Below are 56520 nucleotides of genomic sequence, written 5' to 3'. Positions count from 1 at the left end.
AGCGAATGCGCCCGCGAGGTTGAGCACCGTTTCACTCGGCACCACCGGCGCCAGCGCATCCAGAACAATCAGTACGGTGACCAGCGGGTAGAAGATTGGCATCGCCATAAGTGTGTTGAGGAAGCCAATGAGCGCATCGATCACGCCGAGTCCACCTTTCCGTACACACGCCTGCCCCGCCAAAATACGCTTTCGCATATCCGTGTGCTAGTTGTCTGATAAGAAAGAGTGAGTTTTGCACGCGAGTAAAGAGGGGTCGTTAAGACGTGGCTGCCAGCGGTAAGACGCTAGTGATCGTGGAGTCCGCGACGAAGGCGAAAAAGATCCAGAAATACCTGGGCGACGACTATATTGTCGAGGCCTCCGTCGGCCACATCCGCGACCTTCCCGGCCGCGCCGCGGACATCCCCGCCAAGTACAAGAAAGAGCCCTGGGCGAAACTCGGCGTGAACCCGGAGGACGGCTTCTCCCCGATTTACGTCGTGTCCACCGACAAGAAGAAAAAGGTCGCGGACCTCAAGGCGAAGCTGAAGGACGCGGACAAGCTCCTGCTCGCCACAGACCCGGACCGCGAAGGCGAAGCGATCGCCTGGCACCTGCTGGAAACCCTGAAGCCCAAGGTTCCGGTGGAGCGCATGGTGTTCAACGAGATCACCGAATCCGCCATCCGCGAAGCCGCCGAAAACACCCGCGAGCTGGACATGGACCTGGTGGATGCACAGGAGACCCGCCGCATCCTCGACCGTCTCTACGGCTACGAAGTTTCCCCGGTGCTGTGGAAGAAGGTCATGCCGCGCCTTTCCGCCGGACGCGTCCAATCCGTGGCCACCCGCGTGATCGTGGAGCGCGAGCGCGAGCGCATGGCGTTCATCCCGGCGGAGTACTGGGACCTGACCGCGGAGCTGACGCCGCAGTCAGGAAAAACAGAGGATTTTTCTGCCCGCCTGGTCACCGTCGACGGCAAACGCATCGCGCAGGGCCGCGACTTCGATGACAGGGGGAGGTTGAAGTCCGATGCGGTAGTCGTCGATAAGCAATATGCGCATGCGCTTGTCGACGGTTTGGGAACCGCCCCCATGCAAGTTTCCGGGGTGGAGGAAAAGCCGTACTCCCGCAAGCCCTACGCGCCGTTTATGACCTCTACCCTGCAGCAGGAGGCGGGGCGCAAGCTGCACTTCACCTCCGCGCGCACTATGCGCATCGCGCAGCGCCTGTACGAAAACGGTCACATCACCTACATGCGTACCGACTCGACTTCGCTGTCGAAGCAGGGCCTGGACGCCGCGCGCTCGGCGGCGCGGGAGCTGTACGGCAATGAATACGTCACGAAATCGCCGCGCATCTACGACCGCAAGGTGAAGAACTCGCAGGAGGCCCACGAGGCCATCCGCCCGGCTGGCGAGCGCTTCGCCACCCCCGGCCAACTCGCCGGGTCGCTCGACGCGGAGGAGTTCAAGCTCTACGAGCTGATCTGGCAGCGCACCGTCGCCTCCCAGATGGAAGACGCCCGCGGGACCTCGATGAAGCTGACCTTGCTCGGTTCCGCCGACGGCACCCCCTGCGAGTTCGCCGCCACGGGACGCACCGTGACCTTCCCGGGCTGGCTGCGCGCCTACTCCGACTCCAACGACAAGGAGACGCGCCTGCCACAGCTCGCCGAGGGCGACCAGCTGGACACCAAAAACGTCACGGCTGACGGCCACACCACGAACCCGCCGGCGCGCTACACCGAGGCGAGCCTGGTGAAGAAGATGGAAGAGCTTGGCATCGGCCGCCCGTCGACGTACGCCAGCATCATCAAAACCATCCAGGACCGCGGCTACGTGGTCACCCGCGGCAACGCGCTGGTGCCAAGCTGGGTCGCGTTCTCCGTCGTGGGGCTATTGGAAAACAACTTCGACGCGCTGGTGGACTACGACTTCACCTCCTCCATGGAGGACGAGCTCGACGAAATCGCCCACGGCAACGAGAACCGCACCGAGTGGCTCTCCGGCTTCTACTTCGGCGACGCCGACGCGAAGGAATCGATGGCCGAGGCCGTTGCGAAGCGCGGCGGGCTAAAGCACATGATCGAGGACAACCTCGAGCACATCGACGCACGTCAGGCGAATTCGCTGAAGCTTTTCGACGACGCCCAAGGCCGTGCCGTGGTCGTCCGAGTAGGCCGCTACGGCCCCTACATCGAACGCGTGGTGGGCGAAAAGGGCGGCGAGCCGGAGTACCAGCGCGCCAACCTGCCGGAATCCGCCACCCCGGACGAGATCACCCTGGAGATGGCGGAGAAACTCTTCGCCACCCCGCAATCCGGCCGCGAGCTGGGGCAAAACCCCGCCAACGGGCGCACGATCGTGGCGAAGGAGGGCCGCTTCGGCCCGTACGTCACGGAGCTTGTGCGTGACGACGAGCGCGCCGTCGCCGAGGCCCGCGCCGAAGAAATCGTAGCCGAGGAGCGCGCAGCGGAGGACGCCCAGCGCGCCGAGGAAGGCAAGCGGGCGAAGAACTGGGAGACCAAGACGGCCACCGCCGCGAAGGAAAAGCGCATCAACGAGCTTGTCGACGAGCAGCTGAAACCCGCCACCGCCTCCCTGTTTTCCAGCATGGAGCCCGCCACCGTCACCTTCGACGAGGCGATGCAGCTGCTCTCCCTGCCACGCGAAGTGGGCGTGGACCCGGCCGATGGGGAAGTGATCACCGCCCAGAACGGCCGCTACGGCCCGTACCTGAAGAAGGGCGAGGATTCGCGCTCGCTGGCCAGCGAGGACCAGATCTTCAGCATCACGCTTGAGGAGGCGCGCCGGATCTACGCCGAGCCGAAGCGCCGCGGCCGCGCCGCCGCGAAGCCGCCGTTGAAGATGCTGGGCGACAACGACGTCTCCGGCAAGCCCATGAGCATTAAGGACGGCCGCTTCGGTCCGTACGTCACCGACGGTGAGACGAACGCCTCGCTGCAGCGCGGCGACACCCCGGAGACGGTGACGGACGAGCGCGCCAACGAGCTGCTTTCGGCACGCCGCGCACGCGAGGCTGAGGACGGGCCGAAGAAGGCGAAGAAGACCGCCAAGAAGAAGGCCACCAAGAAAGCTGCGAAGAAGACCGTGAAGAAGACGGCAAAGCGGCCGCGCCAGACCACCAAGCGCGTCGTGAAGGCGAAAAAACGCTAGTTTTTTGGCGCGGCGTTTAAGCCCGGTCGGCCATGGTGGAGCGCACCGGGCGCGCCAGCTGGGTCATCTTGCCGCGGCCGCGCAGCTCCACCGACTTCATCAGCGTCCAGCGCTGCTGCTCAACCTCGTTAGCGGCGCGCAGGGTCGCCGCGTTGGTGAGCACAAGCCCCGGCGTATCCTTCGCCATCTCTGTGAGGCGTGCGGCGCCGTTGACCGCGTCGCCGATGACGGTGTACTCGAAACGGTCGGAGCCGCCGATGTGGCCGGCCACCACGTGCCCGGAGGCCACACCGATGCCGGCCTTCAGCTCGAGCTCGGAGAGTTCGTCCTGCAGTTCGCGGGCGGTTTGCAGGGCGTGCGAGGCTGCGTCGTGAAGCGCGACTGGCGCCCCGAACACCGCGAGTGCCGCATCGCCCTGGAACTTGTTAATCACGCCCTTGTTGCGGTGCACAACCTCAACCACCACGTCGAAGAACTCATTGAGTGCTTCCACAACCTCTTCCGGGGTGTGGTTCACGGCGTAGGTGGTCGAGCCGATGACGTCGATAAACAACACTGCCACCTTGCGGTCCTCGCCGCCGAGCTCCAGTCGTTCCTCGAGCGCTTTCTGCGCCACCTCCGCGCCGACGTACTTGCCGAAGATGTCGCGCACGCGCTGGCGGTCGCCGAGGCCACGCATCATCTCGTTGAAGCCGGCTTGGAGGACGCCGATCTCGGAGCCGTCGTAAATGTCCACCTGTGCATCGCCCTCGCCGCGGCGCACGCGCATGATGGCGCCCTGCAGCTCGCGGATGGGGTCCACCACGCTCATCACAGCGAACATCGTGCCCATCAGGCCTGTAGCCAGCCCGGCGACGATGAGTGCCGCGATTGCCGGGGTGAGCTCGCCGACGTGGCCCGTGAAAAAGCCGTGGGCCTGGGCGCGGGTGAGCAGAAGCACGCCGACCATCGGCACGGCGGAAGTGGTGAACCAAGTGAGGTAGAGCCGGGACTTGATCGGCGGCTGCAGCGTGGAGTCCTCGAAGCGCCGCGCGAGCGCCTCGGCGGCGATCGGGCGCACGAGGCGCTCCGCCTGCAGGTATGTCAGCACGGCCATGACGAAGCAGGTCAGCCCCGTGGTGATCAGGACGACGAGACTCAATCGGGTGTCGACACGCACTGCGGCTGCCGTGACAATCGCGATGCCTATTACCCACACCGCCACCACGATGATGGTCTGTAACACCGGCAGCCGCATGACCAGGTGGCGGACCATGTTCGGGTCGTGGTCGTCGGGGCTGCGCTGCCACTCCAACACCGGCCGGAACAGGAAGAAAGTCACCACGGTGCCGACGAGGACGGCTGCGGCCGCGTACCCGATGCCGATCAGCCCGAGCTGGCCGTCGAGGCCTAGCTGGTCCACCTCTTCCATGGGGATGAAGTAGCGGATAAACACCATGCAGGCGATCGCGCCTGCGAGGTTGGTGCCCAGCACGGTCGCGGCGTACAGGGGCCACGAGGTGCCCCTGAGCCACTTCAGCCCGCGCCAGAATCTATCCATGGTGTATCACCTTAGCGGTTCACGTCGTGCGCCCGAGTACGCTGTACGTTCGTGACTACCCGCAGCGTAAGCGAGCGCCTTGCCGATACCCCCGCCGTGCGCGAGACCATCATGTCCGCGGCCACGGCAACCAGGGGTGAAGGCGGTTACGCGATGACCCACGCCTGGCTGTTCACCGGCCCACCCGGGTCCGGGCGGTCGAACGCGGCGCTCGCGTTCGCGGCGGCGCTCGTGTGCGAAAACCCCGACGTGGTCGGCTGCGGTGAATGCAAGGCGTGCCGCGACGCGCTCGCCGGGCGGCACACGGATGTAGTGCGGGTCGTGCCTCGTGGGCTGTTTATCAGTGTGGATTACGCCCGCGAGATTGTCCGGGACGCAGCACGCTTGCCGACGGTGGCCCCGTGGCGCGTGGTCATCATCGAAAACGCGGACCGCCTCCACACGCGCGCCGCGGATGCGCTGCTCAAGACAGTGGAGGAACCGCCCGAGCACACCGTGATCATCCTGTGCGCGCCCTCCGACGACCCGGAGGACTTCTCGCAGACGCTGCGCTCGCGCTGCCGCCACCTGTACATCCCCGCGCCCTCGGTGGACGAGGTGGTCCGCATTCTCACGGAGGAAGAAGGCGCAAGCGAATCGGACGCTCGCCTCGCCGCCGCGACCACGATGTGCCACGTCGGCCGGGCCCGCAGGCTCGTGCGAATGGGCGAGGACAACAAGCCCAACCAGTCCCAGATCCGGCGCGCGATGGCGATCAACCTCGCCGAGTCGGTCTTCGCCGGCGCCCGCGCGTTCCAAGAAGTGGGGGCGCTGATCAAGGCGGCGGAGAAGGAGGCCGTGGAGGCCTACGCTGCGGACGACGCCGCCGAACGCCGCAAGCTCGAGGAAGCCTTAGGCGCGGGCGCGAAGGGGAAGGGTGCGGCCAAGGCGCTGCGTGGCGTGGCTTCGTCGGTGAAGCAGCTCGAGGACGAACAGAAGAGGCGCGGAACGCGCCGCAAGCGTGACGTCTTCGACCTCGTGCTCGTGGATCTGGCCGGGGTGTACCGCGACGCTTTGGTGGTCCAATCTGGGGCGTCCGTGCCGCTGACCCACCCAGACTTCGAAGGCCTCGCCCGCGAGATCGCAGAACGCGTCAGCGCCGAAGGGCTCACCGAGTGCCTCGACGCGATCAGCCAGTGCCGTGAGCGCCTCGGGCAAAACGTGTTACCCATGGTGGCGTTCAACGGGATGCTCGGCCGGATCCGGCTCGCCTGCAACGCCAAGTGAACCGGCCCTGAACAGCCGGTTTCACACATGCAGGGGGCCTAGTTTAAGCTTGCTGTTCGGTACAGCCTTCTAGCGCTGTCCGGCCACCTTAGCTCAGTCGGTAGAGCATCTCACTCGTAATGAGAAGGTCGCGAGTTCGATTCTCGCAGGTGGCTCATTTTCGTTTCTGACGGTAGTACACGCGCCGGCGCACGTGCGCGACGGTGTCGTCCTCCTCGTCCACGATGTCGGTTTCGAACCAGTGGAAGTACTTCGAGCCGTCCGCGGTGCGCTCTTTGATGAGGTCGTAGGTGGCGTCGTCGATGGTCATTTCCGCGGTGAGGCGCCCGCGGCCGGGTTTCACGAAGTCCACCTCGGCGCCCGCGTCCCATATGTTGTAGCCGCCGCCGAGCCGCGCCATTGAGGCGAGCATGTAGAACGGGTCCGTCATAGCCATCATCGTGCCGCCGAAAGCGGTGCCCACGCCGTTTTGGGTGAGCAGGTTGGGCTTGTGCGTGACGACGACGCGGGAGCCGTCGTCAGCGAACTCGCGCACGCGCACGCCCGCCCCGAAAAACGGGGGCCACAGCCACATGAACCGGCGGAGGAAAGCGGGGGAGAGCTTCATGAACCCAAAGTTTAGATACTGGGCTAAATACCGGGTAGGAAGCGGGGCACGACTTTGCCGACGGCGTTGCGCGGCAGCTCGTCGATAAAGTGCACGTCCCGGGGTACGGAATGATCCGCGAGGCGGGAGCGAACCCAGTCGCGGACCTCATCGGCCGAAATTTCGGCGTTTTTTACCACCCATACCGCGATGCGCTTGAACGTGTCCGGATCGTCCACGCCATGGGCGTACACCTCGTGGATGCCCGGCATGTCGTCGAGGACCTCGGTGACGGACTGCGGGTGGACGTTCTCGCCGCCGACGATGATCATGTCGTCGCTGCGCGACTGCACATGGAGGAAGCCTTGCTCGTCGAAGTAGCCGAGGTCGCCCATCTCCACCAGGCCGTCGATTTCCACGATCTCGGTGTTCGGATTCGTGTAGCCCTTCAGCGCAGTTTCGTTGTGTAGGAAAATTCGGCCGGTTTTTCCGGTGGGGACTTCGTTGCCGTGCTCGTCGAAAAGCTTCAGCACTGTGCCCGGCGGCACCTTGCCCACCGTGGTGGGGTCTGCCTGCATTTGCTGCGGCGAGGCGGCCGCGGCGAGTGCGAGCTCGGTTGAGCCGTAGACGTTGGCCAGGATGGGGCCGAAGCGCTGCGTCGTGCGACGCAGCAGCGCCGGGGTGACGGCGTTGCCGGCGGTGGCGAGGTAGCGCAGGCTCGACGTGTCGAAGCGCTCGTTGCCCTCCAAGTCGAGCATCTGCTTGAAGAAGATCGGGGAGGAGATCAGCCCGTCGCAGCGGAAATCCTGGATCTGCGCGAAGCAAGCTTCCGGGTCGAAGACGCGGCGCGTGACAATCGTGGAACGCGTGGCCAACGCAACCTGCAGCGCCGACCAGCCCCAGGTGTGGAAGATGGAGGCGGAAAGCTGCACGGTGTCGCCGGCGCGCCACGGGATGGCATCCAGGTAGCCCGCGATGACGAACGGCAGGCGCGGCTCGGGACGCAGGATGCCCTTTGGAATGCCGGTGGTGCCCGAGGACATGAGCACCATATTGCCGTGCTTCGGGAAGCGGGGCAGGGCTGCGTCGCACGGCGGCGCTTTGACGATGTCTGCGATGGATAGGCCAGCACCATTATCGACGTGGGCGCGCACCACCGTCACGTCGACATCTGGAATGCGGTCGGCGAACTCGTCGTCGATGAACAGCACGTTGATGCGGTTTTCTGCGATGATGCCGCGCAGTTGCTCTGTCGACGAGCCGATGTTGAGCAGGAAGATGTGCCCACCGGTGTAGCCCTTCGCGCCGAGGGGCAGGATGATTCCGCGGCCGTTGCGGGCCATCACGCCGATGCGTAGCTCGTCGAATGCCTCCCGCTCGGCGAGGCCGATCAGCCACTTCGCCAAGGCGCGGGCGTCGTATCGGAGTTGGCGGTAGGGCAGTGCCCCGTCGTCGTCGATAAGCGCAATGCGATCCGGCACAGCCGCCGCACCCTGCTCGATCTCGCGGGCGGTGGTGAACCAGTACCTGGTGAGGTTGGGGACGAGCTGCGCCGCGGCGCGTGGGCTGCCTTCAAGGCTGACGAGGCCCGAGCGGAGCACCGCGGGGACGAACCGGGCGAAGGATCTCGCCAAAAACATAGGGCGTTGGGTTGGGCGCATTTGATTAAAGTAGCGCATGTGACTCCTGAGCCTTATGTTGCGACATGGAAAAAACGGTTTAAAGTAACATTCCGACAAAACTTTAGGGCAACGAAGTAGGCCGAGAGAGGTCCAGGGAAGGTAAGGAAGGTTCCACATGCTCACCCGCCGTAAAGTCGCCGCAGTCGTAGCCGCAGCAGCATCCGTTCTCGCCAGCGTCGGACTGGTAGCGCCGGCCGCGGAGGCGCAGGAACGCAACATGGTCATCCTCGGTGACTCTGTCGTCTCCGACCCAAGTGGGCCACAGTGGGCCCGTGGGAAGCTGGGTCTCGACCCGCGCGGCTTCTCCGACGTGACGAATTGGTGCCCCACCAGCCCCACCAACTGGGGCAAGCGCTCGGCCGCCAAACTCGGCATGCCCGCGCGCGACTACTCCTGCACCGGCACCGTCTCCATCCAGAAGGGGCCGCAGTTCGCATCGCAGGTCACCCGCGCCGTCAACGACCGCGGGCTGAGCCCGGCCACCCAACGCGTAATCATCACCACAGGTTTCAACGACACCTACCACCGCGACGGCCGCGACACCCCCACCTTCCGCCGCGACTGGGTCAACGCCATGGCGCCGCAGGTCCGCCGGATCCGCGCCGCCGCGCCCAACGCGCGCATCCAGATCGTGGGCTACCCGAAGATCACGTCTAACGGCAACGCCTGCCTGTTCCACATCGCGCCGAACGTCTCCGACACCACACCGTTCGCACCGCTGGTGCACTGGGAAGACATGATCCAGTGGGCCCAGGTGGACCTCGCCCGCGCAACAGGCGTCGAATTCCTCGACCTGAAACCGTCCACCTGGCACAACAACATGTGCGCCCCGGACGACAAGCGCATGTGGGCCGGGCTCGTCGACTTCTACGGCGGGCCGGGCAACCTTCCGGTCCACGTGAACCAGCGCGGCCACGAGCACGTGGCGAACGTGATCGCGCGTTCCTAACTACCCTGGGGCGGCATGACACAAACAGTGCAAGGAGTCATTGCCAGAACCAAAGGTGCCGAGGTTGAGGTTGTAGACATCGTCATCCCCGACCCCGGCCCAAACGACGTAGTGGTGAAAGTTCAGGCCACCGGCGTGTGCCACACCGACCTAGCGTACCGCGACGGCGACATCGAGGACGCGTACCCGTTCCTCCTCGGCCACGAAACCGCAGGTATCGTCGACCAGGTCGGCTCGGAGGTCACCCACGTCGAGGTCGGCGATTTCGTCGTGCTGAACTGGCGCGCAGTCTGCGGCCAGTGCCGCGCCTGCCGCAAGGGCGACCTGAAGAACTGCTTCGACACCTTCAACGCCTCGCAGAGCATGACGCTTGACGACGGCACCGAGCTCACCCCCGCCCTCGGCATCGGCTCCTTCGCCGAGAAGACGCTGGTGCACGAAAAGCAGTGCACCAAGGTGAACCCGGACGAGGACCCGGCGGCTGCGGGCCTGCTCGGCTGCGGCATCATGGCCGGCCTAGGCGCTGCGGTGAACACCGGAGCGGTGCAGCGCGGCGATTCTGTTGCCGTGTTCGGCCTCGGCGGAGTAGGCCTGGCCGCGGTGGCGGGTGCTGTGCTCGCGGGCGCGACGAAGGTGGTGGCGGTTGACGTCGATAAGCGAAAGTGCGATGCCGCGACCGAAACATTCGGTGCAACCGACGCCATCTGCGCGAAGGACATGAGCGAGGACGAAGTCATCGAGCGCGTGCGCGAACTCACCGACGGCTTCGGCGTCGACGTATCCATCGACGCTGTGGGCATCCAGCCCACGTGGCGCCAGGCGTTCTACTCGCGCGACCTCGCCGGGCGGATGGTGATGGTCGGCGTGCCCAACCAGACCGACCACGTAGACATCCCCGCGATCGACCTGTACTCCCGCGGCGGCTCCATCAAACCCGCCTGGTACGGCGACTGCCTGCCCGAGCGCGACTTCCCCGCGTTCGTCGACCTGCACATGCAGGGCCGGTTCCCGCTCGGCGAGTTCGTCTCCGAGCGCATCGGCATCGCGGACATTGAAGAAGCTTTTGCCAAGATGAAGCGCGGCGACGTGCTGCGCAGTGTTGTGGAGTTCTAATGCGTATTGAAAATGTAGTCACCTCCGGCCTGTTCAAGCTCGACGGCGGCGAATGGGAGGTGGACAACAACGTGTGGATCGTGGGCGACGAGCGCGAGGTGTACATCATCGATGCAGCGCACAACGCCGAAGCCATCGCCGAGGCGGTCGGCTCGCGCAAGGTGAAGGGCATCATCGCGACCCACGGCCATTCCGACCACATCGACGCCGCGCCGGAGCTTTCCAAGCTTGTCGACGCCCCCGTGTACCTGCACCCCACCGACGGATTCTTGTGGCAGCGCGAAAACCCGGACGCCCACTACCTGCCGCTTACCGACGGCCAGGTATTCACCATCGCCGGCACCGACCTCAAAGTGCTCTCCACCCCGGGGCACTCGCCCGGCTCCGTCGTGCTCTACGCCGAGGAGGCGGGCGAGCTCTTCTCCGGCGACACCCTCTTCCAGGGCGGGCCGGGAGCTACGGGGCGTTCGTTCTCGTCCTTCGACACCATCATCCACTCCCTGCGGAAGTCGGTGCTCGACCTGCCAGCGGAGACGGTCGTGCGCACCGGCCACGGCGACCACACCACCATCGGCGAGGAAGCCCCGCACCTCGAGGAATGGATCCGGCGGGGGTACTAGCGGGCTAGAACTGGATGCTCAGCTGGCCCGACAGGACCGCCAGCAGGCCGAGCACCGCGAGGACCGCGACAATCACGCCGATAACCGTGCCGACGGAACTGCCACTCGGGTTGTTGTCGGGCTGCGGGTTGGTCGGGCTTGTAGGAGTGGTTGGTGAGGGGCGTTGCGGCTCGTTCGCCGTGATGGCGTTGAAGGCTTCCAATGCCTCAGCCTGGGCGGTTTCAGCATCAGAAAAAACGGCGGTTTTTTCTTCGACCGTCTGACGTGCGGCTTCGACGGCATCGCGAGCTCCGGGAAGCGCGTCCCGTGCAGCATCCCGCTCGTCGAAGAGTGCTGGGGCGACGGGGTTCGGAGCACTCGGCGCGTTCTGTGAGGCTGTGTCTGCACGGTTGAGGCGGGTAATTGATGCTTCCACGCTGCTGCGAGCCTGCGCAAGTTCCGTGTTTGCCCGCTCGACACCGGTGGCGGTTTCGCGCTCGTGTTCAGTCGCTGTATCAAGCCGCTGTTGCGCTGTCTCGCGTTCGGCCAGGAGATCGGCGTAACCGCGCGACAGTGACCCAATCTCGCCATTGAGGCGGTCGACTCTTGCTCCATACTCAGCAGCCTTCGCCGGATTCGCGGCGTGCGACATGTCCACGCGCCGGTCGAAGTCCGTGTTGAGGCCCTGCACCTTTCGCATCTGGGCAGCTTTGCCCCCCAGGATCTTGGCGTTGTCCACCATCGCACCGTTGGGGTCGCGCGGTGCAGTCCAGTCCCCGAGGCCGAGAAGCTCCTTCGCCCCGCTGGCGTAGTAGTGGGGGTACTCGGAACGCAACGCTGTAGTGGTGGCAGGGGACTGGTTGTAGAAACTGCCGTTGGTGAGTTTTGTGTCTTCGATAAAGAACATGGTCGTCGCTCGGAAGGCCCCCTTTTGATCGATGTCCACACCCATCCCGATGCCTTGGAAAATCGACTCGAGCATGTTCTGGTTGTGCCCGGGAGAGTTGCGCCACCCATTGAAGAACCTCTCCGCGAGCTTCCCCCAGTCGTCGGAGGTCATGCTCTCCGGGTCGTAGTACCCGAGCAGGGCAATGTTTTCTCCCGAGTAACCCCACTTCTGCTTGTCAGAGTGCTCGAAAATATCAAGGCGCGACATCTCGCGGCTATAGCCTTCTGCCTGGACGTTGTAGCGCACGTGCGTGCGCAGTGGCGCAAGTCCGTTCGCGATGCGGTACTCGTTCACCATCTCCAGGATTGCCTGAGCACACAGACGCTGGTACTCGATCTGGGTGAATTGGTGGTTTGCGAAAAACGTCTGCCAAGCGCTTTGCGCATCCCGCTCGTTTCCTTTGCCGATGATGGTTCCGGCGAGCTCGTCGAGCCGCCTGTCAAACTCCGCCACCGCCGATTCCTGGCGCGCTTTCTCCTCGCGTGCCGCCGCTGCGGCATCTGTAGCGTCCCGCAGTGCTGCTTCGGCGCGGGCAAGCTGGGCTTCCGCCTCTGCTTTCTCCGTGGTTGCGGCGGCGTGCTCCTCGCGCAGTCGGGTCAATTCTGCCTCGAAGGCGGACTGGTTGTCGCGCTGCTGCTTCGCCACGGCCTGTTCAGCAGCACGCACCCTCTCCTCAGCCGTGTCCAACTCGGCTCGCGCATTTGCGAGCGATTCTTCGGCGGTGGCGAGATCGGCGCGGGCCTGGTCGGCGTCGGCGGTGGCGCCGTCGAGTGCGGCGCGCGCATTGTCACGGTCGTTTTGCCACTGGGTGAAAGTGGTGTGGACGGTTGCGGAGGCAGTGTCGCTGATTACCTGGGCGCGCGCGGGGACAGGTGCGACAACACTCGCGGCGAGCGCGAGAGCGACTGCGGAAGAGGTGAAACGGGAGACAGCCATGAGGATCCTTCCGGGAAACATTTACCTAGTAATAAACATATCCCAAGGGTGCTGCTAAGGGTGGGCTGGGTCCTTCGGCTCCTCCCCCGGGGCTACCGCGTTCTGCAGCGCGACCGCCCGCGCTAAGCGCGCGTACCGCAGCTCCTGCTCGCGGAAGCGCGTCCACGTGGACACCGTGGTGAAGAAGAACGCGATGATGAGCACGTAAAGCATCAGGTCGGTGCCCCTATCGACGCCGAGCCAGTTCGCCAGGACGGTGACGTCGTCAGGCCTTGCGATCGCCCACACCGCGGCGAGCATCATCACCACGAACCCGACTTTCACCCACGCCTTCGCGTTCGCCTTGCGGCGGTTGATAAAGAAGTAGGCGGCCAGCGCGACAATCGCCAGCAGCAGCAACGCTTGGATCACGGGAGCCTCCTTGCCACGAGCCCGTCGGCGAGGATGTTCACGCCGTTGATCAGCGACTGTCCCTTGCTCATGGAGTACTCGGTGTACAAGATGTCCACCGGCTCTTCGTCCACGCGCCAGCCGAGTTTGTCGATCATCGCCACAATCTCCGAGGCGTGCGACATTCCGTTCATCCGGATGTTCATCTCCTCGGCCACCCTGCGGTTGAAGACGCGCAGGCCGTTATGGGCGTCGGAAAGCCCGAGTCGCCTCGTGCGCGGCGACAGAAAAACGACGGTTTTTAGCACCAGCCGCTTCAGCCAGGGAACCTGCGAGTTGTCCTGGCCCGCGAAGCGCGTGCCCACGATGATGTCCAACGGCTCGGCGCGCAGCCGCTCCACCATGCGCACCACGTCTTTGACTTGGTGTTGGCCGTCCGCGTCGAAGGTCACGAAAAAACGCGCGTTTTTGTGGGCGCGGGCGTACTCCACGCCGGTTTGGATCGCCGCCCCCTGACCCAGGTTCACCGGGTGGTTCACCAGGTGCGCCCCGGCCGCGTGAATCTGCTCGGAGGAGTTATCCTTCGAGCCGTCGTTGACGGCCACGATGTTGGGGAACGTCTCGCGGGCGTTTGAGAGCACGTCGAAAATGACCGTGCCCTCGTTGTAGCAAGGCACGATCAGCCAGGTATCTGCGAACGCTTCGCGGTGATCGCTCATGTCAGAAGGAGAGATTACCCCGGGCGGTGGAACAGCACACCGTAGGCGCGCTTGAGCAGCCCGGTGGGCAGGAGCCGGTACGCCGAGCGCAGCGCGAAGTTCAGCACCGCCCGCGGTTTCGACACAATCCCGTAGCGCACAAGGTTGCGCTGCATGTGGCGCTCTGAGGCGAACATCTCGCGGCCGGTGCGGCGTGCGAACTGCGCGTCGTCGACTCGGAAGTAGGTGAGGGGTTCGGGGAGGTTGTGTAGGCGCCAGCCGTCGCGAAGCAAGCGCGCGAACAGGTCGTAATCCTCCATGAAATGCACGTCGAGGTACCCGCCGGCTCTCTTGATTGCAGCAGTGCGCATCATCACCGACGGATTATTCAACGGCGAATTCATCCTCGCGTAGCACGACGGATCCTCAGGCAGCGCGCGGATCGTGCCGGAATCACCCGGCTCGCGCGCGAATTCCTCCACGGCGGTCCCCACGGCGGCAACGTCCGGATGCTCGTTGAGAAAAACGGCCTGTTTTTCGAATCGCTCGGGTTTCGCCACGTCATCGGAGTCGAGCCGCGCCACGAACTCCGCGTCGATCGTCTCCAGGCCCGCCTGCGACGCCCTGCCGGACCCCACATTTTCAGGCAGGCGCAAAAAACGGGCATTTTTTTGCTTATCGACGAAGCTCCGCACCACAACCTCCACCCCCTCCGCCACGGGGCCGTCAAGCACGATCACGATGTCGTCCGCGGGCCTTGTTTGCCCCGCGATCGAGTCGAGAGCGCGCTTCAGATCCGCCGGGTCCGTGCCGCGATAGGCGGTGATCAGCGCGGCTATGGTGCTCATGAGCTAGTCCCTCGCCGCGTCGATGAGGTAGCGGCCGTAGCCGGACTTCAGCACCTCGTTACCTAGGCGCACGAGTTGGTCCGCGTCGATGAAGCCCTCGCGGTACGCCGCTACCTCTGGAGAGCCGATCACCGTGCCGGTGCGTTTCTGCAGCACCTCGACGTAGGAGCTGGCCTCGCTCATCGAGTCGATGGTGCCTGTATCCAGCCACACGTCCCCGCGGTGGAGGCGGTGCACCTTGAGGCGCCCCTGGTTCAGGTAGGCCTCGTTCACGCTGGTGATTTCAAGCTCGCCGCGGGCGCTCGGCTCGATCGTCTTCGCGATCTCCACCACTGCGTTGTCGAAAAAGTACAGACCCACCACCGCGAAGTTGGACTTCGGGTCGGCCGGCTTCTCCTCGATGGATAACGCCGTGCCGTCGGGGGCGAACTCCACCACGCCGTAGCGCTGGGGGTCGGACACCTCGTAGGCGAAGATCGCGCCGCCGTCGACGTTGCGGATTTCTCCGAGGATGTTGGACAGACCGGAGCCGTCGAAGATGTTGTCGCCGAGCACCAAGGCCACCGAGTCCTCGCCAATGAAGTCCTCGCCGATGATGAAGGCTTGGGCCAGCCCCTCCGGCTTGGGCTGCTCGGCGTAGTGGAGCATGATGCCGAAGCGGGAGCCGTCGCCAAGCAATCGCTCAAAATTCGCCCGATCTTCGGGCGTGGTGATGATCAGGACCTCGCGGATGCCGGCGCTGATGAGGGTGGACAGCGGGTAGTAGATCATCGGCTTGTCGTAGATGGGCATGAGCTGCTTCGAAATGCCCTTCGTGATGGGGTAGAGGCGCGTGCCCGAGCCGCCCGCGAGGATGATGCCCTTCATGTCTACGACAGTGTAGCCAGGTAGATCGCCAGGGCAGCCCGCCAGTTACTCGGGGAAAAACCGGCGTTTTTTATCTTGTCCAGGCTGAGCGTGGATTCCTTCGGGCGGGGCGCCTCCGCGCCGAACTCGGCACCGTACTGCTCGGTGGTCACCGGGTGCACGTCGGAGGGGTCGCAGCCCATGCCGATGAACACCGCACCGGCGATCTCGTCGCGGGAGGCGGTGTCGCCGTCGGAGGTGATGTTGTACACGCCGTACTCCGCGCCCGATGCAAGCAGGTGCGCGATGCCCTTGGCCAGATCCTCGGCGCTGGTGGGGCGGCCGCGCTGGTCGGAGACCACTTTCGGGGAGACGCCGCGCCGGGCGAGCTGCGACATCGTGGCCATGAAGTTCGGGCCGTCGCCGAACACCCAGCTTGTGCGCACCACGTAGTGCTTGCGCGCCACCTGCGCCGCGGTGTCGCCGGCGGCCTTGGAGGCGCCGTACGCGGACAGCGGGGAGGCGGGCTCGTCCTCGGTGTGGGTTTCAACGGTGCCGTCGAAGATGTAGTCGGAGGAGACGTGCACCAAGGTCAGGTCGTGCTCGTTGGCGAGGCGCGCCAAGCCCGCCGGCGCGTCCGCGTTCACCGACCAGGCGGTCGCGCGGTTCTGCTCCGCGCCGTTGACGTCGTTGTAGGCGGCGCAGTTCACGATGGCCCAGTACCGCGAAAAGTCCAGGTCGGGTGCATCGGTGATGTCGAACTCTGCGCGGGTGAAAAAATCGGCCGTTTTTTCGTCCCACACCTTCTGCAGGGCCTTCCCCAGCTGACCGCCAGCGCCGGTGACCAGGATCTTGCGCGGCGGCATCGGTTCCGCGTCGGCGAGCATGGGGTGCGCGAGGTCTTTCTCCGAGAGCTCCGTCGGCTGCAGCGGCCAATCGATTTCGCGGTAGGAGCAGAACGCGCCGCCGGGCGCATACCGCTGATTCACCAGGTAAATGTAGGTGGTGTTGTCCTCGAGCGCCTGGAAACCGTTCGCCACCCCGCGCGGGACGAACACTGCGGTCTCGGGCCCGATCTCGCAGCCGAACGTCTCCCCGTAGGTTTCGGAGCCCTCGCGCATGTCCACCCACGCGCCGTACACGCGCCCGCTCGCCACCGAGACCCACTTGTCCCACGGCTCTGCGTGCATGCCGCGTGTCGCCCCGCGCCGGGCATTAAAGCTCACGTTCTGCTGCCGCGGCACGAGCACCTGCCCGGCCCAGTTTTCCTTGAACCAGCCGCGGTTGTCCTCGTGCAGCGTAAGGTCGTGCACCTCAAGGCCTGCGATCATGTCACTGTCCCCTTTGCGCATATTGCTTTTCGACGTCATCCTTGCCCGGCCTCCACCACCACTCGTTGGCGCGGTACCACTCAACCGTTTCGGCAAGCCCCTCGCGGAAGTCTTTCTTCGGTGCCCAGCCGAGCTCGCGGCGTAGTTTTGTGGCATCCATGGCGTAGCGCTGGTCGTGGCCCGGCCGATCGGTGACGTGCTCGTAGGTGCCGCCCATGAGCTCGCAGAGCATCTCCACCACTTGCTTGTTCGTGATGTGGTCGTTGTCCGCCCCGATGTTGTACGTCTCGCCCGCACGGCCGCGCTCGAGGATGGTGAGTACCGCGTCGTTGTGGTCGTCGACGTGGATCCAGTCGCGCACCTGTAGCCCGTCGCCGTACAGCTTCGCCGGGCGCCCGTCGATGAGGTTGGTCACCTGGCGCGGGATGAACTTCTCAATGTGCTGGTACGGGCCGAAGTTGTTGGAGCAGTTCGAGATCGTCGCGTTCAGCCCGAACGAACGGATCCAAGCCCGCACCAGGTGGTCCGAGCCTGCCTTCGTCGCCGAGTAGGGCGAAGAAGGGTTGTACGCAGTCTCCTCCGTGAACTTGTCGTCGCCGCCGAGCGGCAAGTCGCCGAACACCTCGTCGGTGGAAATGTGGTGGAAGCGCTTCCCGTGCTTACGGGCCGCCTCCAGCAGCGTGAACGTGCCGCCGATATTCGTGTGGAGAAAAACGGCCGGATTTTCCAGCGAATTGTCGTTGTGGGACTCAGCGGCGAAGTGCACGATGATGTCGTTGTGGGCCGTGAGGTCGTCGATAAGCAATTGCTCCGAAATATCCCCCTCGACGAACTTGACGTCCAACCCGTCCAAATTCGCCCTGTTGCCCGCGTACGTGAGGCTGTCCACCACCGTGATCTCGTACAACCCGCACGCCCTGCGCACGAAGTTCGAGCCGATGAACCCCGCGCCGCCCGTGACCAGCATCCTTTCCATGCCCGCCTACCTTACAAGGCCCGCGACGTGCACCAGCGCACCCGCGAGCGGGCCGGCGTAGAGGGCGACGATCACCGCCGTGGTCACCCCCCACGGGCTGAGGAACAACAGGCCAAACGACACAGCACCGGCCACGATCCACCCTGCTACGTACCACGGGTGGCGCTCCAGCGACAGTGTCGCAACACCCGTGATCATCAACGCGCCCATGAACGCCGACGCGAGTGTGAGCAGACCCAGCTGCAACCCCGGCATCGCCATTTCGGGCGGGAACGCCACCGACAAGATCCACGGGCCCAACGCCCACGCCGCGACAAACCCCACGGCACCCAACGCCAGAACCGCCGCCACCGGGCCCGCGAGCGCCCTGTGCACACGGTCGCGCTGCTCTACAAAACGGACCACGAGCGCCGACTGGAAACGCTGCAACGGCACGAGCACCGGCGCGCGAGTGAGCATCACCGCGTTATTCACCGCGCTGACCGTCAACGACACCGCCGGCGTATCCGGAAACGCCGCACTGACCGCAGTGGGGAACCCGGTGATCATCGCCGCCGAGGCCCCCGACGCCAACATCGCCGAGACCACCCGGCGCACAAACGCCTCCCGGTCCACATCCAGCGCAACCCGGATGTTCACCCGCGCCACCGGAGAAGCGCTAAGAACAACGCACCAGCTCACCGCGCCCAACACCGTGATAGCCAGAAACGCGGGCAGGCCCCACCCGAACGCCCACGCCACAAGCGCGAGCGCGAGGCGCAACCCCGAGTCCAGGGCCACCAGCGAGGCGTACTGGCTCCACAAGTTCACCCCGGACAAAATGCCCGACAGCACCGCCTGGAAGATGTAGCTCACCAGGCCGAACACCAAAAGCGTGGTGGCCAGCCCAGGGGAGGGCGGCACCAACACCCGCATCGCAAACACCCCGACGGCAACGACCGCCAGCGTGGTCAACGCGGCCGCCAACGCGCCGAGTTTCCACGGGTTCGCGGAGCCTTTCACGCCAGTCTCGCGGGAAGAGGCGACGGCGCGTGTGGTTTCGTGCGTGATGCCGTCGATAAGCCCGGCGCTGGCAAAAAACAAGCCCCAAAACGCGGAGAAATAGCGGTACTCACCCGTCTCGACGTCCAGCCCCCACGTGGCCACCCACATCAGCACGAAGCCACTGAGTGCCGCGAAGATGGTGGCCAGGGACAGGTGTTTCACCCCCGGCATCTTAGTGCAGGGCGGCTACAGAAGCTCCGAGATGCGGTCCAGCGGGCGGAACAGGTCGTCCGGCTCGAAGCCGAATTCTTTGCCGTGGTCGTGCTCCAGCTGTGCGATCTCTCGTTCGCAGCGTTCCCGGTCGCGGTGGATGCGGTAATCGTCCAGAAGCTTGTGGCCCATTGCGAAAAACTGTGTGTTTTTCGCCTTCGCGTCTTTACGTCGGTCGAGTGTGGACGCCCACCGCGGGTTCAGCGGCGTGGTCATCTCGTACAACATCCCCTCGGGCTGCACGATTTGGTACGTGCCGTCCCCGAAAAGCCACACGATCTCACCCGTGGCCGGGTCGGGGATGTAGAACGCCGACTTATCGGTCTTCATGTTGTGATGCTTTTGGCATAGTGCGAACAAATTGCCCGGTGTGGTGGGCCCGCCCGCTTCGAAGGGGATGCGGTGGTCGAGTTGGCAGCCGCTCGCATCGCGCCCGCAACCCGGGTAGATGCAGGTCCCGTCACGCGCCTCGACGTACGCCCGCATGGTCTGGGTCGGTTTGTACGCATCGGTCACCGCGTCCTGCTCCCCGTCCAGCGGGACCCGCTTCGCGCGGTCCGCCATCTCCTCGAGCCGCGCCGTGCCGTCCGCGTCCGTCCACCCGCACCCGCGCAGGTAGAACGGAGTGCCGGCGATGCGCTTGCCCGTTTCGTCCAGCGGGGTGAAAGCGTAGAGGGTGATCTTCGGGTCGCTCTCGCCGCACAGCAGCTTTTCGACGGCTTCCGCCACCGACACCTTCTCCTCCCTCGCCACCGATTCTGCCCGGGCCTTGAAGGTCTCCATCACCACCGGGTCCGTGTCCACCTCCATGCCCGCTTTGAGCTGCTGGCCGTCGTGATGGTCGTAGAAGTTGACCTGCGTGACCTCATCTTTGCCACGGGCCTTCTCCTCGCGTTCCTTGCGCTTCTTCGGGTCGAAATCCGTGTCTGGGTTCAGGCGTGCGATAAGCGCCCTCAACCTGCGGGTGATGGTGGTCGGGCCGGGGAGTTCCTGTCGCGGTCGCTTCGGGGTGAATAAGTCCACCAGCAGCTTGTCAGCCGCTTCGAGATGTGCCGGATCCGGGTCGACGCCGAGGAGGTGAAGTGTTGAGTCGACGGTTTCTAACCTTTGGACGTCGAGAAGCATGTGCTCATCCTGCAGCGCGCGCAAACCCGGCAGGTCGTGCAACCGCACGTAGGAGAACAGGCCGGCGTCGGAACGCACCTTGCCCCGGCCCGACATCTTCGACAGGTGCATCACCGTCTCTTCGTAGTCGTAACTGCCGAAATCCTCGTGTGCGAAGCGCGAAAACATGGCGTACTCGGCGGCGACGATGGCGCGAGCGGCGCTGGCCGTCGGGTTATCTTCTACCTGGATAAGGAAGTGCGGGCCTTGCATGGTGTCCCCCGTGGGTGCGTGCGTAAATTAAGCGGAATGAGTGTGTGAATGCACACGATATAGCACGCGCCGACGCGTTCCTGACCAGCGAAAACGCAGTTAAGCGATGTGCTGCTCAATCCAGGTATAGATCATCGCTTCCACACGGGCCACCTGGTCGTTGTCAGCCGCCCCCGCGTGCCCGCCCGCTGTGTTCTCAAAGTAGTCCACCGGCTGGCCCGCCTCGTGCAACGCCAGCGCGAACGTGCGGGCGTGGGCCGGGTGCACGCGGTCGTCGCGGGTGGAAGTGGTGACCAACGCCGGGGGATACGCAGGCTCGGTACGCACGTTGTGCAGCGGCGACCAGCGTTCAATAGCGGCGCGCTCAACCGCATCGCCCGGGTCACCGTACTCCGCCATCCAGGACGCGCCGGCAGATAGCGTGTGGTAGCGCAGCATGTCCGTCAGTGGCACCTGCACTACGGCCGCGCCGAACGCCTGCGGGTACTGCGTGAGCGCCCCGGCGGTGAGCAGGCCGCCGTTGGATCCGCCGCGAATCGCGATCTGCTCCGGCTTCGCGTACCCGCGCGCCACCAGGTCCTCCAGCACCGCTTTGTGGTCCTCCCACACTTTGTGCCGGTTCGTCTTCACCACCTGCGTGTGCCATTCGGGCCCGAACTCGCCGCCGCCGCGCAGGTTCGGCTGCACAAAAAACCGCCCTTTTTCCAGCCACGCCATGCCCCGCACGTTTGAGAACCCCGGGGTGAGCGAGACCTCGAAGCCGCCGTATCCGCCCACCAGCGTCGGGTGCGTCTCCCCGTCGAAGGTGCCGGTGATGAAGTAGGGGATCCGCGTCCCGTCTGCCGAGGTAGCCCAGTGCTGACGCGTTTCCAAGCCGGACGTGTCAAAGTGCGAAGACGCTTGCTTCACCGGCTCGCCGTCGCGAAGCAGGGTGGTTGGGGTGGTGAAGCTGGAGGCGGCGATCCAAGTCTCGTCGCCGTCGAGCGCGCTTGTGGCCACTACGTGGGCCGCCGCAGCATCGGGCAGCGCAATCTCTTCGCGCTGCCAGGTACCCAACTCGATGCGGTAAATGCGCGTCGCCACATCCACCAGGCACGTCAGCAGCAGGTGGTGCTTCGTGAACGCGATCTGCTCGACAGTGGCATCTGATTCCAGCACCGTGAACTCGCGCGACCCTCCAAGGAACGCCTCTAGCTCGACCACCGCCAGCGCACCCGCCGGCACGTCGCCGTAGGTGGTGCGTGGTTGAATGAACAGCCACGGCCCATGGGGGATCGCATCGCAGTCCGTGGGCAGCTCGAGCTCCACGCCGTCGACCCAGGTGCGCGAGTTGTAGAAGTCCAAGGCCCGCTCGATCACTATGCGCTCGTAGCCCGGGGTGGGGTCGTAAGATCCGGATACGGCCACGTCAGAAGGCTCGCCCGAAAAAAGGGCCGTTTTTTCGCCCGCCCTGGTCCACCGGCTCACCCGCATCGGGTAGCCGGATTCGGTGAGCGACCCCTCGCCCTCGTCGGTGCCCACCAGGATGGTGTCGCGGTCCACCCAACTCACGGATGTCTTCGCCTCGGGCACGCAGAACCCGTCTTCCAAAAAACGCCCGTTTTTTAAATCGAACTCGCGCACCACCGTCGCATCAGCCCCGCCGCGCGAAAGGTACACGAGCGCCCTGTCCCAGGTCAGAGGTAGCACGGCGGCGCCTTCCACACCCAGTCCTCGCCCTCTGAGGCAGCAAGCTTATCGACGTCTAAAGCCACCTCCCATTCCCCAGATTCGAAACCCTCGGAGGTGGTGCGACGCCACAGGCCCCGCGGGTGGTCTGCGTCGCGCCAGAAGTTATACAGGTACTCCCCGCGTCGGCGCACCTACGGGATCTTGTCCTGCGCGTCTAGTGACGCGCGGATACGCTCCCGCAGTTCGGCGCTTTCCAGCTTTGCCTCGGTGGCAGTCGACCACTCGCTCGCCCAGGCGAGGGCGTCGGGGCCGGAGATTTCGTCGAGAAGCTGCGGTGCGATCGAGCGCATTTACACGCCCAGTGCCGGCTTCAGCGTGGTGGCCCACGCCTTTTCCACGTCGGTGCGCCAGTAGGACCAGGAGTGGGTGCCCACGTTGCGGAACTCGTAGTGCGCCGGGATCTTCAGGCCCTCCAGCTTCGCGCGCAGGTCGTGCGTGCACTGGTTGATCGCGGCCTCAATGACACCGCCCTCAACCTGCAGGATTGCCGAGTTCAGCTGCGCCGCGGCTGGCTGCAACCCCAGTCCCACCAGGTAAGAGACCTGATCCTGGCGGCCCGCCAGCCCCGTCGCGGTGGAGATGTACAGCTTCGTGCCACGCAGCTTTTCGGCGCCGAGCAGCGCGTCGTTGTAGCGGTTGTACTTGCCGCCCATCGGGCCCCACATCTGCTCCGGCTGCGCACCGCCGCGGTTCACGGTCAGACGCGCGTAGTTGTAGGCGTGCGGGGAGCTAGTGGCGGCGCAGCCAGAGAAGGAGGCAGCGGCCTTGTACATGCCGGGGTTGTGTTGCGGCAGCACAAGAGCGGACGTGCCGGACATGGAGAACCCGGCGATAGCACGCTTGTCGTTTGCATTCATCGTGCGTTCGATGGGGCCGGGCAGCTCCTTGGTTAGAAACGTCTCCCACTTCTGCGGGCCCTTCAGATACGGGGTGTTCAGGTTGTTGTCCACCCAGTCCGTGTAATAGGAGAACGCGCCAGCCTGCGGGATCACCACGTTGACGCGCTTGCCCTGGAAGAACTTCACGGTGGTAGCCATGTTGACCCAGTCCTGGTCTTGCTCCGCACCACCTGCGCCGTTGAGCAAGTAGAGCGTCGGCGCCTTCTGCACGCGCTTACCGGCCGCGTCGGTGGCGGGGATGACGGCGACGGGGATGTCGCGCTTCATCGAAGGTGAGAAGACCTTAAACGACAGCAGGTTCCTGTGGTCCACCTGCTTCACCCAGCCCTGAGGCGTGCCGGTGTTGGTTACCAGGGGTGGGCTGGAGGGAGCATCCCACGTCTTCACAACGCCGGCAGGCTGCGGAACCGCCGTCGCGACGGGTGCGAGGGCGAGCGCCGTCGCGGTGACTGCGGCGACAATCGCCGATTTCAGGTGCTTCATGGGAAACGCTGTCCTTTCGCCGGTCTTGCCTGCATTCATGCGGCATTGTACGGTACGGCAAGTTATCGTACGTTACGGTAGTTGCCAGCGTGACGTACGTTGTCTGCCCCCACCCCCTCTAGCGAAAGGCTTTCCCGTGAACCCGATCGAAGCAATCCAGCTGCAAATCAACGAGGTCCTCGGCCAGGTTATCCACGCTGGCTCCTCGATGTCTTCCACCATCGCATTCAACCTGGGCATGTTCTAAGGCTCAGGAAACCCCAGAGAACCCAAGCAAAAAGGCGCGATCGAAAAATCGCGCCTTTTTTCGTGCCCCGGTTTTCTGCCCCCTCAAGTGACCGAGCTCAACGACACCTTAGAGCCCAAGCGCCGGCTTGAACACCCGGTCGAAGGACAGCTTCAGGTCGTCCTTCCACACCGGCCAGGAGTGGGTGCCCACGTTGCGCAGCTCCGCAACGAAATCCTCGTCCGACTGGATCACTTCGCCAGCGGCGCGCTTCATACCGTTGCCCTGCATCTTCGCGATGAGGTCGTGGGTGCAAGCGTTCATCGCCGCCTCAATCACACCGCCTTCAACCTGAAGCGTGTACGCTTTCGCTGAGCCCACCGAGGATGCCTCGAAGTCGCTGTACTGCCCGGTGTCCTTCAGGCGTTTCGCCAGGGTGCCCGCCATGTCGGACTCGGCAGCCAAACCGGTGCCGGTAGACAGGTACACCTTCGTGCCCTTCAGCTGCGCGGCATTGACCAGCGCGTCGTTGTAGCGGTTGTAGTCCGAGCCCATCGGGCCGAAGACGTGGTCCGGGGTCATGCTGGACGCGCCACGGTTCACTGTCAGGCCAACAAAGAAGTTCGGCAGCGGGGTGGAGGTCGCCGCGCAGCCGGAGTAAGAGCCGACCGCCTGGTAGAAACCCGGGTTGTGCTCGGCCAGCAGCAGGGTGGAGGTCGCCGCCATCGAAAGGCCGGCCACGGCGCGCTTGTCGTTGGCCTTCGCGTACCGCTCAATGGCCTGGGGGAGTTCCTTGGCAAGGAAGGTCGACCACATTTGCTTGCCCTTGTAGAAGTGGCTCTCTTCCGGCGATACGGGCGGCTCCGCGGCCCAGTCCACATAGTAGGAGAACGCGCCTTCCATTGGCACCACGACGTTGACGCCCTGGCCGCGGAACGTTTCCACCATCTGCGGCAGTGCTTGCGCCACCCAGTCGGTGTTCTGCTCAGACCCGCCAGCGCCGTTAAGCAGGTAGATCGTCGGAGCGTTGTCGACGATGTTGTTGTTCGCGTCGTGGGCGCGGAAGAACGCGATCGGGATGTATCGCTCCATCGACTCGGACTTCACTTCGAGCGCCTCGCCATGTGGTAGCGCGCCGTACTTGGTCAGCGAGTACCACCTTTGTGGCTCACCCTTGTAAGTCTTCGGCGCCTCATTGAGTGCGCGCACGGGCGGATCGGTCGGCTCTGCCTCGGGCACGGGCTCGGGGTCCGGCAGGTTTTCGTCCGTGACGGGCTCGCTATCGCCTTGAGGTAGTTCAGCAGGCTTTTTGCTTATCGACGGCTCCGCGGCACCCTCTACCTTCCCGTCCCCAACCTCTTCCTCCGGCGCCTTCTCAGCAGCCGGTGCCTCCTCGGGCACTTCCTTCACGGAGGTAAGCACTTTCTCGTCCGCCGCCTGGATCACGGGGCCGGGGGCGTCGGCTTGGTCGGCAACGTGGGGAACCGCGGAGGCGGCGAGGATGGCGACGGTTGCCGCCGCGACGGCGGGACGGGTGAGTTTCACGGGTGTGACTCGCTTTCCATTCAAGGGCGCGGACATGCTCTTGAGACATTTTGCCAGAGGTGCACGTACCATATGAACCGTGAGTAAAGAACATTTTGACGTTGTTGTCCTCGGCGCGGGCCCCGGTGGCTACGTTGCCGCTATCCGTGCAGCTCAGCTTGGTAAGAAAGTGGCTGTCATTGAGAAGCAGTACTGGGGAGGTGTGTGCCTGAATGTGGGCTGCATCCCGTCCAAATCGCTGATCAAGAACGCAGAGGTTGCGGAGATCTTCAACCACGAGGCGAAGACGTTCGGCATCAAGGGCGACGTGGAGTTCGACTACACGGACGCCCAAAAGCGCTCCCGCAAGGTCTCCGAGAAGATCGTCGGCGGCGTGCACTACTTGATGAAGAAGAACAAGATCCAGGAGATCAACGGCCTGGGCTCGTTCAAGGACGCCAAGACCATCGAGATCACCGAGGGCGACGACAAGGGCATGACCGTCACCTTCGACGACTGCATCATCGCCACCGGCGCAGTGGTGCGCACCCTCCCGGGCATCGAGCTGTCCGACAACGTGGTCTCCTACGAGGAGCAGATCCTCAACCCGGAGGCCCCGGAGAAGATGATCATCGTCGGCGGCGGCGCCATCGGCATGGAGTTCGCCTACGTGCTGTCCAACTACGGCGTGGACGTCACGGTCATCGAGTACATGGACCGCGTCCTGCCGAACGAGGACAAGGATGTGTCCAAGGAGATTGCGAAGCGCTACAAGAAGCTCGGCGTGAAGCTGCTCACCGGCCACGCCACCACCGAGGTGCGCGACAACGGCGATTCCGTCGAGGTCGACGTGAAGAAGAACGACTCCGAAGACGTGCAGACCCTCACCGCGGACCGCGTGATGATCTCCGTCGGCTTCGCTCCGCGCACCGAGGGCTACGGCCTGGAGAACACGGGTGTCGAGCTGACCGATCGTGGGGCTATTGCTATCGACGAGCGCATGCGCACCAACGTCGACGGCATCTACGCCATCGGCGATGTCACGGCGAAGCTCCAGCTGGCGCACGTCGCTGAGGCACAGGGCATCATCGCCGCCGAGACCATCGCGGACGCGGAGACCCTCGAAATCGAGGATTACATGATGACCCCGCGCGCCACCTTCTGCAACCCTCAGGTCGCCTCCATGGGCTACACCGAGGAGCAGGCGAAGGAGAAGTGGCCGGACCGCGACATCAAGGTCGCCACGTTCCCGTTCTCTGCGAACGGCAAGGCAGTCGGCCTAGCGGAGACCGCCGGCTTTGGCAAGCTCGTCGCGGACGCAGAGTTCGGCGAGATCCTCGGCTGCCACCTCGTGGGCGCAAACGTCTCCGAGCTTATTCCGGAGGTTGTGCTCGCGCAGCGCTTCGACCTCACCGCCGGTGAGATCGCTCGCTCGATCCACATCCACCCGACGCTGTCCGAGGTGCTCAAGGAGATCGCTCACGGCGTCGAGGGCCACATGATCAACCTCTAAGTAGCATTTGCTTATCGACGCGGTCGTCTAGGGGCCCGGTCGCGCCACTCGCTCAAGGGCCGTAGTGGTCTTGGCAGTAGAGCGGGCCTCCCATCGATGAGCTAGAGGCGCCGCGCCAGATCGGGGTAGTGGAGGACCACCCCGTCCTCGTCGACCTGGAGCTCCACATCCACCCCGCGCGTTCCGCTTTTGTACCGCACCGTGCGCTCGTCGACGGAACTGTAGTACTGATCCGACGCGATCACGCGTAGTGATGGCATCTCAATCCAGGCCATGATCAGCCTCGTCTCCGGCACTTCTTGCCCCAATAAGTCGAGCCGCCTGATCGGCATGGTGTTGGTAACTGGGCACATCCCCAGATCGCAGTCCAACGCTTCACTGAGATCCTCCTCAGCGGCGATGCCGGGGTGCGTGTCCGGGGCTGCGAGCTCCGCTGGCTGCTCGCCACTCACCGAAGTCTCGCTCGTCCACACGCCGTCGGAATCCCGCTCCAGCTTGAGCATTCGGTTCCACCCCTCGCCGAGCACGTGGACGTGGATGGCCTGCGTTGTCCAGTCATCTAGCGCTTCTAGTATCCACCGTGCCGAATATCCGGGCCCGATCTGGATCCCGTTCGCCCTGAGCCCGTCAGGTTCGAACGACACCTCCGCCTGGTTCTGTATCTGCGGGTCATCTGGGTGTTCCCAGTAGTAGCTGCGCTCCATGTCTCAGAGCCTACGCAGGCACGCGGCGCCCGATAACGAGATCGACCCCGCTATCTCGCTTCGGAGATAGCGGGGTCGAGCGTGGGGTTAGCGCAGCTCTGGGCGCGCTACAAGATGGTTAGCCCTTCTGCGTCGGGTTGTCGGTGCCGGCAACTGCTGCAGCGAGGGAGTCGAGGGACTTTGCGAGGAAGTCGTCGTCGAACGTCTCGGACATGCTCAGCAGGTTCTCCTCCAGCTCGTCGCGCTGGTAGGTCAGCTTCACCTCGGTGTTGTCGGCGTCGATAGGCTCCAGCTCGTAAAGCCACTTCGCGCCGACGGTGACCTCGGCGGTGGTGTTCTCCACGTTCTTCCAGCCGATAATGCGGTCCTCCTGGAAGGCGAAGACCTCGTTCTTGGTCTGGTAGTCGCCGTCCTCCTTCGTCATGTTCATGGTGAAGATGTCGCCGACCTTCTCTAGGCGCTGGCCGTTGTCTGCGGATACAACCATGCCGGAGTCGTCGGTCTCAGAGTGGCGCTCCGGGTTGGAGAGGATGTCGAAGATCTCCTTCGCCGGTGCGTCGATCTGTCGGGTAGCGGAATTTTCAGTGTTCTTATCGATAGCCATGCCACGAGCGTACCCACTTTCACCTGAGCTGGCAGTAAGGGGAAACTTACCAACCAAAGATTGACACTGAACGGGGTCAGATTTGCCGATCCCCCACGACGGATACCCGACTATGGCAAACCTCACAATCTATAGCCGGGGTGCGTCGTATGGTGCGGGTGGGACTTCGGTCTGGGGTGCGCGGGGCAATGGGGTGGGAAAACGCCTGCAGATTCAAGGTGTGGAAGGGGGCGAGATTTCGTATCGTGTTTACGACACTGGAGGTGCCATGACTGTACAAAACGCAGACCGTGAAGCCATTCGTCACGGAAAAATCACTGAGAAGCCGCTGCGCGAGCGGCCGTCCTACCCCACGTGGGCTCTGAAGCTGACCATGGCCATCACTGGCCTCATCTTCGGTCTCTTCGTTCTGGGTCACATGGTGGGCAACCTGAAGATCTTCATGCCGCTCAAGGCCGATGGCACTGCGCCGATCGACGAGTACGGCGAGTTCCTGCGCACCATCGGTGAGCCGCTGTTCCCGCGCGAGGGTTTCCTGTGGATCCTGCGCATCATCCTGCTGGCCTGCCTGGTGCTGCACATCTACGGCGCGTTCGCGCTGAGGTCCCGCTCCTCTAAGTCGCGCGGCAAGTTCAAGCGCACGAACCTTATGGGCGGATGGCAGTCTACTGCTACCCGCGCGATGCTGGTCACCGGCATCATCCTGCTGCTGTTTATCGTTTTCCACCTGCTCGACCTCACCGTCGGCGAGGTTGTGGCGTCCGACGAGTTCGTCCACGGTGCGGTGCGCGACAACCTGCTCGCCACCTTTGCGCCGGGCCGCTGGTGGGTCACCTTGGTCTACGTGGTGGCGAACCTCGCGCTGCTGCTCCACCTCACTCACGGCGTTTACCTCGCAGTGAGCGACTTGGGCTGGCTGGGCAAGCGCGGCCAGGGCCTGATGGTTGTGCTGGCTTACATCCTTCCGTTCATTGTTGTCGCCGGTAACGTGATCATGCCGCTCGCTATCGCGTTCGGCTGGGTCCCGGATTTCGCTCGGTAACGGCTAACTAGGAGAAACACATATGACTACCTCTATTACCTCGAACCAGGGGCACGGCGAGGAGCAGCTCCACGCGCCCACCTCCCAGGGCCAGGCGCTTTCCGACGAGTTCCGTCAGCCTGAGTCCGTCGTCCCGGGCGTGACCCCAGGCGAGGTGCTGGAAAGCCACGAGCCGAACCGCGACGAAGTCCGCATGCGTGACATGTGGGAGTGGCAGAAGGACCACATGCAGCTGGTCTCCCCGCTGAACCGTCGTAAGTTCACCGTCATCGTGGTGGGCACCGGCCTGTCCGGCGGTGCTGCTGCGGCGGCGCTCGGCGAGCTGGGCTACAACGTCAAGTCCTTCACGTACCACGACGCTCCGCGTCGCGCGCACTCCATTGCTGCGCAGGGTGGCGTCAACTCCGCCCGCGGCAAGAAGGTGGACAACGACGGTGCGTACCGCCACACCAAGGACACCGTGAAGGGCGGCGACTACCGCTGCCGCGAGTCCGACTGCTGGCGTCTCGCCATCGAGTCCGTCCGCGTGATCGACCACATGAACGCGATCGGTGCTCCGTTCGCCCGCGAGTACGGCGGCACCCTGGCCACCCGTTCCTTCGGTGGTGTGCAGGTGTCCCGCACCTACTACACCCGTGGCCAAACAGGCCAGCAGCTGCAGCTGTCGACGGCTTCCGCACTGCAGCGCCAGATCCACCTTGGCAACGTGGAGATTTTCACGCACCACGACCTGATGGACCTGATCGTCACCGACAACGACGGCAAGAAGCACTGCAACGGCATTGTCACCCGTAACCTCATCACCGGCGAGATCGCCCCGTTCACGGGCCACGCTGTGGTGCTGGCTACCGGCGGTTACGGCAACGTGTACCACAAGACGACCTTGGCGAAGAACTCCAACTCTTCGGCCATGATGCGTGCGTACGAGCGCGGCGCCTACCTGGCGTCCCCGTGCTTCGTCCAGTTCCACCCGACGGGTCTTCCGGTGAACGCGAAGTGGCAGGCGAAGACGACGCTGATGTCGGAGTCGCTGCGTAACGACGGCCGTATTTGGACCCCGAAGGAAAAGGGCGACGACCGTAACCCGAACGAGATTCCGGACGAGGAGCGCGACTACTTCTTGGAGCGCCGCTACCCGGCGTTCGGCAACCTCGTGCCCCGCGACGTGGCGTCCCGTGCGATTTCCCAGCAGCTCAACGCCGGCTACGGCGTGGGCCCGCTGCACAACTCCGCGTACCTGGACTTCTCCGACGCGATCGAGCGCCTCGGTGAGGACACCATCCGCGAGCGTTACTCCAACCTGTTCGAGATGTACCAGGACTCCACGGGTGAGGACCCGTACAAGGAGCCGATGCGCATTGCCCCGACCGTTCACTTCACCATGGGCGGCCTGTGGACGGACTTCAACGAGATGACCTCCATCGACGGTCTGTTTGCCGCCGGCGAGTGCTCCTGGACCTACCACGGCGCGAACCGCCTGGGTGCGAACTCGCTGCTGTCGGCTTCTGTCGACGGCTGGTTCACTCTCCCGTTCACGGTGCCGAACTACCTCGCCGACCACCTCGGTGAGGAGGTGCTCCCGCCGGAGTCGGCGGAGGCACAGGACGCTGTGGCCCGCGCAACGGACCGCATCGAGCGTCTCATGGCCATCCAGGGTCCGGATCCGCACGGCCCGGAGTACTTCCACGAGCAGCTCGGCGACATCCTCTACGAGCACTGCGGCGTGGCCCGCACTGTGGAGGGCCTGAAGGAGGGCATCCGCAAGATCCGTGCTCTGCGCGAGGACTTCTACACCAACATTCACGTGCCGGGTTCGCCGAACGACATGAACCAGACGCTGGAGGCAGCGCTGCGTCTCATCGACTACATCAACCTCGGTGAGCTCATGTGCGTCGACGCCCTCGACCGTGACGAGTCTTGCGGTGCGCACTACCGTATGGACCACCTCACCGACGACGGCGAGGCTGAGCGTGACGACGAGAACTGGTGCTTCGTGTCGGCTTGGGAGCCGGCTGGCGAGGGCGAGTTCATCCGCCACGCAGAACCCCTGCACTTCGATTCGATCCCACTTCAGGCAAGGAACTACAAGTAAATGAAACTCACACTTGAAATCTGGCGTCAGGCCGGTCCGGATACTGAAGGTAGCTTCGAGACCGTCCAGGTCGACGACGCGGTGGAGCAGATGTCCATCCTGGAGCTGCTTGACCACGTGAACAACCGCTACGTGGAGGAGGGCAAGGAGCCGTTCACCTTCGCGTCGGACTGCCGCGAGGGCATCTGCGGCACCTGCGGACTTTCCGTGAACGGCCGCCCGCACGGCGCCGACCACAACATCACGGCCTGTCTGCAGCGCCTGTACAACTACAAGGACGGCGACACGCTGAAGATCGAGCCGTTCCGCTCCGGCGCGTTCCCGGTGATCAAGGACCTGGTGGTGGACCGCTCCGCGCTGGACCGCGTGATGCAGCAGGGCGGCTACGTCTCTGTCAACGCAGGTACCGCCCCGGACGCCGACACGATGCATGTGAACCACCACGACGCGGAGACCGCGCTGGACTACGCGGCCTGCATCGGCTGCGGCGCCTGTGTGGCGGCGTGCCCGAACGGTGCGGCCCACCTGTTCACCGGCGCGAAGCTGAAGCACCTCAAGCTGCTCCCGCTGGGTAAGCAGGAGCGCGCCCGCCGTGCCCGCAACATGGTGGACGAGCTGGAGACGAACTTCGGCCACTGCTCCCTGTTCGGCGAGTGCGCGGATGTCTGCCCGGCCGGCATCCCGCTGGACGCGGTCGGCGCGATCAACGCCGAGCGTGCCCGCGCCGCTTTCAAGGGCGGCGACGACTAAGGCTGGCGTATACTTACGTACCAGCATTACCTTTGACGAGCAGCCAGACTAGAAGGATTACAACATCATGGCTTCCCACCAGACAGCAGTTGCGGACATTCGCAGCGAGTCCTTCCCGGACTACGACGGGCGTATCGAGGACGGTCGTATTGAGAGCGCGTACATCGACGGTTACGACCCGGTGTCGCTCGGCGCGCCGCACTCCTCGCTCTCGCGCAATTCGACGTGGGTTGCGATGGGTTTGATCCTCGCGTCGCTGTTCGGCATCGGCATCGCCGTGTGGGGCGCGGGCGCGATGGCATTCGGCTTCGGCTCGCAGACCCACGGTCTGGCGCAGCGCCTCTTGGTGCTGGGCGTGATTGAGGCTGTTGTCACCTTGGTGGCTGGCTTCGTCCTCATCGCGATTGGCCGCAAGGACTACAAGGCGTACCGCAAGCGCACCGGTCGCCGGAACTAGCGCTCCGGAAACCCCCCTAAACACTCCCCGTTGAAAAAACGGGGAGTTTTTTGCGCTTTAATCAGGAGTATGAGTCATGCCCTGATGCCTTCACCGAGCAATGAGGCCGAACGCAGGAGAACGCTGCGCAACCACAAGATCTTTGTCACCAGCTTGTTGGTTGTGATGGCCGTGATCTTTCTGGGGTGTTCGTGGTGGCAGTCGCAGGGCACTGCGCCCGGTTGGGTGGGGTATGTCCGCGCGGCGGCGGAGGCCGGCATGGTCGGTGGTCTGGCGGACTGGTTCGCGGTCACTGCGCTGTTCAAGTACCCGATGGGTATCCCGATTCCGCACACGGCAATCATTCCGAACAAGAAGGACCAGGTCGCCGGCGCACTGAGTGAGTTTGTCAGTGAGAACTTCCTCAACGCGCGCACGATCACGGACAAGGTGATGCAGGCGCAGCTGCCTGAGAAGGTCGGCGCGTGGCTGTCGCGGCGTGAGAATGCCGAGCGGGTAAGCGAGGAGGCGGGCACGTTCGCGGTGCGGCTCGTCGAGGGCATCGATGCGCGCGAGGCGGAGAGCTTCATCCAGTCGCAGGTGGTGGACAGGTTCGCGGAGCCGATCTGGGGCCCGCCGTTGGGGCGCGCGCTCGAGGGGCTCATCGCGGACGGCAAGTTGGAGCCGGTGGTTGACGATGTGGTGTCGTGGGCGCGGCGCAAGGTCGACGGCATGGAGGGCAGCATTGTGCAGCTTATCGACGAGCGCATGCCGCGTTGGGCACCCCGCTTCGCCAAGGAACTCGTGGGCCAGCGGGTGTACGACGAGGTTTCGGATTTCGTCGCCGAGGTGGAGCGCCAACCGAACCATGAGGCGCGCCGCGCGATCCGGCGGCAGTTGAACCAGTTCGCCCAGGACTTGCAGTTTGACGGGGACATGATTTCTCGGGTGGAGTCGCTCAAGGGCGACGTGATGGGTTCTTCGGCGGTGCGGAGTGCTCCGGGGCAGCTCTGGGAGCAAATTTCCACGTCGGTGATTGCGGCGGCGTCGGATCCGGGGTCGGGGCTTCGTCGTAAAGCTGCCGATGCGTGCGTGGAATGGGGCCGCAAGCTTGTCGCCGACCCGGGGGTGCGCGAACAAGCCGAGCGGCGCCTGGAGAAGGCCGTGCACTACGCGGCCGACAACGGCGCGGACCAGATCGTGGGCATCATCGCGGAGACCATCGAGCGTTGGGACGGCGAGGAAGCCGCGGACAAGATCGAGCTGATGGTGGGCAAAGACCTGCAGTTCATCCGTCTTAACGGCACGGTCGTCGGTGCGCTCGCGGGCTTAGCTATTTACACTGTGTCCCAGATTCTTTTCTTCTAGCGAAAGGCAAACCGTCATGACCGATCAGGCGAACAACACCAACGACACTAACGGCACCAGCAACGGCGAGATTCGCGAGAACCTGCGCGAGGCTGGCGACGCGTTGCTGGCGGCCGGCTCCGCACTCGGCGCCGCGTTCAGCAAGGCCGTGGAGGGCCTGCCGGAGCGTTTCAAGAACGCCTCCGATTCCGCGCGTGAGACGCTGAACAACGCCTCCACCGAGGGTGAGGTGCGCACCATCGCCGCGAACTTCACCAACGAGGCGGAGAAGGCGTTCAACCAGCTGCGCGAGGGCGACCTGAAGCTCACCGAAGACGTTAAAGCGACGCTGCGCAGCAAGATGGAGGACATTCGCACCACCTTCAACGAGCGCATGGACAAGGCGGAGACCGAAGGCGAGGAGCAGGACGCGCTGCGCGACCTGCGTGAGCGTTTCGACGACCTCGTGGCGCGCATCCAGGCCCAGTTCTCGGACTCGGTGGAGGAGCGGGATATCATCGACGGGGAAATCGTCGACGGCGAGGAGAACCGGAAGTAACACATGGATGCCAGCACCCTCGAGCAAATAAACACCATCATGCGCATTCCCGGCCTTGTGAGCTGGGTGCTGCTCGCGGTGGTGGGTGTTGCGGGTATCGCCGGGGCGGTGTTCGCCGCCACGACGCGCCCGGATGCGTTCGAGGCCACTGGCCGCCAATCGAAGGCCGCGTGGACGGCGATTCTGGCTGTCTCCGCGGTGGCGTGCCTGCTGCGGCTGCCGTTCATCGCATGGTTCGGGGCGGTGGCGATCGGAATCTACTTCTTCGACGTGCGCCCGCAGATTAAGCGGGTCATTGACGACGCGTACGGCTGGTAGCCGTGGGCGGCATCCTGGGCGCCGGCGCGCACGGCTCCGTGGTGGAGCCCACGCGTGTCGCGGCTGCACGCAGCGGCCACGTGGTCGCAGTGGTGGGGTGGCCCACCGGCAGGCACGAAAGCGTGGTGAAGGCCGCGGAGGCGCGCCTTGCCGTGGAGCGGGGCGCAGGCGAGATTTGGCTCGCGCTCGACCCGGACGCCGATGAGAGCGCAATGCTTGCCGACGCCATCGCGGTGCACCAGGGTGTGTCCGTGCCTTTCGGCGTCATCTTCTGTGGGCCCGCATCCGTGGCGGCGGCCGAGCATAGCGGCGCTGACGTCCTCGCGGTACCCGACGGGGTAGAAGTTCCAGCCACCCGTTTAAGCGTGGCGGTGTTCGGGGGTGGCGCTAGCTTGCGCCCTGGAGTTGCCCGGGCATTTCCCGCTGCAGCTGCGCAAAGTTAACGTCCTCGCCCGCCATCGCGATGCGCAGGCCGCCGGGCACCACGGTGAAGTCGGCGATGCGCAGGCCCCCAGCGATCTCCTCGGCCACGCCCTGGGACATCGCCTCACTCAGCGCCTCGGTGACGCGGCTGGGCAGCTCGAAGCCGAACAGCTCGGTGCTGGCGGCTTCGAAGGCGAGCTCGCCGTCGGAGTTGAGCACGGGTCGCAGCTCCACGCCCGCCGCGCCCGCGGTGAAGGTGATAGTGAACGTGCCTTCGTTCGGGGTGGTGGACACGTCGGAGATGGTGATCACGTCGGACAGGAACCCGTCGCCAAGCTGCTGCTCCAACTGCTGGTTGAGCATGGCGCGGATGAACTCGTTCGGCAGCTCGGTGGTGACAAGCAGGGAGTCGGCGACGGGCTCGCCGTCAACGACGCGGATGTCGTCGAGCTGGACGGTGGTAGCTGGCTCGCCCGTGATTTCGTTGCCGTTTATCAAAAGCGTCGACGGCTGGTTGAGCGTCATGTGCGGGAACTTGCCGCGCAGCAGCCCGAAGGTGAGCGGGCTGTTGCCGAAGGAGACGTCCATGTTCGCCGCCGCCGGATCTTTGGTGACCTGGTTGGCGATGAACGTGCGCAGGCCCGCCTCCGCCACGATGAACAGCACCAACAGTGCCGCGAGGATGGAGATGACAACCTTCCAGGCAGTCTTCATGCCAGAATTCATGGGCCCTAGTTTATGGACGCGGGGCAACCGCCGCCCAATCGACGGTGACGGTGTTGTCGCGCAAGTGCGTGCGCTGGCGGGCCACCGGCCACTCGCGGGCCAGGTCGGCAAGGGCGACATCCCAACGCACCCGCGGGCCGTGGGGCGCCCAACCGGCGGCGCGCTCCCAGGCCTGATCTGCGGCGACGAAAAAATCGTGGATTTTTTCACCCGGCACGTTGCGGTGGATGAGCACCTTCGGCAGGCGCTCTGCGACGTCGCTCGGGTGGCGTACGTCCGCCGGGTCCCAGGACAGCGTGAGGCTTTGCGGGCCGGAGCCATCCAGGAGCACCCACGCGCAGCGGCGCCCCAGCTCGTCGCAGGTACCCTCGATGAACAGGCCGCCGGGGGCGAGACGCGAGCAGACCGTCTCCCACACCTCGGGCACCTGCGAGGCGTCGTACTGGCGCAGCACGTTAAACGCGCGCACGAGCTGCGGGGAGTAGCCGGCTAGCTCGAAACCGCCGAGCTCGAAGCGCACGCCGTCGCGAGGGGGCAGGACGCGCTGCGGGTCGATCTCCAGGCCCACTACTTCGGTGGCTGGGTTGATCTCGCGCAGCCATCGCGCCCACTCCACGGTGGTGGTGTGTGAGGCGCCGTAACCCACGTCCACGGCGAGCGGGTGACCGCCTTGAAACAGCGACTCGACCCGCGGGTGATAGCGGGTCCAGCGATCTGACCTGCGCAGACGGTTCACGCCGGTGGTGCCGCGGGTGATCACCCCGTACGGCTTGCCGGCGGCTTGGTCGGCGCGGAGGTTGTGGTAGTGGGGAATTAGAGGTTCTCGCTAATCCAGGCTTCGGTGAGCTTCGCTTCGTTCTCGCAGATCTCCTCGAGTGCCTCGGCCACCTTCGGCTCGAGCGCGGCGCCCATGAACGGGATGTCCACCTTCGCCTCAAGTTCGTAGGCCAGCTCGGTGCTCTCGCCCTTGCCGATCGCGGTGTACTCGCCGGCCATGTTCACCGGGGTGCCCTTCACGTCGCCGGTGAACGAGTGCTTCGCGGTGTCGCCCTCGAGCGCGCCGATGGTCACCACGCGCTTGAGCTTCAGGTCCTGCGAGACCATCGCCTGCGCGGCGGCGGGCAGGATGGACTTCGGCAGGATTTCAAACAGGGTGGCTTCGTTTCCGGAGAATTCGTTGAGCTCGCCCGGCTCGGGCGAAAGGTTCTTCGCCACGTGCTCCCAGTACTCGGACTTCGAGTAGGCCTCAGCCACCTTCTCAATGGGCTGGTTTACGGTCACGGTGATTTCACTACGTGCAGTCATGGCCATAAGACTACCGTGGTGGGCGTGTCTAACTCATCTTTCGCCCACCTGACCACGCTGCGCGTCGGCGGCACTCCGAAAGCTCTCGTGGAGTGCGCGTCGCCGGAGGCGGTTGCCGAAACCGTCGCCAAGCTTGACCGCGATGGCGAGCAGTTGCTTGTTGTCGGCGGCGGCTCCAACCTGCTTGTCGCGGAGGGGGAGTTGGATCTCACCGCCGTGCTCGTGCGCAATGAGGGCATTGAGCTTATCGACGACACCCTCCTGCGCATCCAAGCCGGAACCGTCTGGGACGACGTGGTCGCCTACGCCGTGGAGCGCGGTCTCGGCGGCATTGAGGCGCTGTCCGGCATCCCCGGCTCCGCGGGTGCGACCCCGGTGCAAAACGTCGGCGCGTACGGCGCGGAGATCGCCGACGTGCTCACGCGGGTGCGCCTGTGGAACCGGGAGACCGGCGTGGACGAGTGGGTGCCGGCCTCATCGCTCGAGCTCGCGTACCGCTACTCCAACCTGAAGTTCACCTCGCGGGCCGTGGTGCTGGAAATCGAGCTCGCGCTCGAGCGCACGGACGAGTCGATCCCGCTGCGCCACCTCGGCGGGCGCCGCGTGCCGCTGGTTGAGGCGCGCGAGTCGGTGTTGGGCACCCGCCGCGCGAAAGGCATGGTGCTCGACGCAGACGACCACGACACCTGGTCCGCCGGATCTTTCTTCACCAACCCGGTGGTGCCCACCCCGCTCGCCGACGAGATCGAGGCGAAAGTGGGCGAGGAGAAAATGCCCCGTTTTTTCGCCGGCGACGGAAACGAGAAGCTTTCCGCTGCTTGGCTCATCGAGCGCGCCGGGTTCCCCCGCGGTTATCCCGGTGACGGGCCAGCGACGTTGTCCACGAAGCACACGCTCGCGCTGACTAACCGCGGCCAGGCGGTGGCCGACGACATCGTGGCTTTGGCGCGCACGATCCAGGAGGGGGTGCGCGCCGAGTTCGGCGTTGACCTACACCCCGAGCCGGTGTGGGTGGGGCTGTAAGAAAAGCTAGCTACTTGAGGATGGCCAGCAGGTCGTCGCGTACTTCGCGGCGGCGGATCTTGCCCATCTGGTCGCGCGCGAGTTCCTCAAAGTGGTAGAAGGTGCGCGGGACTTTGTAGCGGGTGAGGTTTTCGCGGGCGTGTTCTTTGAGGCCCTCGGGGTCGAGCGCGGCGCCGTCGCGAAGCACCACGCATGCGACGACGTCTTCGGAGCCGTCGCTTCGGGGGCGGCCGACCACCGCGACGTCTTCGACGTCGGGGTGGCGACGCATGACGTCTTCCACCTCGGCGGGGTAGACGTTGAAGCCGCCGGTGATGATGAGCTCCTTGATGCGCGAGACCAGCTTGATAAAGCCGTCTTCCTCCATGATTCCCATGTCGCCGGTGCGGAACCAGCCGTCGTGGAAGACTTTCTCGGTCGCCTCCGGGTCGTTGAGGTAGCCGCCGAAGACCTGCGGGCCCTTGACCAGAATCTCGCCGGCTTCACCGAATGGCATGTCCTCGTCCAGGTTGTCGGGGTTGGCGATTCGCACCTGCGTATCCGGGAAGGGGATACCGATGTAGCCGGGGCGGCGGTCCGCGCTGCGGGGGTTGCCGATGACAATGGGGGAGGTCTCCGTCAGCCCGTAGCCCTCCACGAGGTGGCCGCCGGTGAGCGCCTCCCACTCCTCAATCACGTGCGCTGGCAGCGACGACGCGCCGGAGAAGCCGATCTGCACCTTGGACAGGTTGACGTTTTGCTCCCTCGCCGTTTTCACGATGCGCTCAAAGACGGTCGGCACGCCCGGCACGAAGGTCGGTGGGGTTTTCTTCAGCGCGTTCATCACCAGGTCCATCTTCGGCGCCGGCAGCAGCACGAGCTCGCTGCCCACCAAGACGGTGAGGGTGAGCGAGAACGTCAGGCCGTAGGCGTGGAAGAACGGCAGGGTGGCCAACATGCGCTGGCCCGGCTCCTGCAGTTCCTTGACCCACGCGCGACCCTGGGTGGGATTGGCGACCAGGTTGGTGTGGGTGAGCAGTGCGCCCTTCGGCGCGCCGGTGGTGCCGGAGGTATACAGGATCACTGCCGGGTCGTCCGGGGTGATCTCCGCGGGCGTTTCGATGTCGGCGCCCTCGCCGCCCACCGCGGAGCTGGTCAGCGCCTCCCACGGCACGGTGTTGGAAGCTTTGCTGGTCAGTGAGGCGCGCGCCTCGCGCAGCTTCGGAACCGGCATGCGCAGCGCGAATTGCTGCAACCTAGGCATCGCCTTGGTCATGTTCACGCTCACCACCGTTTCCAGCGGGGTGTCGGCGCGCAGCTGCTCGGCGACGTCGGCCGCCTTGTCCCACACGATGGCGATACGCGCGCCGTGGTCTTTGAACTGCGGGCGCAGCTCGTTGGCGGTGTAGAGCGGGTTGTGCTCCACCACCACGCCGCCGATCTTCTGCACGGCGAAAAACGCCGCGAGGTGCTGCGGACAGTTCGGCAGCATGATCGCCACGCGGTCGCCAGGGCGCACACCAAACGCCTTGAGGCCAGCGGCGGCCTTGCGTACCTCTTGGTCCAGCTCGGCGAAGGTTTGGGTCTTGCCGAAGAAGCGCGTGGCGGTCTTGTTCCCGTTGCGGGCGAGGTTGTCCTCGTACAGCTCGGACAGGGTGGTGGTGCCGTACTCCAGGGAGTGGGCGGTCCACTCGGGGTAGTACTTCAGCCAGGGTTTCGCTTCGTTCACGTCGAAAGGCATGTGCACCACCCTACGCGAACCTACGGTTGGGTAAGAAGGCTGACGAGGGTGTCGCGCACCTCGCGGCGGCGGATCTTGCCGGTCTGGTCGCGATTCAGCTCCTCGAAGTGGTAGAAGTCGCGCGGAACCTTGTACCTGGTCAGGCGTTCGCGCGCGTAATCTTTCAATGAGTCTGGGTCGAGCACGGCGCCGTCGATAAGCGTGATGCACGCAACGACATCCTCGGAGCCGTCCTTGCGCGGGCGGCCCACCACCGCGACATCCGTGATGTCCGGGTGCTCGCGCAACACGCCCTCCACCTCGTCCGGGTAGACGTTGAAGCCGCCGGTGATGATGACTTCCTTGATGCGCGCCACCAGACGGATGAACCCGTCCGGCTCCATCACCGCCATGTCGCCGGTGCGGAACCAGTCCTCGTAGAAGGCGCGCTCGTTGGCCTCCGGGTTGTTCAGGTAGCCGGTAAACACCTGGGGTCCGCGCGCAAGCAGCTCGCCCGGCTCGCCGTCCGGCACCGTCTCCGCCGGGTTATCCGGGTTCGCGATGCGGATCTCCGTGTTGGGGAACGGCAAGCCGATGTAGCCGGGGCGGCGGTTGCCGTCGAGCGGGTTGCCGGCGAGGATCGGCGCGGTCTCGGTCAGGCCGTAGCCTTCGATGAGGCGCCCGCCGGTCGCGGCCTCCCAACGCTCGATTGTGGAAGCCGGCAACGTCGCCGCGCCGGAGACCGACGAGTGGATCGAGGAAAGGTCCGCGCCCGTTTCCACGGCCCAATCAGTGATGCGCTCGTACAAGGTCGGCACGCCCGGAAGCACAGTGGGGCGCGTCTTTTTAATCGCGTCCTGGTACAGCTCGGGCTTCGGCGCCGGGACAAGCACCATCTGGCCCGGAGCGGAAAGGGCTAGCGCGTAGTTCAAGGTGAGGCCGTAGACGTGGAACAGCGGCAGTACCGCGAGCACCTTTTCCTCCACGGCGCCCCAGCGCTCCAACCACTCCAGGCCTCCCGCGAGCACCGCAATGATGTTGTGGTGCGTCAGCGGCGCGCCCTTGGGTGCCCCGGAGGTGCCGGAGGTGTACAGGATGAACGCGACGTCGTCCTGGGAAATGCTCGGGTTTTGCACCGTGCGGGTGCCGCGTGCCATGAACTCCCTCCACGGCAGGGTGTCCGGGGCGGGCGCGGTGAGCTCGGCGCGCTTTTTGGAAAGCGGCGGCACCGGAACGGAGAGCGTGGCGCGCAGGTGCCAGGGCATCTCCTCGATCATGTTCACCGAGACGACGGTTTCCAGCGCGGTGGTTTCTTGCAGGCGGGTAAAGGTGTCGGCGGAGCGGTCGAAAACGATCGCCACGCGCGCGCCGTGGTCTTTAAACTGCGGCTCGAGCTCGGCTGCGGTGTAGAGCGGGTTGTGCTCCACCACGGTGGCGCCCAGGCGCAGGATAGCGGTCACTGCGATCACGTGCTGCGGGCAGTTGGGCAGCGCGATAGCCACGCGGTCGCCTTTGCCCACGCCTAACGACGCCAACGCCGCAGCGCAGCGGCCAACTTTCTCGTTGAGTTCCGCGTAGGTGGTCTCGCGTCCCATGAACCAGGTGACGGCGCGCTTCGGCGCGGTGGTCACGGCCCGGTTGAACAGGCTGACCAGTGTGTCGCTGCCAAGCTCCGGGGTGGGGTTGGTCCATGCGGCGTACTGGTCTATCCATGCCTTGCGCTCAAACGCTGAGCTTCCAATCGCTCCCAATTACTTTCCTTTCGCTAACAAAACTTACTTGGACGACAATAACCTACGAAAGGGTAAGTTTGTGGCATGCGACTCGAAATTGTTTCAGGAGACATCACCAACCAGGCCGTTGACGCGGTGGTCAACGCCGCGAACTCATCGCTGCTCGGCGGCGGGGGAGTGGACGGCGCGATCCACCGCGCCGGCGGGCCCGAGATCCTCGCCGAGTGCAAGCGCCTCCGCGCCGAGCGCTACCCGGATGGCCTGCCTACCGGGGACGCGGTGGCCACCACCGCGGGAGAACTGCCCGCGCGCTGGGTCATCCATACCGTCGGTCCTGTCCACGGCCGCGGCACGCGCGACGAACTCGTGTCGTGCTACGTGCGCTGCATGGAGGTTGCGGGCGAGCTCGGCGCGCGCACGGTGGCGTTCCCTCTGGTCAGTTCCGGCGTGTACGGCTGGCCGCTCGACGACGCTGCCGCGTGCGCCATCGAAGGCGTTCGCGCCGCCAATGTGGAGGTCGAGGAGGTCCGCTTCGTCGCGTTCTCCCCCGAGGTGGAGCGGGCGCTCAACGAGGCGTTGGAAGAGCGCTAGAAAAAAGGCCGTTTTTTACGCAGGCGTTATGCTGCGGGTTTTCAACCGGTGCCCTACACTTAAGCCCCACACGAAAAAACGGGGGATTTTTTTGGGGGGATACCTGTGACCACGTTCCACGACGGAGCCGTTTATCCGGAGCTCGACCTCGCGCCACCTGCGGTGCTCGACCACTCCAACCTGCTCGACCCGGTGAAATCACCGCCGAAGCAGGGTTGGCGCAAGCTCGTCCACTCCGCCACGCGCGGGCGCGTCAACCCGGGTGGGTCGAAAAAGGAGCTCGAGGAGCAGATGCTTATCGACGCCATCCGGGCACCCCTTCGCGGCGACTACCGCATCGCCGTGATGAGCCTGAAAGGCGGCGTGGGGAAGACAACCACCACCGTCGCCTTGGGCGGCGTGTTCGCGGCGACGCGCGGGGACCGCGTGATTGCCATCGACGCGAACCCGGATCTGGGCACGCTCGCGCAGCGCTCCGCCGCGGCGGCCCCGGCCACCATCCGCGACCTGCTGCTCGCGCCGGACACATCGCGGTACCCGCAGGTGCGCGCCTACACCAACCAGGCCGCCTCGCGCCTGGAGGTCATCGGCTCGGAGCGCGACCCGGCAGTCTCGGAGGCGTTCTCGGAGTACGACTACCGGCGCGCCATCGACATCCTGCAGCACCACTACAACGTCATCCTCACCGACTGCGGCACGGGCCTGATGCACTCCGCCATGGCAGGTGTGCTCGACTTGGCGAACACACTCATCCTTGTCACCTCGCCTGCGCTCGACGGGGCGCAGTCCGCGGCGGCGACGCTGGACTGGCTCAACCTGCACGGCTACGACCAGCTCGCCGCAAACGCCGTGGTGGTGGTCTCATCGTCCGCGCCGGGCAAACCCACGATCGACATGCAGAAGGTCACAGAGCACTTCGCGCAGCGCACCCGCGCGGTGCACACCATCCCGTACGACAGGCACCTTGCCGAAGGGTCCGTGGTGGACCTAGAGCGCATGGCGCCCGCCACCAAGCACGCGTACCGGCTGCTCGCCGCCACCGTCGCCGCGGACTTCGGCTCCTGGCACCGCCACGCGGCCTGCTAGCGACAGCAAATGCCCGCCAAGAGATGCCCGTCAGCCGAGTAACCCGGCTGTTCCCGGGCTGGCTACTCGGTTGACGGGCATCTCTTGGCGGGCATCTGGGATGTGACGCGGAAACACAGCGGGAAGGAGCGCCTGAATCGCCTAGATAATCTTGCGTTCCCGCGCCACGTCCACCGCCGCGGTGCGGTTGTCCACGCCGAGCTTGTTGTAGATGTGGATGAGGTGCGTTTTCACCGTCGCCTGGGAAATGAACAGCGTCTCCGCGATCTGGCGGTTCGACGCGCCGGTCTGCAGCGCCTGCAGCAGCTCAATCTCGCGGGCGGACAGCGCCTCCTCCGGCTTCACCACGCGCTCCGCCAGCACGTTCGCCACCTGCGGCGAGAGCACGCGCTCGCGGCGGGCGGCGCGCAGCACAGCGTCGTGCAGCTCATCCTCCGGGGCGTCTTTGAGCAGGTAGCCCATCGCGCCGGCCTCCACCGCTGCAACCACGTCGGCCTGCGTGTCGTAGGTGGTGAGGATCAGCACCGGCGGCCCTCCCGCGGCCACCAGGCGCTTCGTCAGTTCGATGCCGTCCGCGCCGGGCATCTGGATGTCGCTGACCACCACGTCCACCCCGTCCGGCACGTCCGCGAGCCCGTCGCCTGCGGTAGCCACGACCTCGATGTCGCCGAAGGAGTTGAGTACGGCGGTGAGGCCGGCGCGGACGACCGGATGGTCGTCGATAAGCATGACGCTCAGCATGTCGAAGTTCCCTTCTATTGGCGCGGCAGGGGCAGCGTCGCGGCGAGCACGTTGCCCTCCACCGACAGCTCGCCGCCGGCTTCCTCCACGCGCGCCCGCAGCCCTTTGAGCCCGTAGCCTTCCGGGCCGGTGATGCCGCGCCCATTGTCGTAGATGTCTACGGTGGCTTGGGCACCTAGCTTATCGACGGTTACCACTGCCAACGTCGCCCCCGCATGGCGCACGACGTTCGAAAGCGCTTCGCGCACTACGCGCTCCGCGACAGATGCCGTGGGTTCAGGCAGGTCAACCGCCTGCACGCGGACCTCGAGCGGGTCGCCGAGGGCGCGCTGCCTGGCTTCCGCCGAGCGGGCGAGCCGCTCCACCCGGGCCGGCAGCGGCTCCTGCGAGGCGTTACCGGCCACGAAGCGGCGCGCCTCCGCGAGGTTGTCGGCGGCTGTCTCCCGGATCGTGCTCAGCGTGTCGCGGGCGGGGGCGGCGGCGTCGAGACCCGCGAGCTGCTTGTCCAGCGCGCGGCCCAGCAACACGATCGAGCTCAAACCCTGCGCCATAGTGTCGTGCACCTCGCGCGACAACCGGGCGCGCTCCTGCGCCGCGCCCGCGGAGTGCTCCGCCGCCGCGAGCTCCATCTGCGCCGCCTCCAGGTCCGCCGCGAGTTGACGGTAGTACTCCGCCTCCGCGCGAAGCGCCTGGTGGGCGTGCACGACGCCGACCGCCAGCACCGTGCCAATCACCGGACCGATCAACCCGCCGGGCCCGCTCTGCGGCACTGTCACCGTAAGTGTGTAGGCAAGCAAGCCCGCGGTCACCGCAATGCCCCACCACGCAGGCAGGACGAAACAGGCGATCATCACCAGCGGGAACTCCAGCCAGACGAACTCGCTCGACATTGCCGCCATCGCAACCCACAGCAGGATCACCGCCACCAACCACAGCGCGGCTTGCCCCGTCGTGTGTTTGTTCCCCCGGTGGTGCCGCACCGTACCGAAGAGGTACACCCCGGCGAACGCAGCCGCCACCACGAGCACCTGCCACGAGCGCGCCGAAGACAGCCCAACCACCAAAAGCACCGCCACGAGCACGTGCACGCTCACGCGTAAGGTGGTCAGGATGCGGTTTGAAATCATGAGGGCCACACTAGATCAACCGATCGGTTGACTCGCATTTCAACCACCCGCCCGATGTGGAACATGCCAGGTCACGGCCACAATGAGTGCCATGTTCGTAGGAATCAGGGAAATCAGGAAAGCGAAAGGGCGCTTCGGTCTCATCGTGGGTACCGTCGCGCTGATCACGTTGCTCGTGGTTGTGCTCACCGGACTGACCTCGGGCCTGGGCAAGCAGAACACCTCCGCGCTCGAGGCGCTCGACCCGGCATCCGTGGTGTTCGAGGACAACGAGGACCCGTCGTTCACTACCTCGCGCGTCGAGGCAACCGGCGCCGGCGTGCCGCTGGGCACGGGCCAGACGCTCATGCAGATCGCCGACGGCGACGAGGAATCCGTCGCGGTGCTCGCCCTGCCGAAGGGCACCGAGCTTCCTGGCGGTGAGGTGCTCGGTGACGGCGCGGTGGCGTCGTCAAGCCTTGCCCTGAACGAGGGTGACACTGTGCGCCTCGGCGGCACGGAGGCAAGCATCGACGCGATTGCCGACGACTTGCAGTTCTCCCACACCCCGGTCGTGTGGGTGCCCACCGAGACCTGGCAGCAGACCTTCCACACCGACGCCGACGGCACGGTGCTGCTTTCCGACGCTGAGCCTTCCGTAAGCGGAGGCGTGGCACTCAAGGATTCGTTCCGAGGCTTGGCCGCCTACTCCTCTGAGCAGGGCTCGCTGAAAATGATCCAGGGCTTCCTCTACGCCATCGCCGCGCTGGTGATCGTCGCGTTCCTCACCGTCTGGACGATGCAGCGCACCCGCGACCTGGCCATCCTGAAGGCCATCGGCGCGTCAAACAAATACCTGCTCAAGGACGCGCTCGGCCAGTCCGCGATTCTGCTGCTCATCGGCACGCTCATCGGCGGTCTCGCAGCCCTCGGCGTCGGCCTGGGCATGGCCGGTGTCGCCCCGTTCACCCTGTCCGCGGGCGTGATCGCGCTGCCGCCGCTGCTCGTGTGGGTGCTCGGTATGGTCGGCGCCCTCGTTGCCACCCGCTCCATTTCCAAGGTCAACCCGCAAAGCGCACTCGGAGGTGTCGCATAATGACTGCATCCAACACCACGTCCAGCACCACGTCCAACACCACGTCCAACACTGCATCCAAGCTCGAACTGAAAAACGTCACCGTTTCGTTCCAGGACGGCGAAGAGCGCCACACGGTACTGAACAACCTGAACTTCACCGCCGAGCCCGGGCAGCTGACCTTCATCGTGGGCGAGTCCGGCTCTGGTAAGTCCACGCTGCTCTCCGTCGCCGCCGGCCTGATCACGCCGGATTCCGGCACCGCCACCCTGGGCGGCCGCGAGGTCAATGACGCGGTGCGCCGCGACCACATGGGCATGATCTTCCAGCAGGCCAACCTCATCTCCGCGCTGAACGTGCGTGACCAGCTGCTGGTCACCGACCACATTCGCGGGCTTCGTCCGCGACGGGAACGCGCGGACGAGTTGCTCGCCGCTGTGGGGCTGGAGGGCCTCGGCGACCGCGACATGCAGGCGCTTTCGGGCGGCCAGCGCCAGCGTGTGGGCATCGCCCGGGCGCTGATGGGCTCCCCGGAGCTTTTGCTTGCCGACGAGCCCACCGCCTCCCTAGACCACGAACGCTCCGAGGAGATCGTGCAGCTGCTGCGCCACCTGGTGGAAACCCGCGGAATCGCCTGCGGCTTTGTCACCCACGACCAGTCCATGATCACTAGCTCCGATGCGGTGTTCAGGGTCGGCCAGCAGCAGCCTGCGCACGCAATGGCGTAGCCCACTACGCTTGGCTCTCATGCGCGTCGCCATGATTTCCATGCACACCTCCCCGCTTGAGCAGCCGGGGACCGGCGACGCAGGCGGCATGAATGTCTACGTTCACAACACAGCCACCCAGCTGGCGCGCCAGGGCGTCGAGGTGGACGTGTTCACACGCGCCACCCGCCCCAGCCAGGGCGAGGTTGTGGAGGTGGAGCCTGGCTACCGGGTAGTGAACATCGTCGCTGGGCCTTACGAGGGGTTGGAGAAAGACGACCTGCCCACCCAGCTCGCCGCGTTCGCCGGTGGCATCGTGCAGTTCGTGCGCGCCAACGGGCTCGCCTACCACCTGATCCACTCTCACTACTGGCTCTCCGGCCAGGTGGGGTGGCTGCTGCGCGACCTGTTTCACCTGCCGCTGGTGCACACCGGGCACACCTGGGCGGCGGTGAAGAACGCCTACTCGGGGGAGAATAACGAGTCGGAGGCGAGGCGGATCTGCGAGCAGCAGCTCGTCGATAATGCTGATGCCCTGGTGGTGAACACGGAGGATGAAACCCGCGAGCTCGCCCGCTTCTACGACGTCGACCCGGCCAAGATCGCCGTGGTCAGCCCCGGCGCGGATACCGAGCTGTTCACCCCGGGCACGCACCGCAACACCGAAACCGCCCGGCGCGATCTGGGCATTCCGGTGCACGCGAAGGTGGTGGCGTTTGTGGGCCGGCTGCAGGATTTCAAGGGCCCGCAGGTGCTGATTAAGGCCATGGGGGAGGTCCACGCCCGCGGCAAGGTCGATGCGCCGCTGCGCGTGATCATCTGCGGCGGGGCCTCGGGCGCGGGGTCTTCCGTGGAGCGCTACAAGGAACTCGCAGCTCAGACGGGTATCGAAAAAATCGCCCGTTTTTTGGGCCCCCGCCCGCCGGCCGAGCTCGTGCGCCTGTACCAGGCCGCCGACATCGTGGCGGTGCCCAGCTACAACGAAAGCTTCGGCCTGGTGGCGGTGGAGGCGCAGGCCGCCGGCACCCCGGTCGTCGCCGCCCGCGTGGGCGGTTTGCCACTTGCGGTGAAGGACGGCGAGACGGGCTTGCTTGTCGACGGGCACGGCACGCAGCGTTGGGCTGAGGCGCTAGAGCAGTTGCTTATCGACGACGCCCTGCGCACCTCCATGGCCCAAGCCGCCGTCGCCCACGCCGCGACCTTCAGCTGGGCCGCATCGGCGGCGAAGCTCGGCGAGGTGTACGCGGCCGCGACCGGCGGGTTTGAGCCCGGTGGGCGCGAACCTAGGGGAGGCGCTTAGCAACCTCGTACGCCGCCGCCGCGCCGCCCCAGTAGCTCAACTTCTCGGTGTGGTGCGCGACTTTCCGCTGGGCCTCCGCAGGGTTGAACTGGCCTTTGAGCGCCTGTTCGGCGACTCGTTGAGCGTCCTGCTGCGCGGCGTCGGCGGCCTTGCGGAACTCCTCGGTCGGATCGATCGGCTTGAAGTCCGGGTTGTGCTTCTCCACGTACTCGTTGACGTGCGCAGTCTCTTGGTTGCCTGTGGGGAACTGCGCCCGTGGCGCCTCCGGTGCTGAGATCTTGAACGCGTCGTTCACCTGGCCGTCCGGCACACCATAGGCCTCCTCCACGATGCGGTCGGCGGGCTGCGCCTTGCCCAGGGGGCCGAGCACGATCGAGGTCACGCCGATGACAGAGCCGTCGCGCGGGTCGTAGTTCACCCCGCCCGAGTCGCCGTGCTGGTAGTTCAGGCCCCAGCTGTACACGCCGTTGCGGGTGCGGCCGAGTTGCGTGCCGCAGGAACGGCCGGAGGTGGAGCCGTCCTTGCAGATGGGCTGGCCGAAGTTGTCCACGGCAATCTCTCCGGGGCGCAGCGTGCGGTAATCCTTGATGGTTGTCAGCTGCACAGGCGCGCCCTGGTTCCCGCCTGCCAAGTTGCGAGACTGGGACAGGTTGGTGGTGCGCACGGAGTCGTCGATAAGCACTGTGCCCCAATCCGCCGTCTTGATTGTCAGCATGGGATCAGACAAGTTCAGCGCGGCCGCGGGCGGCTGGTTGGAGCGCTCCCGCACGCCGACGCGCACGTAGTCGCGGCCCTGCGGCACCGTCACCACAGGGGAGACGGGTCGGCCGCCGGGCTGCGTGTTGATGCAGTGCGCGGCGGTGAGCATCACGCGGCGGGTCACGCCGTCGGCGTAGCGAACCGTGCCCGCAGGCCCCTGCGAGCACGTCGCTGCGAACGCGGCGGGCGGGGCCTTGATTGTCTGGCCCCACATGTTGGTCACGGTCTTCGGCACGTCCTGCGGGAAAATGCGGATCGGCGCGCCGGGAGCAACGAGTGCTGGCGCGGCGAGGGCCGGGGCGGCGGGCAAAACTACTGACGCGGCCAGACACGCCGCGGCTGCTTTCAAAGTGACTCGCATGACAACACACTAGCGCCATCTGCCGCGCAGGGTTGTGCCAAATCGTGGCATGCTGGAAGCCATGGGCAACGGAAAGCTGATTCTTGTACGACACGGACAGAGCGAATGGAACAAGTCCAACCAGTTCACCGGCTGGGTGGATGTAGACCTCACTGAGCAGGGCGAGGCCGAGGCGAAAAACGCGGGCAAGCTCATGGTGGAAAAGGATGTCCTGCCGGACATCGTGTTCACCTCGCTGCTGCGCCGCGCGATCCGCCCGGCGAACATCTCGCTGAACGCCGCAGACCGCCACTGGATCCCGGTGGTGCGCAACTGGCGCCTCAACGAGCGCCACTACGGCGCGCTGCAGGGCCTGAACAAGGCGGAGATCCGCGATGAGTACGGCGAGGAGCAGTTCATGCAGTGGCGTCGCTCCTACGACACCCCGCCGCCGGAGATCGACACCGACAACCAGTACGCGCAGACGGACGACCCGCGCTACAAGTTCCTCCCCGAGGTCCCGCGCACCGAGTGCTTGAAGGACGTCGTCGAGCGTTTCCAGCCGTACTACGAGGCGGCGATTCTGCCGGAGGTGCTGCAGGGCAAAAACGTCATGCTCGCCGCGCACGGCAACTCGCTTCGCGCGCTGGTGAAGTACCTGGACAACATTTCCGACGAGGACATTGCTGGCCTGAACATCCCGACCGGCATGCCGCTGGTGTACGAGATCGGGGAGCGCGGCAAGGTACTCAACCCGGGCGGCACCTACCTCGACCCGGAGGCTGCCGAAGCCGGCGCGGCCGCCGTGGCCAACCAGGGAAAGTAAACGCCTTAAAACCGTGACGCCGATTCTCGCGTTTTTCCTCGGCGTGCTGCTCACCGTGCCCGCGGTGGTCGCGGTGCAGCAGCTGCGCCGCTGGCGTGAACGCACGCGCGCCGATGAGCCGGGGGAGGTCTCCCAGGTCAGCACGATTAGCCAAGCGCTGCACCTCGTGACCCAGGGTTCACCCACCGGCATCGCGGTGGTCACCCGCACTGGCAAGGTGATGCTGTCCAACGCACGCGCCCACGACATGTCGCTGGTGCACGACGGCACCGTCAACCCGCGGGTGTGGGAGGTTGCCACCGAGGTCTTTGCCGACCAGGAGCAGCGCGTGCTGGACTTGGAGTTGCCGCAGCGCACCACCGGCAGCCGCATCCGCAACGTGCGCGCGTTCATCACCCCGCTCACGCTCACTGAGAACGATTATGCCGTGATCTACGGCTCCGACGAGAGCGAGAACGTGCGCATGGAAAACGCCCGCCGCGACTTCGTGGCAAACGTCTCGCACGAGTTGAAAACGCCGGTGGGCGGCATGTCGCTGCTCGCCGAGGCGCTGCTGCAGGACCCGACGGACCCGGAGACGGTGGAGTACTTCGGCGGCAAGCTGCAAAAAGAGGCGCTGCGGATGGGCGACATGATCACGGATTTGATCTCGCTGTCCAAGCTGCAGGGCGCTGAAGCGCTGCCGGACATGGCGCCGGCGCGTGTCGACGATGTGATCGCGGACGCGGTGTCGCGCAACCTTGTCACGGCGGAGAACCGGGACATTGAAATCAACGTGGGTGCACCGTCCGGCATCCGCGTGATGGCGGACCGTTCGATGCTCACAGTGGCGGTAGCCAACCTCATCTCGAACGCCATCAACTACTCGCCGAACGGCCAGCCGGTGTCGGTGACGCAGAAGGTCGTGCGGGAGGAAGTGGTGCTGATCCGGGTCACCGACCGCGGCATCGGCATCGCGCCGGACGACCAGAAGCGGGTGTTCGAGCGTTTCTACCGGGTGGACAAGGCGCGCTCGCGCTCCACGGGCGGCACCGGCCTCGGGTTGGCAATCGTGAAGCATGTGGTGGCTAACCACGGCGGTAGCATAAAGTTGTGGTCAAGGCCGGGCACCGGTTCGACGTTCACCATTGAGCTGCCGATCTTCGACCCGGAGTCGGCCCGTGAGAAAATGCCCGATCAGGTGACCGAGAAGGTGGAGGAGCTGTAAGTGACAACCATTCTTATCGTTGAGGATGAAGAGACCCTCTCCGACCCGCTCGCCTACCTCCTGCAGAAGGAGGGCTTTGACACGATTGTTGCCCCGGACGGGCAGACGGCGCTGCAGAAGTTCGGCGATGAGGCCGTGGATCTGGTGCTGCTGGACCTCATGTTGCCCGGCATGAGCGGCACCGAGGTGTGCAAGCGCATCCGCGCCGAGTCTTCGGTGCCGATCATCATGGTCACCGCCCGCGACTCGGAGATTGACAAGGTGGTGGGCTTAGAGCTCGGCGCGGACGACTACGTCACGAAACCGTACTCCACCCGCGAGCTGGTCGCCCGCATCCGCGCGGTGCTGCGCCGCGGCCCCGAGTCCGAGGTTGTCGAAGAGGTCGATAAGCAGATCCTCGAGGCCGGCAGGGTGCAAATGGATGTTGAGAGGCACACAGTGCTTGTCGACGGGCACCCGGTGCCCATGCCGCTTAAAGAGTTCGACCTGTTGGAATACCTCATGCGCAACGCCGGCCGCGTGCTGACCCGCGGCCAGCTCATCGACCGCATCTGGGGCGCCGATTACGTCGGCGACACCAAGACCCTGGACGTGCACGTGAAGCGCCTGCGCACCAAGATTGAGGCGGAGCCATCTAGGCCTACTCAGCTGGTCACCGTCCGTGGCCTGGGCTACAAGTTTGAGGCCTAAACTTTTCGCGAACTTTTCGCCGCGTCTGTCGCGGGGTGGGTCGCCTTGAGCTCGTCGTCAAGCTTTGCCCTCTTTGCGCAATGCTGCGCCACGATCTCGTAGGGCTTGTCGCCGATGAGCGCGGCGAGCTCGGTGGCCATGGAGCGCCACACGGGGGTGGAGCCGCTGTGGCAGTTCGGCGCTGCGGTGCACCACCAGTCGAAATCCTCGCCGCCGCCGCCCCATTGGCGCCGGTCGTACTCGCCGATGGTGGTGCGCAGGATCTCCTGGCCGTCGGAGCGCTCCTCCCAAGAATCCTCGCGTGAGAACGGCACCTGCCAGCACACCTCGGGTTTCGAGCCGACGATGTCGCGCCCCTCCGCCACCGCCCACTGGTGCAGGGCGCAACCGGTGCCGGTCTCGTGCCCGGGGCGGTTGGCGAAGATGCATGCGCCGTCGATCACTTTGGTTTTGATGTGCGGGCCTTCCGGGTCTTCCTCCGGGTCGGTGTCGTCGTACTCCAACCACGGCTCGAGCCACGTGGGGTCGCCCGCGGCGAAGAACTCGTCGGTGTCTGCGGGGCGCAGCTGCCAGAACTTCTTGTCCATGGCTTTTACTACCTCGTAGACGGTGTCGCGGTCTTCCTCGTCGGCGATGTAGGCGCCGTGGTTGCAGCAGCCGACGGCGGAGTTCGTCTCGTCGATGCCCAGGCATTCGGGGGTGCCGAAGCGGCACGACCAGGTGGATTCGAGCCAGGTGAGGTCGATGGTGAACAGGCGGGTGGGGTCGTCCGGGTGGACGAATTCGAACCACTCGCGGGGGAAGTCGGGCGGGGTTTCACGGCCGGCACTTATGGAGCGTCCGGCGGGGGAATCGGCGGGAAAGCCGAGAAAAACGGGCTTCGGGGCTGGTTGATTCACACCTCGGTACCGTAGACCCGTTAACCTAGGGGCGTGCGATTAGGTGTATTAGACGTCGGCTCGAACACCGTCCACCTTGTGGCGGTCGATGCGTATAGCGGTGGCCGCCCCACCCCGATGAGCGACTGGAAGCAGCCGTTGCGCCTTGTGGAGTTGCTGGACAAGAAGGGCAACATCGAGGACAAGGGCATTGAGAAGCTTATCGACGCTGTCCAGGAGGCAGCCGATCTCTCCGAGAATCTCAAATGCGAGGAGCTGCATGCGTTCGCCACGTCCGCGGTGCGCTCTGCGACGAACTCGGACGAGGTGCTCAAGCGGGTGGAGAAGAAGACCGGCGTGAAGTTGCGGGTGCTCTCCGGCAACGAGGAGGCGCGGCTGACGTTCCTCGCTGCGCGCCGCTGGTACGGCTGGTCGGCCGGCCGCATCACGAACCTGGACATCGGCGGCGGCTCGCTTGAGATCTCCACCGGCACCGAGGAGATGCCGGACCTGGCGGTCTCGCTCGACCTCGGTGCGGGGCGTTTGACCCACGAGTGGTTCGACACCGACCCGCCGGAGCGCAAGAAGATCAACATGCTGCGCGACTACATCGATGCTGAGCTTGCCAGCGTGGCAGATGACTTCAAGGCGCTCGGCGAGGCTGGCCTGGCGGTGGGCACGTCGAAAACGTTCCGTTCGCTGGCGCGCCTGACCGGTGCCGCGCCGTCGTCGGCAGGCCCGCACGTGCAGCGCACCCTCACCGCGCCGGGTCTGCGCCAGCTCATCGCGTTCATCTCTCGCATGACGGCAGCCGACCGTGCGGAGCTGGAAGGCATCAACTCGGACCGCTCGCACCAGATTGTTGCGGGTGCACTCGTCGCGGAAGCCGCGATGCGGGCGCTGAATATTGATACGTTAGATATCTGCCCGTGGGCGTTGCGCGAAGGCGTGATCCTGCGAAGGATCGACCAGGGCGCCGACCTGAAAGCCGATAAAGGAGACGACAACTAATGTCTGACAAACAGCTCACGGTTGCGGAGCTCCTCGCCCGGGCAGAAAAGGAAAACCCGGAGGCCCGCAAGCGTCCGCGTCGTCGCCGCAGCCTGGACGAAGGCGGCGTGACCGTCGCCGAGCTCACCGACTCTTTCAAGAAGGTCGACGTCAAACCTGACGAGGTAAAGCACTCCGCGCACCCGCTCGACGCGCCGGAGGAAACGCCGGAACCCGCAGCCGAGGTTGCGCCGGCCCCTGCTCCGGTGTCGCGCAAGATTGAGCTGCCGAAGCCGGAACCGGTGGAAGAGCCGGTTGCGGAAGATGCGCCGTCTACCAGCGAGACCACCGTGATCCCCAAGGTCACCGAGACGGCCCCGGCCCGCCCCGCGGAGCCGGAAACCGGCGAGATTCCGGTTGTTGAAGAGCCTGAGGTGGCCGTGGAGCCGGAGGACGATTTCGATCCGTTCGCCGAGGACTTCCGCGCCGAGCCGGAGGCCGCCGACGTGCCAGCCGAGCTCGACGAGCCGACCCCGGATGTGCGCGAAATCGAGGTGGAGGAAGCCTCCATCAACCCGATCGTGATGGTGCTGCTGGTGTTTGCCGGCGTGCTGATCGGCGTGCTGGGCTTCTTGGCCTTCCAGTGGCTGTGGGCGAACACGTCGACCATCGTTGCGGCGCTGCTCGCCGTGGTGGCGGTGGCTGCCGTGGTCTTCGGCGTGCGCGCGATGCGCACCGGCCGCGACGGGCTCACCATGACGCTCGCCGGTCTCGCCGCCGCCGTGATGGCGTTCGGCCCTGCACTGATCTAACTGCGCTAGGAACCTCTAACTGCGCTAGGAAGAGCCCGTGGGCCTAATGTTGGGCGCATGGAAAAGATCGCAGTCATCGGGGTCGGCAATATCGGCGAGGCACTTATCTCCGGCCTGGTCGCATCGGGCATTACCCCGGAATCCATCACCGCCACGAACCGCTCGCCGGAGCGCTCCCAGGAACTCGCGGAGCGCTACGGGGTGCGCACCACCGACGACAACGTCGACGCGGTGCGCGAAGCGGACGTGGCGTTTTTGTGCGTGAAGCCGGCGCAGCTTCTCGACGTTGCCGAGGAGATCAGCGGGGCACTGGCGGACTCCGCAGTGCACACCGTGCTCGTGTCCATGGCCGCCGGGGTCCCTATCGCGGCGATACAGGAGGCGGTGTCAGCCGCTGGCACCCCGATCGTGCGCGTGATGCCGAATACGCCGATGCTGGTGGGCAAGGGCGTGCTCGCGGTAGCGTACGGCCGTTTTGTGGACGAGGGGCAGCGAGAGGGCGTCGAAAAGCTTCTGCTCGCTGCTGGCGATGTTGTGGAAGTGCCGGAGAAGCACATCGATGCGGTCACGGCGCTCTCTGGCTCCGGGCCCGCGTACTTCTTTTTGGTTGCAGAGGCGCTTGTCGACGCTGGCGTGGCCCTCGGCCTGCCCCGCGACCTAGCCCAGCGCCTCGCGTGCACCACCGCCGAGGGCGCGGGCGCGATGCTGGCGGCGGAACAGGACCCAGTGCGGCTGCGCGCAGGTGTGTCCTCGCCCGCGGGGACCACGGCGTACGCGGTACGCGAGCTGGAGGAGTCCGGAATTCGCGGTGCGTTCTACCGGGCGACCGAAGCGTGCGCGCGGCGATCTGAGGAGCTGGGGAAGTAGTTAGGGAGTAGCTTCAGTCCCACTATTCACAATTGTTGCTGTGGGTTAACTGCCTGCACTTTGAAAATTTTCGGGCACTTAAGTCGCACTCGGCGCATGTTTCACGTTAGGGTGGTTCAAGCACGTACGTGTCCAACCTGCAGGAGGGGAAGCCTGCAGCGCGTTTCGCGTGCCGAGAGGTATGAGTTCAATTGGTGAATGAAGAAAAAGGAAAGTTCCTGACGGTCGCCGAGGTCGCGGAGATCATGCGCGTATCGAAGATGACCGTCTACCGTCTCGTCCACTCCGGCGAGCTGCCTGCGGTGCGCGTGGGTCGCTCGTTCCGTGTGAACGAAACCGCGGTTAACGAATACCTGGAGTCCTCCGTCTACGACGTGGGCTAAAAAACCGGGTATTTTTGCTGCGCCTGTCCCGTTCGGGGCAGGCGCAGTTTTTTGCCGGTCAATCACGTGGCTGTATGCTTGGCATGTTCAAGGCTGGCACCTTTTACTTTTCGGAGTGTGCACCTCCGCGTCGGCCGCGTACGTACGAACTAGCTAGAGGAAAAGAGGAGAGCCAATGGGTTCCGTGATTAAGAAGCGCCGCAAGCGTATGTCGAAGAAGAAGCACCGCAAGATGCTCCGCCGCACCCGCGTGCAGCGTCGTAAGCTGGGCAAGTAAGCCCCGCAACAACCCGCCCGAAAAAAGGCGGGTTTTTTCATGCCCGCGCCAACCTGCAGTTTCTTAAGATGGGAAGGGTCAATACTCGTTTACGTCTCAGACCGAAAGGACCGAGCAATGACTACCGCTAACAACGCGGGCAACAGAAACCCCGACGCCATCTTCGAGCCGGCTACGCTCGGCCCGGTCGAGCTGCGCAACCGCTTCATCAAGGCCGCCACCTCCGAGGGGCGTTCCCCGGACGGCA

General features: G+C 65.1%; 55 protein-coding genes, 1 tRNA gene and 1 pseudogene (2 of these 57 only partly in view). 30 read left to right on the top strand and 27 right to left on the bottom strand.

Annotation, left to right across the window (positions count from 1 at the left end):
- Positions 1-144, bottom strand: the beginning of a protein-coding gene (locus HWX32_RS10025; protein WP_075469099.1) for a DedA family protein. The gene continues 483 nt to the left of window position 1, outside the view; 144 of the gene's 627 nt are visible here — the first part of the coding sequence; it begins with the start codon at positions 142-144; the stop codon falls past the left edge of the window.
- 122 nt (positions 145-266) lie between these two features.
- On the opposite strand from HWX32_RS10025, the gene topA reads away from it, so the two are divergent.
- Positions 267-3161: a type I DNA topoisomerase gene (gene topA / locus HWX32_RS10020; RefSeq protein ID WP_175935737.1), complete on the top strand. Its 2895-nt coding sequence runs from the start codon at positions 267-269 to the stop codon at positions 3159-3161.
- A gap of 16 nt (positions 3162-3177) precedes the next feature.
- Here topA and HWX32_RS10015 read toward each other — a convergent pair whose 3' ends face one another.
- Positions 3178-4701 (bottom strand): adenylate/guanylate cyclase domain-containing protein, encoded by a 1524-nt coding sequence (locus tag HWX32_RS10015; RefSeq protein ID WP_175935736.1) that lies wholly within the window; start codon positions 4699-4701, stop codon positions 3178-3180.
- Between the two features lie 51 nt (positions 4702-4752).
- Here HWX32_RS10015 and HWX32_RS10010 point away from each other — a divergent pair, with 51 nt between their 5' ends.
- Together HWX32_RS10010 and HWX32_RS10005 are read left to right on the top strand one after the other, a co-directional pair.
- Complete coding sequence (locus HWX32_RS10010) at positions 4753-5967, top strand: DNA polymerase III subunit delta' (protein WP_175935735.1); 1215 nt, start codon at positions 4753-4755, stop codon at positions 5965-5967.
- Between the two features lie 82 nt (positions 5968-6049).
- Positions 6050-6122: transfer RNA gene (locus HWX32_RS10005), tRNA-Thr, on the top strand.
- Here the strand turns inward: HWX32_RS10005 and HWX32_RS10000 are convergent.
- A complete protein-coding gene (locus tag HWX32_RS10000) occupies positions 6122-6574 on the bottom strand; it encodes a DUF4442 domain-containing protein (RefSeq protein WP_175935734.1) in 453 nt (150 codons plus the stop codon). The genes HWX32_RS10005 and HWX32_RS10000 overlap by 1 nt on opposite strands.
- A 23-nt stretch (positions 6575-6597) precedes the next feature.
- Positions 6598-8193 (bottom strand): AMP-binding protein, encoded by a 1596-nt coding sequence (locus HWX32_RS09995; RefSeq protein WP_254868402.1) that lies wholly within the window; start codon positions 8191-8193, stop codon positions 6598-6600.
- A gap of 157 nt (positions 8194-8350) precedes the next feature.
- Here HWX32_RS09995 and HWX32_RS09990 point away from each other — a divergent pair, with 157 nt between their 5' ends.
- From HWX32_RS09990 to HWX32_RS09980, 3 genes are read left to right on the top strand one after another with little or no spacing between them, the layout of a single operon-like run.
- Positions 8351-9184 carry a GDSL-type esterase/lipase family protein gene (locus HWX32_RS09990; RefSeq protein ID WP_175935732.1) on the top strand — a complete coding sequence of 278 codons (834 nt, stop codon included), beginning with the start codon at positions 8351-8353 and terminating at the stop codon, positions 9182-9184.
- A 15-nt stretch (positions 9185-9199) separates the two neighbouring features.
- Positions 9200-10297 carry an S-(hydroxymethyl)mycothiol dehydrogenase gene (locus tag HWX32_RS09985; protein WP_175935731.1) on the top strand — a complete coding sequence of 366 codons (1098 nt, stop codon included), beginning with the start codon at positions 9200-9202 and terminating at the stop codon, positions 10295-10297.
- Complete coding sequence (locus HWX32_RS09980; RefSeq protein ID WP_075469107.1) at positions 10297-10917, top strand: MBL fold metallo-hydrolase; 621 nt, start codon at positions 10297-10299, stop codon at positions 10915-10917. The genes HWX32_RS09985 and HWX32_RS09980 overlap by 1 nt, the downstream gene beginning before the upstream one ends.
- Before the next feature lie 4 nt (positions 10918-10921).
- On the opposite strand, the gene HWX32_RS09975 is transcribed toward HWX32_RS09980, so the two are convergent.
- The 12 genes and pseudogenes from HWX32_RS09975 to HWX32_RS09920 form a co-directional block, all read right to left on the bottom strand.
- The gene (locus HWX32_RS09975; RefSeq protein ID WP_175935730.1) at positions 10922-12781 is read right to left on the bottom strand and encodes a CAP domain-containing protein; all 1860 of its coding nucleotides are present in this window, start codon (positions 12779-12781) and stop codon (positions 10922-10924) included.
- Between the two features lie 54 nt (positions 12782-12835).
- On the bottom strand, positions 12836-13192 hold the full coding sequence (locus tag HWX32_RS09970) for a DUF2304 domain-containing protein (RefSeq protein WP_175935729.1): 357 nt from the start codon (positions 13190-13192) through the stop codon (positions 12836-12838).
- A complete protein-coding gene (locus HWX32_RS09965) occupies positions 13189-13890 on the bottom strand; it encodes a glycosyltransferase family 2 protein (RefSeq protein WP_175935728.1) in 702 nt (233 codons plus the stop codon). The genes HWX32_RS09970 and HWX32_RS09965 overlap by 4 nt, the downstream gene beginning before the upstream one ends.
- Positions 13891-13904: 14 nt before the next feature.
- On the bottom strand, positions 13905-14717 hold the full coding sequence (locus HWX32_RS09960) for a glycosyltransferase (protein WP_175935727.1): 813 nt from the start codon (positions 14715-14717) through the stop codon (positions 13905-13907).
- A 3-nt stretch (positions 14718-14720) separates the two neighbouring features.
- A complete protein-coding gene (gene rfbA, locus HWX32_RS09955; RefSeq protein WP_175935726.1) occupies positions 14721-15584 on the bottom strand; it encodes a glucose-1-phosphate thymidylyltransferase RfbA in 864 nt (287 codons plus the stop codon).
- 2 nt (positions 15585-15586) lie between these two features.
- Complete coding sequence (locus HWX32_RS09950) at positions 15587-16894, bottom strand: sugar nucleotide-binding protein (protein WP_254868401.1); 1308 nt, start codon at positions 16892-16894, stop codon at positions 15587-15589.
- Position 16895: 1 nt separating this feature from the next.
- Positions 16896-17870, bottom strand: coding sequence for a dTDP-glucose 4,6-dehydratase (gene rfbB, locus HWX32_RS09945; protein ID WP_175935724.1), 975 nt, complete (start codon positions 17868-17870; stop codon positions 16896-16898).
- Between the two features lie 6 nt (positions 17871-17876).
- A complete protein-coding gene (locus HWX32_RS09940) occupies positions 17877-19085 on the bottom strand; it encodes a hypothetical protein (protein WP_368485908.1) in 1209 nt (402 codons plus the stop codon).
- Between the two features lie 15 nt (positions 19086-19100).
- Positions 19101-20501 (bottom strand): HNH endonuclease signature motif containing protein, encoded by a 1401-nt coding sequence (locus HWX32_RS09935; protein WP_075469115.1) that lies wholly within the window; start codon positions 20499-20501, stop codon positions 19101-19103.
- A 99-nt stretch (positions 20502-20600) separates the two neighbouring features.
- Positions 20601-22522: pseudogene (locus tag HWX32_RS09930) on the bottom strand (prolyl oligopeptidase family protein).
- A complete protein-coding gene (locus HWX32_RS09925; protein WP_175935722.1) occupies positions 22523-23614 on the bottom strand; it encodes an alpha/beta hydrolase family protein in 1092 nt (363 codons plus the stop codon).
- Positions 23615-23969: 355 nt separating this feature from the next.
- Positions 23970-25385, bottom strand: a complete 1416-nt coding sequence (locus HWX32_RS09920; RefSeq protein WP_254868400.1) for an alpha/beta hydrolase family protein — start codon at positions 25383-25385, stop codon at positions 23970-23972.
- Positions 25386-25464: 79 nt separating this feature from the next.
- Here HWX32_RS09920 and lpdA point away from each other — a divergent pair, with 79 nt between their 5' ends.
- A complete protein-coding gene (gene lpdA / locus HWX32_RS09915; protein WP_175935720.1) occupies positions 25465-26877 on the top strand; it encodes a dihydrolipoyl dehydrogenase in 1413 nt (470 codons plus the stop codon).
- Between the two features lie 101 nt (positions 26878-26978).
- On the opposite strand, the gene HWX32_RS09910 is transcribed toward lpdA, so the two are convergent.
- Positions 26979-27581: a putative glycolipid-binding domain-containing protein gene (locus HWX32_RS09910; protein WP_175935719.1), complete on the bottom strand. Its 603-nt coding sequence runs from the start codon at positions 27579-27581 to the stop codon at positions 26979-26981.
- A 118-nt stretch (positions 27582-27699) separates the two neighbouring features.
- The gene (locus tag HWX32_RS09905) at positions 27700-28185 is read right to left on the bottom strand and encodes a hypothetical protein (protein WP_175935718.1); all 486 of its coding nucleotides are present in this window, start codon (positions 28183-28185) and stop codon (positions 27700-27702) included.
- A 268-nt stretch (positions 28186-28453) separates the two neighbouring features.
- Here HWX32_RS09905 and HWX32_RS09900 point away from each other — a divergent pair, with 268 nt between their 5' ends.
- The 8 genes from HWX32_RS09900 (at position 28454) to HWX32_RS09865 (ending at position 35172) form a co-directional block, all read left to right on the top strand.
- On the top strand, positions 28454-29227 hold the full coding sequence (locus HWX32_RS09900) for a succinate dehydrogenase cytochrome b subunit (protein ID WP_075469120.1): 774 nt from the start codon (positions 28454-28456) through the stop codon (positions 29225-29227).
- A 22-nt stretch (positions 29228-29249) separates the two neighbouring features.
- A complete protein-coding gene (locus tag HWX32_RS09895) occupies positions 29250-31319 on the top strand; it encodes a fumarate reductase/succinate dehydrogenase flavoprotein subunit (RefSeq protein WP_175935717.1) in 2070 nt (689 codons plus the stop codon).
- Positions 31320-32069, top strand: coding sequence for a succinate dehydrogenase/fumarate reductase iron-sulfur subunit (locus HWX32_RS09890; protein ID WP_075469122.1), 750 nt, complete (start codon positions 31320-31322; stop codon positions 32067-32069).
- A 67-nt stretch (positions 32070-32136) separates the two neighbouring features.
- Positions 32137-32526, top strand: coding sequence for a hypothetical protein (locus tag HWX32_RS09885; RefSeq protein ID WP_075469123.1), 390 nt, complete (start codon positions 32137-32139; stop codon positions 32524-32526).
- A 69-nt stretch (positions 32527-32595) separates the two neighbouring features.
- Entirely contained in the window at positions 32596-33873 is a 1278-nt protein-coding gene (locus HWX32_RS09880) for a DUF445 domain-containing protein (protein WP_175935716.1), read from the top strand.
- Positions 33874-33889: 16 nt separating this feature from the next.
- Positions 33890-34411 (top strand): CGLAU_01105 family protein, encoded by a 522-nt coding sequence (locus tag HWX32_RS09875; protein ID WP_175935715.1) that lies wholly within the window; start codon positions 33890-33892, stop codon positions 34409-34411.
- Between the two features lie 3 nt (positions 34412-34414).
- The gene (locus HWX32_RS09870) at positions 34415-34729 is read left to right on the top strand and encodes a DUF2516 family protein (RefSeq protein WP_075469610.1); all 315 of its coding nucleotides are present in this window, start codon (positions 34415-34417) and stop codon (positions 34727-34729) included.
- Positions 34730-34731: 2 nt separating this feature from the next.
- Positions 34732-35172 (top strand): hypothetical protein, encoded by a 441-nt coding sequence (locus HWX32_RS09865; RefSeq protein WP_175935714.1) that lies wholly within the window; start codon positions 34732-34734, stop codon positions 35170-35172.
- Here HWX32_RS09865 and HWX32_RS09860 read toward each other — a convergent pair.
- The 3 genes from HWX32_RS09860 to HWX32_RS09850 are packed head-to-tail and all read right to left on the bottom strand — an operon-like array spanning position 35117 to position 37183.
- Positions 35117-35878: an LmeA family phospholipid-binding protein gene (locus HWX32_RS09860; protein WP_175935713.1), complete on the bottom strand. Its 762-nt coding sequence runs from the start codon at positions 35876-35878 to the stop codon at positions 35117-35119. The genes HWX32_RS09865 and HWX32_RS09860 overlap by 56 nt on opposite strands.
- A 10-nt stretch (positions 35879-35888) precedes the next feature.
- Positions 35889-36638, bottom strand: a complete 750-nt coding sequence (locus HWX32_RS09855) for a class I SAM-dependent methyltransferase (RefSeq protein WP_254868398.1) — start codon at positions 36636-36638, stop codon at positions 35889-35891.
- Positions 36639-36691: 53 nt separating this feature from the next.
- Positions 36692-37183, bottom strand: coding sequence for a DUF2505 domain-containing protein (locus HWX32_RS09850; RefSeq protein WP_175935712.1), 492 nt, complete (start codon positions 37181-37183; stop codon positions 36692-36694).
- An 18-nt stretch (positions 37184-37201) separates the two neighbouring features.
- Between HWX32_RS09850 and HWX32_RS09845 the strand changes: the two genes are divergently transcribed.
- Positions 37202-38206, top strand: coding sequence for a UDP-N-acetylmuramate dehydrogenase (locus HWX32_RS09845; protein WP_303049150.1), 1005 nt, complete (start codon positions 37202-37204; stop codon positions 38204-38206).
- 10 nt (positions 38207-38216) lie between these two features.
- Here HWX32_RS09845 and HWX32_RS09840 read toward each other — a convergent pair whose 3' ends face one another.
- Both HWX32_RS09840 and HWX32_RS09835 read right to left on the bottom strand, forming a co-directional pair.
- A complete protein-coding gene (locus HWX32_RS09840) occupies positions 38217-39926 on the bottom strand; it encodes a long-chain-fatty-acid--CoA ligase (RefSeq protein ID WP_175935711.1) in 1710 nt (569 codons plus the stop codon).
- A gap of 20 nt (positions 39927-39946) precedes the next feature.
- Complete coding sequence (locus tag HWX32_RS09835) at positions 39947-41656, bottom strand: long-chain-fatty-acid--CoA ligase (RefSeq protein ID WP_254868396.1); 1710 nt, start codon at positions 41654-41656, stop codon at positions 39947-39949.
- A gap of 66 nt (positions 41657-41722) precedes the next feature.
- On the opposite strand from HWX32_RS09835, the gene HWX32_RS09830 reads away from it, so the two are divergent.
- Entirely contained in the window at positions 41723-42229 is a 507-nt protein-coding gene (locus HWX32_RS09830) for an O-acetyl-ADP-ribose deacetylase (protein ID WP_175935710.1), read from the top strand.
- Positions 42230-42334: 105 nt separating this feature from the next.
- The gene (locus HWX32_RS09825; RefSeq protein WP_075469616.1) at positions 42335-43315 is read left to right on the top strand and encodes a MinD/ParA family protein; all 981 of its coding nucleotides are present in this window, start codon (positions 42335-42337) and stop codon (positions 43313-43315) included.
- Positions 43316-43456: 141 nt separating this feature from the next.
- On the opposite strand, the gene HWX32_RS09820 is transcribed toward HWX32_RS09825, so the two are convergent.
- Positions 43457-44056 carry a response regulator transcription factor gene (locus HWX32_RS09820; RefSeq protein WP_175935709.1) on the bottom strand — a complete coding sequence of 200 codons (600 nt, stop codon included), beginning with the start codon at positions 44054-44056 and terminating at the stop codon, positions 43457-43459.
- 14 nt (positions 44057-44070) lie between these two features.
- Positions 44071-45183, bottom strand: a complete 1113-nt coding sequence (locus HWX32_RS09815; protein ID WP_175935708.1) for a sensor histidine kinase — start codon at positions 45181-45183, stop codon at positions 44071-44073.
- A gap of 91 nt (positions 45184-45274) precedes the next feature.
- Between HWX32_RS09815 and HWX32_RS09810 the strand changes: the two genes are divergently transcribed.
- The 3 genes from HWX32_RS09810 to mshA are packed head-to-tail and all read left to right on the top strand — an operon-like array spanning position 45275 to position 48244.
- Positions 45275-46258, top strand: coding sequence for an ABC transporter permease (locus HWX32_RS09810; protein WP_175935707.1), 984 nt, complete (start codon positions 45275-45277; stop codon positions 46256-46258).
- Positions 46258-46965: an ABC transporter ATP-binding protein gene (locus HWX32_RS09805; protein WP_175935706.1), complete on the top strand. Its 708-nt coding sequence runs from the start codon at positions 46258-46260 to the stop codon at positions 46963-46965. The genes HWX32_RS09810 and HWX32_RS09805 overlap by 1 nt, the downstream gene beginning before the upstream one ends.
- Before the next feature lie 19 nt (positions 46966-46984).
- Positions 46985-48244, top strand: coding sequence for a D-inositol-3-phosphate glycosyltransferase (gene mshA / locus HWX32_RS09800; protein WP_175935705.1), 1260 nt, complete (start codon positions 46985-46987; stop codon positions 48242-48244).
- Here the strand turns inward: mshA and HWX32_RS09795 are convergent.
- Positions 48228-49364: a hypothetical protein gene (locus tag HWX32_RS09795; RefSeq protein WP_175935704.1), complete on the bottom strand. Its 1137-nt coding sequence runs from the start codon at positions 49362-49364 to the stop codon at positions 48228-48230. The two genes, mshA and HWX32_RS09795, sit on opposite strands and share 17 nt — an antisense overlap.
- A 61-nt stretch (positions 49365-49425) precedes the next feature.
- Between HWX32_RS09795 and HWX32_RS09790 the strand changes: the two genes are divergently transcribed.
- From HWX32_RS09790 to HWX32_RS09780, 3 genes are all read left to right on the top strand, one after another.
- On the top strand, positions 49426-50169 hold the full coding sequence (locus tag HWX32_RS09790) for a phosphoglyceromutase (RefSeq protein ID WP_175935703.1): 744 nt from the start codon (positions 49426-49428) through the stop codon (positions 50167-50169).
- Between the two features lie 64 nt (positions 50170-50233).
- Complete coding sequence (locus tag HWX32_RS09785) at positions 50234-51376, top strand: cell wall metabolism sensor histidine kinase WalK (protein WP_242648362.1); 1143 nt, start codon at positions 50234-50236, stop codon at positions 51374-51376.
- Complete coding sequence (locus tag HWX32_RS09780; RefSeq protein ID WP_075469623.1) at positions 51377-52066, top strand: response regulator transcription factor; 690 nt, start codon at positions 51377-51379, stop codon at positions 52064-52066.
- On the opposite strand, the gene HWX32_RS09775 is transcribed toward HWX32_RS09780, so the two are convergent.
- Positions 52063-52965: a hypothetical protein gene (locus HWX32_RS09775; RefSeq protein WP_175935702.1), complete on the bottom strand. Its 903-nt coding sequence runs from the start codon at positions 52963-52965 to the stop codon at positions 52063-52065. The two genes, HWX32_RS09780 and HWX32_RS09775, sit on opposite strands and share 4 nt — an antisense overlap.
- Positions 52966-52998: 33 nt before the next feature.
- Here HWX32_RS09775 and HWX32_RS09770 point away from each other — a divergent pair, with 33 nt between their 5' ends.
- The 6 genes from HWX32_RS09770 to HWX32_RS09745 form a co-directional block, all read left to right on the top strand.
- Positions 52999-53955 carry a Ppx/GppA phosphatase family protein gene (locus HWX32_RS09770; protein WP_075469625.1) on the top strand — a complete coding sequence of 319 codons (957 nt, stop codon included), beginning with the start codon at positions 52999-53001 and terminating at the stop codon, positions 53953-53955.
- The gene (locus HWX32_RS09765) at positions 53955-54746 is read left to right on the top strand and encodes a hypothetical protein (protein ID WP_175935701.1); all 792 of its coding nucleotides are present in this window, start codon (positions 53955-53957) and stop codon (positions 54744-54746) included. The genes HWX32_RS09770 and HWX32_RS09765 overlap by 1 nt, the downstream gene beginning before the upstream one ends.
- A gap of 57 nt (positions 54747-54803) precedes the next feature.
- Positions 54804-55613 (top strand): pyrroline-5-carboxylate reductase, encoded by an 810-nt coding sequence (gene proC, locus HWX32_RS09760; RefSeq protein WP_175935700.1) that lies wholly within the window; start codon positions 54804-54806, stop codon positions 55611-55613.
- A 191-nt stretch (positions 55614-55804) separates the two neighbouring features.
- Entirely contained in the window at positions 55805-55996 is a 192-nt protein-coding gene (locus tag HWX32_RS09755) for a helix-turn-helix domain-containing protein (protein ID WP_075469628.1), read from the top strand.
- 175 nt (positions 55997-56171) lie between these two features.
- A complete protein-coding gene (locus HWX32_RS09750; protein ID WP_003855542.1) occupies positions 56172-56273 on the top strand; it encodes an AURKAIP1/COX24 domain-containing protein in 102 nt (33 codons plus the stop codon).
- A 117-nt stretch (positions 56274-56390) separates the two neighbouring features.
- Positions 56391-56520, top strand: the 5' end (the start) of a protein-coding gene (locus tag HWX32_RS09745; RefSeq protein ID WP_175935699.1) for an NADH:flavin oxidoreductase. Its footprint extends 1157 nt past the window's final position; only the first 130 of its 1287 coding nucleotides appear in the window; its start codon is at positions 56391-56393; its stop codon lies beyond the right edge, outside the window.

The sequence above is a fragment of the Corynebacterium sp. Marseille-P4321 genome, assembly GCF_903645305.1.
Classification (GTDB): domain Bacteria; phylum Actinomycetota; class Actinomycetes; order Mycobacteriales; family Mycobacteriaceae; genus Corynebacterium.
The sequence above is the reverse complement of the archived record's forward strand: the minus strand, read 5'-3'. Positions and strand labels throughout refer to the sequence as shown.

What these genes read in the sequence shown, in the direction of transcription:
- HWX32_RS10015 (WP_175935736.1), bottom strand. Translation starts at nt 4,701, where the DNA reads ATGGATAGATTCTGGCGCGGGCTGAAGTGGCTCAGGGGCACCTCGTGG.
- HWX32_RS10000 (WP_175935734.1), bottom strand. Translation starts at nt 6,574, where the DNA reads ATGAAGCTCTCCCCCGCTTTCCTCCGCCGGTTCATGTGGCTGTGGCCC.
- HWX32_RS09995 (WP_254868402.1), bottom strand. Translation starts at nt 8,193, where the DNA reads ATGTTTTTGGCGAGATCCTTCGCCCGGTTCGTCCCCGCGGTGCTCCGC.
- HWX32_RS09990 (WP_175935732.1), top strand. Translation starts at nt 8,351, where the DNA reads ATGCTCACCCGCCGTAAAGTCGCCGCAGTCGTAGCCGCAGCAGCATCC.
- HWX32_RS09985 (WP_175935731.1), top strand. Translation starts at nt 9,200, where the DNA reads ATGACACAAACAGTGCAAGGAGTCATTGCCAGAACCAAAGGTGCCGAG.
- HWX32_RS09980 (WP_075469107.1), top strand. Translation starts at nt 10,297, where the DNA reads ATGCGTATTGAAAATGTAGTCACCTCCGGCCTGTTCAAGCTCGACGGC.
- HWX32_RS09975 (WP_175935730.1), bottom strand. Translation starts at nt 12,781, where the DNA reads ATGGCTGTCTCCCGTTTCACCTCTTCCGCAGTCGCTCTCGCGCTCGCC.
- HWX32_RS09965 (WP_175935728.1), bottom strand. Translation starts at nt 13,890, where the DNA reads ATGAGCGATCACCGCGAAGCGTTCGCAGATACCTGGCTGATCGTGCCT.
- HWX32_RS09960 (WP_175935727.1), bottom strand. Translation starts at nt 14,717, where the DNA reads ATGAGCACCATAGCCGCGCTGATCACCGCCTATCGCGGCACGGACCCG.
- rfbA (WP_175935726.1), bottom strand. Translation starts at nt 15,584, where the DNA reads ATGAAGGGCATCATCCTCGCGGGCGGCTCGGGCACGCGCCTCTACCCC.
- HWX32_RS09950 (WP_254868401.1), bottom strand. Translation starts at nt 16,894, where the DNA reads ATGATCGCAGGCCTTGAGGTGCACGACCTTACGCTGCACGAGGACAAC.
- rfbB (WP_175935724.1), bottom strand. Translation starts at nt 17,870, where the DNA reads ATGGAAAGGATGCTGGTCACGGGCGGCGCGGGGTTCATCGGCTCGAAC.
- HWX32_RS09940 (WP_368485908.1), bottom strand. Translation starts at nt 19,085, where the DNA reads ATGCCGGGGGTGAAACACCTGTCCCTGGCCACCATCTTCGCGGCACTC.
- HWX32_RS09935 (WP_075469115.1), bottom strand. Translation starts at nt 20,501, where the DNA reads ATGCAAGGCCCGCACTTCCTTATCCAGGTAGAAGATAACCCGACGGCC.
- HWX32_RS09925 (WP_175935722.1), bottom strand. Translation starts at nt 23,614, where the DNA reads ATGAAGCACCTGAAATCGGCGATTGTCGCCGCAGTCACCGCGACGGCG.
- HWX32_RS09910 (WP_175935719.1), bottom strand. Translation starts at nt 27,581, where the DNA reads ATGGAGCGCAGCTACTACTGGGAACACCCAGATGACCCGCAGATACAG.
- HWX32_RS09905 (WP_175935718.1), bottom strand. Translation starts at nt 28,185, where the DNA reads ATGGCTATCGATAAGAACACTGAAAATTCCGCTACCCGACAGATCGAC.
- HWX32_RS09900 (WP_075469120.1), top strand. Translation starts at nt 28,454, where the DNA reads ATGACTGTACAAAACGCAGACCGTGAAGCCATTCGTCACGGAAAAATC.
- HWX32_RS09895 (WP_175935717.1), top strand. Translation starts at nt 29,250, where the DNA reads ATGACTACCTCTATTACCTCGAACCAGGGGCACGGCGAGGAGCAGCTC.
- HWX32_RS09890 (WP_075469122.1), top strand. Translation starts at nt 31,320, where the DNA reads ATGAAACTCACACTTGAAATCTGGCGTCAGGCCGGTCCGGATACTGAA.
- HWX32_RS09885 (WP_075469123.1), top strand. Translation starts at nt 32,137, where the DNA reads ATGGCTTCCCACCAGACAGCAGTTGCGGACATTCGCAGCGAGTCCTTC.
- HWX32_RS09880 (WP_175935716.1), top strand. Translation starts at nt 32,596, where the DNA reads ATGAGTCATGCCCTGATGCCTTCACCGAGCAATGAGGCCGAACGCAGG.
- HWX32_RS09875 (WP_175935715.1), top strand. Translation starts at nt 33,890, where the DNA reads ATGACCGATCAGGCGAACAACACCAACGACACTAACGGCACCAGCAAC.
- HWX32_RS09870 (WP_075469610.1), top strand. Translation starts at nt 34,415, where the DNA reads ATGGATGCCAGCACCCTCGAGCAAATAAACACCATCATGCGCATTCCC.
- HWX32_RS09860 (WP_175935713.1), bottom strand. Translation starts at nt 35,878, where the DNA reads ATGAATTCTGGCATGAAGACTGCCTGGAAGGTTGTCATCTCCATCCTC.
- HWX32_RS09850 (WP_175935712.1), bottom strand. Translation starts at nt 37,183, where the DNA reads ATGACTGCACGTAGTGAAATCACCGTGACCGTAAACCAGCCCATTGAG.
- HWX32_RS09840 (WP_175935711.1), bottom strand. Translation starts at nt 39,926, where the DNA reads ATGCCTTTCGACGTGAACGAAGCGAAACCCTGGCTGAAGTACTACCCC.
- HWX32_RS09830 (WP_175935710.1), top strand. Translation starts at nt 41,723, where the DNA reads ATGCGACTCGAAATTGTTTCAGGAGACATCACCAACCAGGCCGTTGAC.
- HWX32_RS09820 (WP_175935709.1), bottom strand. Translation starts at nt 44,056, where the DNA reads ATGCTGAGCGTCATGCTTATCGACGACCATCCGGTCGTCCGCGCCGGC.
- HWX32_RS09815 (WP_175935708.1), bottom strand. Translation starts at nt 45,183, where the DNA reads ATGATTTCAAACCGCATCCTGACCACCTTACGCGTGAGCGTGCACGTG.
- HWX32_RS09810 (WP_175935707.1), top strand. Translation starts at nt 45,275, where the DNA reads ATGTTCGTAGGAATCAGGGAAATCAGGAAAGCGAAAGGGCGCTTCGGT.
- HWX32_RS09805 (WP_175935706.1), top strand. Translation starts at nt 46,258, where the DNA reads ATGACTGCATCCAACACCACGTCCAGCACCACGTCCAACACCACGTCC.
- mshA (WP_175935705.1), top strand. Translation starts at nt 46,985, where the DNA reads ATGCGCGTCGCCATGATTTCCATGCACACCTCCCCGCTTGAGCAGCCG.
- HWX32_RS09795 (WP_175935704.1), bottom strand. Translation starts at nt 49,364, where the DNA reads ATGCGAGTCACTTTGAAAGCAGCCGCGGCGTGTCTGGCCGCGTCAGTA.
- HWX32_RS09790 (WP_175935703.1), top strand. Translation starts at nt 49,426, where the DNA reads ATGGGCAACGGAAAGCTGATTCTTGTACGACACGGACAGAGCGAATGG.
- HWX32_RS09765 (WP_175935701.1), top strand. Translation starts at nt 53,955, where the DNA reads ATGTCTGACAAACAGCTCACGGTTGCGGAGCTCCTCGCCCGGGCAGAA.
- proC (WP_175935700.1), top strand. Translation starts at nt 54,804, where the DNA reads ATGGAAAAGATCGCAGTCATCGGGGTCGGCAATATCGGCGAGGCACTT.
- HWX32_RS09750 (WP_003855542.1), top strand. Translation starts at nt 56,172, where the DNA reads ATGGGTTCCGTGATTAAGAAGCGCCGCAAGCGTATGTCGAAGAAGAAG.